Raw genomic sequence first — 57671 nt, forward strand, 5'->3', positions numbered from 1 at the left:
CGTAAATCCATTGGTTGTATACATAATAAAAAGCCGACCATATCAAATAAGGAAACAGTACCTGCTTAACCCGCTTCAAATAAAAGGTAACCGCCTGTTTGCCGCTCCAATCGTCGAAGTACCGGTAGAACAACACCAAGCCGCTTATAAAAATAAAGACGGGCACGGCAAAGTTGCTCAGCTTGTTGACGGCCAAATACAGCGCTTGCGAGCCGCTGCCGACAGGGATTTCGACGGTTGCCTCCGAGCTGTTGTGAATGATTAATACGGCCAAAATGGCAATTGCCCTGACAATATCCAGCTCCAATAATTTTGCTTTTTTCACAGCCAATCAAATCCAATCCTTCCATTCCGTCGCGATTCTTCATACGGACGAACGCGGCGGCAATAAGTGAAACGTACCTCATGCATTGTACCATAAATGATTCGCTATGAATTAAGCGAAACTCCAAAAACTTATTTTCACGTAAAATAACTTATAATCACTTAAATGTTATTGCCAATTTCACTTATATCCACTTATAATATTCATAAAAATGCTACATATTTTTTTCCGCAAGGAGGGTGTGCCCGTTTGTATCAGGAGGAAAGACTGATCGGCATTTTACAGCATTTAGAACAGTATCAGCGCATTAACCTCGACACGATATGCGAGCTGTTCGACGTCTCCAGAGATACCGCGCGCAGAGATATTATCAAGCTGGAAGAACAGGGAAGCATTCTGCGCACGCGCGGCGGCGCCATTCTGCCGACGTTAACGAATCAGGTCGCCAATTACAGCGACCGGCTGCGCGACGAAGCGACGATCCCGTCCAAACAGGCGATCGGCAGGCTGGCCGCCTCCCTTCTTCACGACGGCGATTACTTGCTGCTCGACGCTTCCACGACAGTCCAATACGCCGCGGAAAGCATCCGCACCCAGGGCCATGTCATCGTAACGAACTCCATCGACATCGCCGATATTCTAAACCGCAAGGAAGGCATCGACGTCCATCTGCTGGGCGGCAAGCTCCACCCGGAGCACAGGCTCATCTACGGCGCGCGGGCGTTGGATATGCTGAAGGATTATCATGTCCACAAGCTGCTGCTCGGCACCTGCGCCATTACGCCGGACGGCCTCACCAATCCGTACGAGGAGGAAGGCTATCTCGTCAGGGAAATGATGCGCCGGGCGGATCAGGTGATTCTGCTTGCGGACCGCACCAAATTCGGCAGGCGGCAGTTCAACCGGATATCGGGACTGGAACGAATCGATATTTTGATTACGGACCAGGAGCCCGATGAACAAATGAAGCAAGCTTTATATCAGCACGAAATCGATATTATGATCGCCAAAGGAGATGCTCCTCATGATTAAACTTATCGTAAGCGACCTGGACGGCACCCTGCTGCAAAAAGGCCATCATATTCACGATAGAGACCGTCAGGCCATCAACGAGGCGCTGGGCCGCGGCCTGGACGTCTGCTTTGCCTCCGGCCGCATGTACCCGGAAATCCGTCACGTCATGAACGAGCTCGGGCTGCAAGTGCATGCGGTCTCGCAAAACGGCGCCTATGTCCATACTTCGGAGGGCGAGAGGATCGTCGCCAATACGTTCGATACGGGGCTGATCCGCGAGCTCGCGATTGCGGCCGAAGGCTGGCCGCTCGTTACCGTCATGTGCGCTCCGGAGCATTATGTCTTGACCGAGCTTAACGAAAGCAATGCTCACATTCAAGCCAATTTGTTAGCCCCGCTGCATGTCATGCCTCATGCCGTTGAAGCGCTGGGCGGCGAGCTCTTGTGCGGCAAAATCACTTATCTCGGCGACATCGCCCGGCTGCGCGTGCTGCAGAAGCAGCTGCTTGACGTTTACGGAGAACGGATCGACGCTTACATCGCCGATGTCGATTGTCTGGACGTCATGCCGCGGCATGTTTCCAAAGGAACAGGGCTGCAGGCGCTGCTGAGCTATCTGAATCTGTCGCCCGAGGAGATGCTCTGCATCGGCGACTCCTTCAACGACGTCGCGATGTTCGCCGAAACTCCGCACAGCTTCGCCATCGCGGCAAGCCATCCCGACCTGAAGGCACGGGCCTCCCATGAAGCGCAAGGCGTAGCCGATGCGATCGCATGGGCGCTGCAGGCAAACGCCGAGCGGCTGTCCCGGAAGGACGGCGGAGCATGAACAAGCTGATTTGGATCGGCTGCTGCTTTTATTTGCTGATCGGCTTCACCTCCGTCGTCGCAGCGGCTCTGCTGCCGGAGTTGATGGCTCATTACGGCCGCGACTACGCCGACGGCGGCAATTTGATCTTCGCGCAATTTTCCGGATTTCTGCTCGGGGTCGTTACGCAGCCTTGGTGGTCCAAGCGCTTCGGGCGCATCCGCATGCTTTCTTTCACATTATATTTTATCGCGATCGGTTATTTGGCGATCGGTCTGCTTCCCCCTTGGCCGGTCGTACTGCTAACCTTGCCGCTCGTCGGCTTCGGCTCGGGGATGATCGAATCGACGGTAGGAGCTCTCATCATCGATGCGATCGAGGATAAAAAAGCGGTCGCCATGAGCCGGCTGGAAGTGTTTTTCGGAGCCGGAGCCCTGCTGATGCCCGTCTTGATCAGCCTTCTGATCGCCGTAGGCCGCTGGGAGCTTACCTTCTTCTTGACTTGTCTGTTCGCCGTCCTGCTGTCGCTGATTTGGCGGCGCTACAGCTCGGTCAACCGGCAGCTGCTTACAGCGGGCGGCGCTTCGCACGAGAGCGGATCGTCAACTGCCGCGACCGCTCCTTATAGAGGGAGTGGACTTACGATGCTGGTTTGCTGTATTGTCGTATTTTTCATCTACGTAGGTCTGGAAATGAGCATTGTCAACTTCCTGCCTTCGATTCTGCTTGAAACAATGAAAGTCGACACTGCCGTAGCTTCATTAAGCGTCAGCTTTTTTTGGGCGACGATGGTATTGGGGAGACTCGTCTGCGGCGTGCTGGCGGAGAAATACGGCTATACCCGCTATTTGCTCCTATGCTCGATCGCGACGGTGCTGACGCTGATCGGCTTCGCCGTATCGGACCGGCTTGCCGGAGCGTTCGTCATGATATTGCTGATCGGCTTGTTCATGTCCGGTTTATTCTCCATAACGCTCATATTCAGCAACTCCTTATTCCCCGGTCAGACGGAGCGGACGACAAGCAAATTGATCGCATCCAGCGGAATCGGGGGGGCCGCCTTTTCGTGGCTGACCGGACGATTTATGGAGCAGGCTCCGATCTCCTTCACCTTATGGTTTCTCGTCGCGCTGGGAACGCTGCTCGTTCTGATGCTGTTTGTCATCTCCCGGATGAAGCCGCGGCATTCCGTGCAGTATACATCTTAATTTAAGCACAACGCAGACTTCATTCAACGCTATGGGCCGTTCTTTCGGTTCATAGCGTTGTTTGGCTATCGGCAAAACCAGGCAGGCTCGGACGGCGCTTTACATTCGCCGCGCCGTCTGGTACTATAAGGGAACATTAGGTATTACCTAATATATTAAGCTATTAACTAATCTCCCTCATGAACCTATTGTGGAAGATAGAAGGGCAGGTGACATCATGCTTGTCTGGATGCTGCGTCAAGTTATGGCGGCAAGAGGCATATGGACGGGGGCCGCGCTCGCGCGTCTGCTGCAGGAGAAGGCGAATTATACGCTGTCTCCTCCTTCGATCAGCGCGCTGCTCACCGGTCAGCCGAGACAAATGAAGGCGGAGACGCTGGACGCCTTATGCACGGCGCTGGAATGTACGCCGAACGATCTGTGGGTGCATACCCCTACCAAACATGCGGCACAAGGAGGCTAAACGATTATGGCTGTCAAAACGATAGTTCCGTTCGGCGAATCGATTTTACGTAAGAAAGCGAAGCCCGTTACCGAGTTTAACGCAAAGCTGGAGAAGCTGCTGGACGATATGACCGATACGCTGTACGACGCCGGCGGCAGCGGGCTCGCCGCTCCGCAAATCGGCATCTTAAAAAGAGTCGTCGTGATGGATTGCGGCGAAGGTCTGATCGAGCTGATCAATCCCGAAATCATAGACATGGGCGGCGAACAGACCGGTCCGGAGGCCTGTCTGTCCTATCCGAACTACTCCGGCATTGTAAAGCGGGCGCAGCGCGTCTCGATCCGCGCCAAGGACCGCCGCGGCAATCCGTTCGAGCTGGAAGGCAAAGGCTACCTGGCCCGCTGCATCCAGCATGAAATCGATCATTTGAACGGCGTACTGTTTGTCGATCACGTCCGGGATCATGTTCTGTACCATGACTATACGAAAGAGCGGGTTCCCCTGATCGACGTGCTTCGCCTAACGAATGAAGGCCTTTAATGAAGGCTGCTTTTCCCGAAGAATGCCGCTGCCTTCGGGCATTGCCGGGAATAAGGTTCATCGCAAAAAAACACAGTTTCCGTGCGGGCGCCCTTGCAAGCTCCCGACGTAAACTGTGTTTTTCCACATAGAGAGGTTTAAGTTATCCTCTTCAAGCCCTCCGTCCGCCTGCTTTAGGAAGCCGGCTTGCCGAAGGTATGAACGGCGTCCCACTTCTTGCCGCCGTCTTGCGTCCGGTACAGCACGGACGGCTTATCGTAGCCTCTAATGACGATCCAGCCTTGCTTGCCGTCGATAAAGGAAGCCTCCGCCTCAACGCCGGGCAGCTGCTGCTCCCCGTTCGTCCATGTAATTCCTCCGTCCTGCGTCCAACCGACGGTGACGGCGCCCATATCCGAGCAAGGAGGGCATACCCCGGTCAGGAAGGCGGTCTGCGGATTAACGACGATAAGCTGGCCCGGCTTCGTTCCCGGCCCTTTCGGTCCCGCCTGCTCGTTGATTTTGTAGCCCGGCGCGGGACCGCCGCCCGCCGTGGAGTTAGCGACGACCGGCTTCCAGCTCTTGCCCTCGTCCTTGCTGTGAAGCAGCGTATACGAGGTCTGGTTCATCCCGGTCTCGCCGACCAGCAAAACCCAAACGTCGCTGCTTTCCGTAGAACGGATCGTCGCCCCCGTCACTTGACTGACGGTAGCATGCGTCCATACCGGTTTCCACGTTTTGCCCCCGTCCTTCGTCAGCTGGATCTCGTAATTCGAGTCTTTCATCGTGACGGCCCAGCCCTGATCCTTCGTCAGGAAAAACGGTTCTCCTTTGGTGTTCGCCGGTATCGGCAAAGCGGTCCACGTCTTGCCTCCGTCAGCCGTATACTGATTGCCGCTGAAGCCCTCCTGCTCGGAGATGAACCGGATATCGGGACCGATGGGAGCCGCTTCCGCCACCGCGGACCAATGAGCCCCGCCGTCGCCGGTATGCAGCAGGCGGGCCTGGGCTCCGTCTTTACCGGCTTGCCCCGCTTCGCGGTTCGGGGACACATAAGCCCAGCCGACCTGGTTGTTCAAGAACGAGAATGACTGGGCGCTTCCTGCGCCCTGATACTGCGTCTCCCAGGTCTTCCCGCCGTCTTTGGTGTGAAGCACCGCACCCGGTCCTCCCGTCCATCCCTCTGTCGCGCTGACGAACTGCACGGAGCCGACGGCTACTTCGTTTGCTGCGTGCTCCGATGATTGAACTGGCTTGGATGGATCGGCCGGAGCGCCTCCCGAAGCGTCCGACGCTCCGTTTCCGCCGCTTGCAGCCGGCGGAGCGGACGATTCTTCCTGTTGGGCGGCCGGTTCTTGATCGGCCGATACCGCCGGGCTATCGTTTGCCGGCGTGTTGGCGGCTGCAGGCTGATGCTGACAGCCTGCAGCCAACGCCAGTATAAATACGGCGGTGAGAATAAGTAAACGCGAGCTTTTCATAAATGTCATGTTGCACACTCCTCTGCTAGTTTGTTTCTTTCCTTCTTCCTTCAACCTTGCATACGGCCGTTCATGCGGCGGCATTCGGCCGCTCGCCTAAAGCCGCATTAATATACTTGGCGGGTTTGCCCATACGTCTTTATGGGCGAGACGCTTCTCTCCTATTATTGACGAAACAAACAGAAAAATAGTTACAGCCGCAGCCTTTTTTAGCAATAGGAAGACAGAGCCCGCTTTGCCGCCGCATTTGCAGTTTCTTTTCACCAAGGTTAAAACGCCCTCATATGATGAAGTAGTTCACTTGATTAGTCATGCGAGTTGGCGCTGGGAAGGAGTTGCAAGAGTGAAAAGAACGAAGGTCAAAATCGTAGTTCCAAGTGCCGGCAAGAGCAGCAGCTTGGACGGTCGGACCATCATGCTCAGCGATGCATTGCTAAAAAGATGGAAAATCTCGACGCAAACACCGCTTACGCTGCGCTTCGGCTCGGCAAAGCATGAGGTCACGGTCGCATCCACGTCTCAAACCGGCGTCCTTCGGATCAACGACTCCATCGCAGCCGAATGGGGTCTGTCTCACGGCGACTCGTTGTGCCTGCAATACAAAGCGAGCACCCGAACCCTTCACATCGGGCCGTTAATCGGCGTTATGATAAGCCGTGTATATCCCGGAAACGTCGATAGACCGTTCGGCGCGATTACGGCGTTTTGCCGGGAATTGACCGATGCATGCAAGCTGTACGGCGCCTCTGTGTATTTCGTCACTCCGGATGATCTTAACGGTCAGAGCGATACGGTCAGAGGCTGGCACTATGCCGGCAAATGGGAGAAGCAGCCTTTTCCGGTTCCCCATGTCATTTACAATCGTCTGACCTCCCGAAAGCTGGAAAACCGCGCAAACGTCCAGCAGTTCATTCGTCATGCGAAAACGCAGTACCAGTCCGTGCTGTTTAACGAAAAATATTTGAACAAGACCGAGGTCTTCGATGCGTTAAACAAAGAAAACGGTCTCCATACGTATTTGCCGGAGTCCCATCTGCTGCAAAATTTTCAAATGTTAAAAACGATGTGCGCCAAATACCCGGTCGTGTTTCTCAAACCGATTACGGGCAGTCTCGGAAAAGGCATTATCCGCATCACCCGGCAAGCGGATCAAACCTATGTCTGTCACTTCACCAATCTAAGCAGCACCCGCAAGCAGTCGTTCGCCAAGCTGAGCCAATTGTTTGCCGCTATATCGAGGAAGATCAAGCAGCGGCGCTATCAGATTCAGCAGGGGCTCAGTCTGATCGCGGTCGGCGGGCGACCGGTCGATTTCCGCGCCCTAGTACAGCGCAACGAGGCCGGTCAATGGGGAATTACGTCCATTGTGGCGAGGATCGCCGGAAATCATCATTTTGTTTCCAACCTGGCGCGCGGCGGGAGTCTCTCCTCCGTGAAGGAGGCGCTTGCCAGATCGAGCTCGACGGCCGCCTCGGGCGGCGCAATTAAGCTGAGGAGAGCGGCGCTGGCGATAGCCAAGGGCGTCGAAGCGCAAATTCCTGCTCATTTCGCCGAGCTCGGCATCGATTTGGCTCTGGATACGCAAGGGCGCGTATGGCTGCTCGAAGTCAATTCCAAGCCGTCCAAGGATGACAACACCCCTTTGTCGACCGATCGGAAAATTCGTCCGTCCGTACGACGGATCGTACAGTATTCGCGCTTTGCCGCGAAATTTTGACTGATGTTGAGGTGATCTCATGATGATACCGTCGTCTTCCAGCGCACTGGGCATCATGACCACGCAAACCGAAGGGGAACCCCCTTTCATGAACCGCGATTTTTATCGAAAAATTTGTCTGATCGGCCAACAAGCCGGCCTGAACGTCTTCGTGTTTACGCCTCAAGGCGTGAGCGAAACCGACAACGTCGTCAAGGGATACGGCTTCGATGCCGAAGCGCGCCGGTGGATCGGCCGGAATTATGCGAGGCCCGACCTCGTATACGACCGCTGCTTCTTCACTTCGCGCAGGCAGGCCGCGGAATATCGCGAGGCTGTCCGCCGGCTGCGCAAGCCTCCGGCTGCCCTTTTTCTGGGTTATGGCCTACGGGGCAAATGGGACGTCCAGCATATGCTTGAGCGGGACGGCCGGTTCGTCTCCCATCTGCCGCAGACGGAGCCGATGCGCAGCGTGCGTTCGGCCGCCGAATGGCTGAAGCGGCACGGCGAGCTCGTGCTGAAGCCGCAGGCCGGCTCGCAAGGCCGCGGCGTGCTGCACGTGCGGCGCGGCGCGGCGGCCGCGCGGCCGGGCGTCGGCCCCGTCGCGCCCGAAGGAACGGCAAACGCCGAGCCGGCGTTTGCCGTACGCGGGCGCGACGCGCGCAACCGCCCGGTCGCGTGCAGCTTCGACAGCGCCGCGGCGCTGCTGCGCTGGCTGCGCCGGTTCACGGCGCAGCGGGACTATCTGCTGCAGCGTTACTTGCCGCTGCATAACCAAAACGGCGAGGCGTACGACGTGCGCTCGCTCGTGCAAAAGGACGGCACCGGCCGCTGGCAGGTGACCGGCATAGCCGTGCGCAAAGGTCAAGGCGGCAGCTTGACCTCGAATCTTCACGGCGGCGGCAGCGCGGAGCCGGCGCTGCCGTTCCTTACCGCCCAGTTCGGCGCCGAGACGGCCGCCCGGATCGCCGCCGAGCTAGAGCGCCTTTCGCGGCTGCTCCCCGCAGCGCTTGAGCAAAGCCACGGAAGGCTCGCCGAGCTGGGCATCGACTTTGGAGTCGATACCGGCGGCCATATATGGATCTTGGAGGTTAATTCCAAGCCGGGCCGTTCCATCTTTACTTATTTACACGATGACCGGGCGCGGTTTAACGCTCTGGCCAATCCGATAAAATACGCTCGCTACCTGCTTCGGAACACTCGGGCAGGAACGCCGAATCTCAGCTTAAGACCCGCTCCCGCGGCGGCCAAATCCCATCATGGCCCGCCGGACCATGAAGCATTGCTTATGAAGTAAGCTTCACCTTAGGAAAGCTCTTAAACCGCTCGCTTACGAAGACAGCTTTCCTGCGGAAAGCTCGGCAGTTGCTTACGAAGAAAGCTTTCCTGCGGAAAGCTCTTAGGAGGATACCCATGAGTTTGACAACTTGCACGATTCATGTGACACAGAGACAGGAAAGAGTCATCTACTTGACAAGTGAATTGGCGAGAACCCTCAAGCTGGCAAAAGCAAAATCCGTGTCCCTGCAAATGGGCAGCAAAACCGCCTCCACAGGCTTCAAGCTGCTGAAAAAAACGGGCAACCATCTGTACGTTCCGCTGTCCGTCATGTCCCAGCTGCGCATTCCGCATTTGGGCTCATGCACCATCATGTGCACGAACGGCAAGGACATTAGGCTGGGTCCGTTGATCGGCATTTTGACCAGCGTCTCATCAAGCGGCTCCGCCCCATTCGGCTCGCGTACCGAGTTCATTCGCCAATTTATGAAGGTCGGAACCGGCAAATCGTTTTATTTCGGCTTCTCGCCCCGCGACGTTAATTGGGCGCAGTCTACGGTGACCGGCACCTTTCCGCGCAAGGAAGGCGGCTGGTTCCGCAAGACGGTTCCTCTGCCCGATGTCGTCTATAACCGTTTGCCAAGCCGCAAGGCCGAGAAGCTGCCTTCCATGAACGCATTCAAACAGCGTTTCATTAAACGCGGCATTCCGCTGTTCAACTGGGCCTTTTTCGATAAATGGGATATTTACAATTTGCTCGAAGGCACCGACGCTTTCAAGCACGTGCCCGAATCGCATATCAATCCGTCCTCGGCCCAAATCAAGGAAATGCTCGAAAGGCATAAATTCATTTATTTGAAGCCGACCGGCGGCAGTCTCGGCATCGGGATTTACCGGCTCACCTACAACCCTAAGCGCGGTTATTACGCCCGCTTTCGCCGGGCCGGCAAAAACGTGCTGCTGCGCTTCAGCAAATTCGAGTCGCTTATGGCGCTCTTGAACCGCAGCAACGGCCGATTGAATCATTACGTTGCGCAGCAGGGAATCCGGTTGATCGAAATCGACAATTGCCCGATTGACTTCCGCTTTCATCTTACCAAAAACATCAACAATCAATGGGTCGTGGCAGGAATCGGCGCCAAGAAGGCCGGCAAGGGCAGCGTAACTACCCATGTGCGCACCGGCGGACAGCTGATGACCCCGGACCAGGTGCTGCGGCAAATATTCGGGGCCCGCGCCGACCAAGTGCTGGCGAGCGCCAAAGATACGGCGATTAAGCTCGCGGAATCCATCGAAAACAACGGCAAGCATACGCTGGGCGAGCTCGGCTTCGATATCGGTATCGATCAGAACGAAAAAATATGGATGTTCGAAGCGAACTCCAAGCCGGGCCGGTCCATCTTCAAGCATCCTGCCCTAAAAGGAGAAGGTAAGGCAGCGCTGCAGTATATTTACGACTACTGTCTGTACCTTAGCCGATTTCGCGCAAGGAGGGACACCTGAGTGGATGACATGGAGCTTCATGAAACTCCCAAAAAGCCAACGATGGCCATACTCACTTATTCCGACGACAAAAGGGTTTTTCGAGGGAATCAGGAAAATTTTATCGATTTGATCCGTACCGGCGAGGAAAAGGGCGTTCTCGTCTACGTGATGACAACGTCGGATTTCAAGCTGACGGGCGACAAGGCGGTAGGTTACTCTTACAACTTCACTTCGAAAAAATGGAAGAAGGGGCTGCTCCCCATGCCCCATGTCATCTATAACCGGATTCCTTACCGCAAATTCGAGCTGCTTCCCGAGGTGCAGCAGGTGATGCAAACATGCATGAAGCACGGACAAATCCGTTTTTTCAACCCCGCCTTCTTTAATAAATGGACGCTGTTCGAGTGGCTTAACAAATCCAAGGACACACAATCGCTCATCCCCACTACGCAGAAGCTGACGAACAGCGAGGACCTGGAGCATATGCTGCAAAAGCACAGCAATCTGTACCTGAAACCGATTCGCGGCAAGGCGGGCAAAGGGATCATGAAAGTAAGCCGGCTGCCCGAGAAAATAGCCAAAACGCGCAAATACCAGCTGAGTGTGCAAAACAAAACGAGAAGCCATATATCCCGGTACGCCTCGGTTCCGCAGCTGTGGACGCAAATTCGCGAGATGATCGGCACGAAGGATTATATTATGCAGCAGGGCATTACGCTCGCCAGCTACAAGCAGCGTCCGTTCGACCTGCGAGTGCTCGTGCAAAAAAACGGCAAAGGCATTTGGAGCATTGCGGGAGTCGGAGCAAGACTCGCCGGCAAGCTGAGCATTACGACGCATGTGCCGAGAGGCGGGTCCATCGACGACCCCGCCAAGCTGCTGGAAGCGGGCTTCGGCCCCGCGGGCAGCAAGCGGATTTTGCGGCGCGCCAAACAATCGGCGCTGATGATCGCCAAGCAAATCGAGAAGGCGAGCGAAACGATGCTGGGTGAAATGTCGATGGATTTGGGCGTAGATTCGAACGGGCAAATCTGGTTTTTTGAAGCGAACTCGAAACCTATGAAATTCGACGAACCCCCTATTCGCCGTAAATCGCTGGATAATCTGATCCTGTACAGCGCCTATTTGTCCCAGATGAAGAAAAATCCAGGCAGGTCTATAGCACGAGCGGGAAAAAAGAGAAAACCATCAAAAACTCCAAGCCAAAAAGCAAGGTGAGCAGGTGATGAACAGTGGCCCATTCTTACCAATTAGGCATCCTGGCCATGTATTTGTCGGAACGGCGGCTTGAGGAGCTCGCTTTTTTCCGCAAGCTCAGCGTGTACGGCCATAAGCTGGGGATCGAGGTGCTCGTGTTCACCCCGGATGATATCGAGGGCTCCACTCTCAAGATCAATGCTCTCGTCTACAGGCCGTCCAACGGCAGATGGCAGCGCAAGCGGACCGCGCTTCCGGGCTTGGTGTACGATCGCTGCAGGTATCACGGGGCGGACAATTACCGCAAGATTTCCCGGTTTCGCTCGCTGTACTCCAAGCATATCCGGTATTTAAGCAAGCCGCTGACCAACAAATGGGGGATGCATCAAATCTTGTCGGAAAATTCGGAAATTGCGGAGCATTTGCCTGCAACGGTCCGCTACAACGGCAACAAGCATCTGATCCGCTTTCTCAAAAAGCATAAGCGTATATATTTGAAACCCAGCAGCGGCACGGGAGGACGCGGGATCGTCCGCATGCAGCAGCTTGGCAGCTCCAGCTTCCTTATCCAAGGACGCGACCAGAACAGGCACATTATTCCGGAGCAGACCGTAAGCGAGCTCCAGATCGAAACAAAGCTCAGTACCTGGAAACTGAACAACCGATATATCGTTCAACAGGGCATCCCGCTGACGCTGAAGAACGGCCGGGTGCACGACTTCCGCATGCTGGTGCAGAAGGACGGCAACGGCGAGTGGCAGGTGACAGGCTGCGCCGGCAGAATCGGCCCCAAGCGTTCCGTCACCTCGAATCTTCATGGCGGGGGAACGGCCGTTCCGATGATTTCGCTGCTCCGAAGCCGGTTTCAGGATGAAGCCGTAATCGAGGGAATCAAGGAAGACGCCTACCGGCTCGGCATGAAGGTAGCCCGGTTCGCAGAGGAAAAATTCGGTCCGCAGTGTGAAATGGGAATCGATCTGGCTATCGATCCCAAAGGCAAGGTCTGGCTGCTGGAAGTGAACCCCAAGCCGTCGCGCGAAGTGTTCTACCGCATCGGAGAGCGGGAAGCTTACCGCAAGGCCATTTCCAATCCTCTCGAATACGCCATCTGGCTGCTGAAAAAAAGATCGAGAGAGCATACCTCAAGACTGGATGCGCGGAAAAATAATCTGCCGGAATGACAACAGCTCCCTTCTACGATCCATATTTTCCAATGTGTTAAGAAAAAAAGAGGGAAGCGGCTCCCCGCTTCCCCTTACATATAAACGGCGAACGCGGACCGGCGTTGATCCCCGGTCCGCGTTCGCGCGTCTTATTCGTTTGCTTTGTCCGCTTCCTTCGGCAGCAGCTCCAAGAGCTCGCTGAACCGGCCGATCCTTACATCGGCGCCGTCCAGCTCGCCTTCCTTGCGGAATCCGGCGTAATCGCAGCCGATTACGGCCAGACCGTTCTCGCGCCCCGCCTCTACGTCCGAGGAGCGGTCGCCGACCATCCAAGCCGATTGAACGCCGTAGGTTTCGAGCAGCATCCTCACAAGGTCCACCTTCGAGCGCGTCCGGAATTCGCCTGCGCTGTACAGTCCTTCGAACAACGGGCTTAAGCCTTTATGTTCGATAACTCCCTTGACGTAAGGCTCCAGGCCATTGCTCGCTACAAACAGACGGATGCCCCGGTCGCGCAAAGCTTTCAGCGTCGCTTCCACCTCGTCATACATCCGGCCTTCGCCGCGTTCCAGTCCTTGGACTTGATGATCGAGCAGCAGTACGTCGGCGCGGCGGTGCACCTGCTCGTCCACACCCGGCATTACCCTCTGCCAAATATGTTCAAGCAGCATTCCGAGGCCGCCCAGAATCTCGCTCTCCGGGGGAGTCTCCCCTGTGTATGAGCCCTCGGCTCTAAGCTGATCGAACGTAGCGTGGTAAGCCGGCAGCAGCAGCGTTTCCGTCTGAAACAGCGTACCGTCCAAGTCAAACAGCATGGCTTCCGGTTTTTGCAAAGTTGGATGCATGAATGTCCCCTCCGAATCTTCTCTATTCTTCATCTATACAAGCATGATTTCAGCATGATGTCAAATCGATGAAAGCCAAGAATTGCGGATCATCCGGTATCCGGCTTTCACAAGGGCAAGCCTCCCTCCGTTTTTCGCCGCCATAGCGGGATTCATAGTGGGAATACTCGGCTTTTGTCCGCTGCGGCCCGTCCCATCTAATAAAGCTTGGAATACCCGTTGATCATTCGTTTTTCGATATGGATGAAACGGTCAAGAAGCCATACATATGTATGGAATTTGCTTTTCATTTCAACAAAATCCCATCAGATTGCGAGTGATGCAAATGGTGAAATTTTGTGCAAAGTGTAATGAAAAGATGAGTGAAGGAGACATTCTATGTAAGTACTGCGGCACTTTCCTAACTTCGGGCGAACCGTCCGCCGCAGCTGTCCAAGAAGCTCCGCAATCCAAGACAGGCCGCATCGTTCTCATTATCGTTATTATTCTTGTCATCGCCGGCCTCTTGGTTTACTTCCTGCGGTAGTGTTTCAAGAAGAGGAGCGGCTCCCGCAGGCGGGCCGCTCTTTTTCTTTGAAGCGTTCAGCCCAATTATGAATGGGCAAGTATCCCGGCTCCTTTTTTGCGCATACATTGAAAGTATCAGCATACAGAAAAGGAGCAATCGCAAATGGCTTATTATCCTTATGTTACCCTGCCGGTTCCGCAGGTGGTTCCGGTCCCTTATTCCATTTACACTCCATGGATTTATCCTTACGGAGGCTGGCAGGGCGGTTGGTACGGCGGTCCCGGCTGGCAGGGCGGCCACGGTTGGTATGGAGGCTGGCACGGCGGCTGGCATGGCGGTCACGGCGGTTGGCACGGAGGTCACGGACACGGTGGCTGGCACGGACACCGCTCCAAATCCAAATAATCCGCCCTTGTCCGACGCCAAGAAGCATTCCATTCTCGCTTGGCCCCAAGCGTTAACGGAATGCTTCTTTTTCTCGCTCTATAAACGTGGGCAATTGGCAAAACCATAGCGCTGAAATCCTCCACGCAATGAATGAACCGTATAATGTTAAAAAAACTTTTTCGCGCATTGCTCCGATTTGAGGATTTCCACCGCCTCGCGAAACCTTAGCGAATGGACGATTTCCCGTTCGCGCAAAAACTTCAGACTGTCCTGCAAATCGCAGTCGTCGGTCATATCGATGAGCCACTGATAAGTAGCGCGCGCCTTCTCCTCCGCCGCAATATCCTCGTACAAGTCCGCGATCGGGTCGCCCTTCGCCTGTATGTAGGCCGCCGTCCAAGGGACGCCCGACGCGTTCTCGTAAAACAAGGCTTTATCGTGGCTTACGTAATGGGGATCTAGTCCCGCCGCTTGGATCTGCTCCGTGGACAAATCCTTAGTCAGCTTGTAAACCATTGTGGCGATCATTTCCAGGTGGGCAAATTCCTCAGTGGAAATATCTGTAAGTAGCCCAATCACTTTATCCGGGATCGTATACCGCTGATTCATATAACGAAGCGCTGCGGCCAGCTCGCCGTCCGCTCCCCCGTACTGTTCCAACAACAGCTTAGCCATACGAGGATCGCATTTGCCGACCCTGACCGGGTATTGCAACTTCTTCTCATAAACCCACATGCCGCTGCTCCTCTCCCTTCGGTGATGAACGTTCGCTGATCAAACCTGCCACGGCCAAGGCGTGTCGTTCCACTGCCACGGATACCGGGAATAGCTTCGCCCGAAGCTTTGCAGAGGGCCGAATTCCATTTCAAATTGCTGGGCAAGCCGCATTCGTTCGCTGGCGCAGTGATTGTACTGATTGAGCGCATTTCCGTCCAGAGGATGCGTATCCAGATACAGCGTTAATTCCACCAGCACGAAATCGATGGCCTGCAGCTCCTGCAGCAGCACATAATAGCGCTCCGGCACTTGTCTCTCCTCCATACAGACTCTCCTCCTTTCGCAGGACTAGCAGCGCGGCTGATACGGGCTATACAGCGCAGGCCACAGCGTTCCCCGTCTTAAAGCCTCCTGGGGCGGCCATTGCGGCCAATTCGGCGGCTGGAACGTAATGTACAATTGAGGCGGGGTCGAAAATACCTTTTTAACAATCGGCGGACAAGGATCAAACGGGCTAATGTACGGACACCATACCTTTTCCTGAGTAAACACAGCGATGCCTCCTTTAAGGGAAACGCGTCCTGTCGACGGTTTTTCCAAGATGCGGTAGTCTGCGCGTGCCGACAATGAATGTCTTGCTCCGAACCTCCACCCCCCGTTCCCGACGCTGCGACTACGGCTACCAATATTTATACATTGCAGCCCTGTCCATTATGAGTATAAAATGGGAACAAATTCTTGGATCGCCTTAAACGGCGAGAAAAATAAGTTGTTCTTCAGCAGAATAGAAAGCGTTTACATTTTGGCAAAAGGAAAAGAACCGCGTCGATTGCCGAACCTCCAACGAATCGGGAAGCATCCGGCCGTTGGGGCCGCTTCATCCGCGGTTTCTCCCCTTCCATCAAACGCAGTTATTCCATCAAGCTTAATCCAGCTTAATATTGATCTGCAGCAGCCCTACCCGGCGCAGCGCCTGGTACACGATAATTAATACCGGGCCGAATATCAAGCCGATCACTCCGATCAGCTTGAACCCGACATACATGCTCATCAGCGCGGCCAAAGCGTTGATGCCAACGGCGTCCCCGATAATTTTCGGTTCGATCAGCTTGCGGAAGATCATAATGAACACCAGCAGAATGAGCAGTCCGACCGCCAGGTGCATATTGCCGGTCAGCAGGCTGTATAATGCCCAAGGCACGAGCACCGCGCTGGTCCCGAGTATCGGGAGAATATCGACGATAACGATCAAGAGGGCGACAGCCAGCGGGTAATCGACCCGCAGGAAGAGCAGCCCGATCAGCGTCACGATGTAGGTCAGCAGACTGATAAGCACTTGCGCGAAAATAAATCCGAGCACCGCGCGGCGCAAATCTTTTAATACGGCGGTCACCTTGCTCTGGGACTTGGTTTCGAACAAATTAAGCAGCGAGCGGTAAAGCCTCGGGAGGCTGATCGAGATAAGATAAAGTCCGATGATGAAAACGACGAAGAAAATGAACAGATTCGGGATCGTTTTGGCGGCATTCAGGAAATAGGAGGACATCGCCGTCAATATCCCTTTCAGGTTATCGGCAATCGTATTGATCCCCGACTCGATCCAGTCCTGCAATTGCTCCGCGATTCCTTCCGGCAGGGAGTTGTAGAACAGGCGCGTCTTTTCCGTCGTATTATCGAAAAATAGTTTCGCATCGTTCAAATAGTCCGGAGCCCCTTTCCAAAATTGGATCAGCTCCGACACCATTTTAAACCCGACCAAGGAGAAAAAACCAAGCAGCGCTCCCGTAAACAATGTGCATACGATAACGGCCGCGACTGCCCTGTCCATCTTGCTCAGCTTGATGAGCCATTGAACGACCGGCTCAAGAAAGATCGCAACCAGCATCGCCAGCAAAAACGGAAATCCGATCGTGAACAAACCATATAACAATACGACGCCGATAGCGCAAAACAATATGGTTCTGAGCGACATATTCGGGCGGTTCCCCTCCTACCCTTATAGTTCTTCCTGCGTTCCCTCCGGCTCCTTAGACTGCGGCAGTCGGGTGATCGCCACCCTCACAATGCGCAGCCGGCGCACCTCGGCAATTTCGAACTCGAAATTGCCGTGCCTCAGCTTCTTGCCTTTCGTCACCGCCCCTTCCAGCTCGGTAAACAGCCAGCCGCCGATCGAATCGACCTCGTCGTCTTCAATGCCGAGCGATAGCAGATCGTCCAGATCCTCCAGCAGCACCCGGCCGTCGACCGAATACGTATCGCCTTTTTTCTCAATGCTCGGCCGCTCGTTCTCATCGAATTCGTCGTGGATCTCGCCGACGATTTCCTCCAGAATGTCTTCGGTCGTCAGCAGGCCGGCCGTGCCGCCGTATTCGTCGACGACGATGACAAGCTGGGAATGCTTCCGCTGCATCAGCTTCAGCACATGGCTGATCTCCATCGACTCAGGAACCATCAGCACCGGGCGGATGAACGATTTGAGGTTATGGTCCTCGTCGGGATCGGCCGTCAACAAATCGGTAATATGGACGAACCCGATAATATTATCCTTATCATGCTTGGCAACCGGATAACGAGTATGCTTCGTACGGTACACGGTCTTCAAATTTTCCGCGAAGGACTGATCGGCGAACAAACAGTCCATATCCGTCCGCGGCAGCATAATTTCCCGGGCCACCCTATCGGAAAATTCAAAGATGTTGTCGAAGAGCGCCATCTCATCCTTATCGATATGACCGCTCTTCGCGCTCTGGTTCATTAAGATGCGGATCTCCTCTTCGGTATGTACGGCGTCATGCTCGTTGGCCGGCTGGACGCCGACAAGACGCAGCATCCGGTTCGCGGCGCCGTTCAGCAGCCATATGGCCGGGAAGAACACTTTATAGAAGACGAGCAGCGGACCGGACAGCCAGAGCGAAGTGCCTTCGGATTTCTGAATAGCCAGCGACTTGGGCGCCAGCTCCCCCAACACGATATGCAAAAACGTGATCGTCGCAAAGCCGATGAACACGGACAAGGCAGAGCTGAACCAGGCGTTGTTCCAATGCAAAAGCTCGAACAGCGGATCGACGATCAAGTGGGAGATGGCCGGCTCCCCGACCCATCCTAAGCCCAGCGACGCCAACGTAATGCCGAGCTGGGTCGCGGATAAATAAACATCCAGCTTGCCCGTTACCGCCAGCGCGTACTTGGCTCTCCCAACGCCCTCGTTTTGCAGCTGCTGAAGGCGCGTCGTTCTCACCTTAACCAGGGCAAATTCGGCGGCGACGAAAAAACCGTTCAGCAGCACGAGCACAATGACAAGCAAAATATTAAATGCGATTAAACCCCAATCAAAGCCCAATGGAATTCATTCTCCTTTGCGGTGGTTATCGGCCGGCGTTAAATCACTGCTTTTCGTCTCGTAAAATCGACTTCCTTATAATAAGTATCCACAACAAGCAAGTTCGGCCCGCAGCAGCTTGCCGCAGCGCAGTGGCAGTTGACCGACCGGTTCAGCGGATGATTCTCCCAACGGTCGAAAACCTGCTGCAGCGTATCGGCATGAACGTTGCCGAGCGCGGGAACGTCGGAGAAGTCGGTCACGTAGACGTCGCCTGTGAACAGGTTCACATTCAGCCGGTTGCGTCCGTCCGGATCGTTGCGCACCGTCACATTAGGCTCCTTGCGCAAACGGCTAATGATCCGGTGATCTTCCTCCGACTGGCTGCAGGCGTAATACGGAAGCGTGCCGAAGAGCATCCATACGTCAGGGTCGCGATGATCGAGCAGATTGTGAATCGCCGCCCGGAAGTGATCCAGCGACAACACCGGCAAGTTCGACGCGAACGAACTCGGATACATCGGATGCACCTCATGGCGGCGGCAGCCCATCTCGACGATCAGCTTATGAATTTGCGGCAGCTTCTCATGCGTCCGGTAGTTGATCATCGACTCCGCCGAAACGAACATTCCGCCGCGGCTCAGCGCGATCGTGTTCTCGACCATCCGTTCGTACAGCTTGGCCGCCGTTTCCCTGGCGACGTTCCGTCCCGAACGAACAAAGCCCACCTGATGAAAGTCGTCGGCATTCAAGTAATTGAAGGAAATATGCATGACATCCAGATAAGGAGCCAGCAGTTCGTAACGCGACAGGCTCAGCGTCAGGTTGGAGTTGATCTGCGAACGGACGCCGCGCTCCCGAGCGTATTTCAATACCGGGACGATGTAGTCCCGCACCGTAGCTTCATGGTAGCTGGGCTCTCCGCCGGTGATGCTGATCGTCTCCAGATGCTCCACCTGGTCAAGCCGTCTTAATATTTGATCGACGGGAATTCTCGGTCCCTCGGTCATCGTCAGCGTCTCACCCACCGCACAGTGCTCACACCTCATGTTGCACAAATTCGTCACTGTCAATTCCACGCTGGTCAGCTTATGCTTGCCGTGTCTTTGAAGGGAACGAATCGGATCCCACGGATCGTATTCGGGCGTTATTGCGGGCACTACGGGATTCAGCTTATGTATCATGTTGAAATTCACACCTGACTCTTTAAAAGTATTTTACCACCTATTGTATCGTATGACGCATCAAAATGAAACTAATCCGCGCAAATCCGGCTGCGGCGCAGCGTCTTTCGCCTCAGCTAACTTGCGGACAACAAAAAAACCCGAGCATCCCGGGCTTACATTACCAGTGGCTATTTGAGATTGCAGCCATACGGCCCGCTGCATTCTTAATCTTCGTCGTTCACTCCGGCAATCATGACGGACAGCTTCTGCGACAAATCCAGATCGAAAGGAGCTTGCAGCTCCTGCCCTTCTTCATCCTTCAGGATGCGCACGATGGGGCGGTGCGGAAACAGCTTGTTAAGCCCGACGACCGTCCCGGCTTCGCCCGTGCTTAACGTTACGGTAACGCCGATCGGATAAATGGCGATTTTGTCCCGGAACAATTCGATCTTCGATTTCTCGTACAGCGTATCGACTCCGGTGTACAATATTTCCATCGCCTGATGCGGAAGCATCGCTTTGCGGTAAACGCGGTGCGTCGTCATCGCATCGTAAGAATCTACCAGCCCGATCCAACGGGCGTAATCATGAATGTCGCGGCCCTCTATTCCGCGGGGATAACCGCTGCCGTTCAGCCGTTCATGATGCTGAAAGGCGCAGTGCGCGGCGATAAGAGGGATGTTCGGCTCATCCTTCAAAATGCGGAAGCCGTACTCCGCATGCTTCTTAATGCAGCTGAATTCGTCGTCGGTCAGCTTGCCGCTTTTCCTCAGCAGATCAAGCGGAATCTGCGTTTTGCCGATATCGTGCAGCAGCGCGCCGAGACCGAGCGTCATCAGCTCGTCCCTGTTGTAGCCGTGAGCCATCCCGAGCATCGTCGAATAAATGCACACGTTCAAGGAATGCTGGAATAAATAGTCGTCCATGACGCTGATGTCGGTCAGCATAATCATCGCATCCTTATGGCCGCTCAAATCGTCGATAATCAGCTTCATGACGCTGCCGAACGCCTTGCCGAGCTGCAAGCCGCCGTTCGCCTTTCTTTTGACCGAATCTTCCATAATCGTCCGAAACGTCGAACGGATCTCGGAGGTCGCTCTCATTCTCGTTTCTTCAGTAATCATATCCTCAATAATCACGTCGCTGGTTCTAGGATCATCTATGTATACATAATCAATTCCGTGCTCGCCTAACCGCCGGATTAAGTTTTGTGATAATTCCACACGTTCCCCAAGAAGGGTTAAGCCTTCTTCGTTATAAATTTTTCTCCCGAGCCTCATCCCGGGGCGAACCATATTCAATGGAAGCAGCCGCATTCCTAAACCACGTCTTCTTTCTTCAGAAGTAGACAACCGTCTATGCCTAATTTAAAGGATTCCTCTAAAAAGAGCAATATCTATTTACATAATTCGACATTCGCGCGAATTATCCTGTCGATCTTCCGTCCTATTGTTCAAAAAATCAAAATATGAAGATTATATGTAGGCCCAAGTTGGTATTGTCGGACACCCGGTTACAGGCTAAAATAGAAGAGTTCGCACAAAAAAAGGTAGGAGGCCGTTATGTTAAGTTATTGGGTTGCAATTATTATGGGTATAGTCGAAGGGCTTACCGAATTTTTACCTGTGTCTTCTACGGGACACCTCATTTTGACCCAAGCGCTTCTGGGAATCCCTGAGGATAACTCCATCATGAAAACGTTCGAGGTGGTCATTCAGCTCGGAGCTATCTTGGCCGTTGTCGTCATTTATTGGAACCGCATATTGCTGCTGTTCGGCTTGAAGAAAGACCCTTCCCGCGCCGGAAAGAAAAAGCTGAATTTAATCCATATTTTGATCGGAATATTGCCTGCGGGTATCATCGGACTGCTCGTTAACAATTGGATCGAGGAGCATCTGTTCTCGCCGAAAACCGTCCTGCTCAGCCTAATCGTCGGCGGCGTGCTGCTGATTATTGCGGAGAAGTCCTCATCGCGCAAAACCGCTCAAGAATTGGATGATATAACGTACCGTCAAGCGTTTTATATCGGTTTGTATCAAATTTTGGCCGTTATTTGGCCAGGCTTCTCCCGCTCCGGAGCAACGATTGCCGGAGGGATGCTTTCGGGCGTCAGCCGCGGCGCTTCGGCGGATTTCACGTTCATTCTCGCCATACCGCTGATGTTTGCGGCGTCAGGACTGTCGCTGATTAAATCGTACAAACTGTTTACGCCAGACATTATCGGATTTTTCGCAGTCGGTTTCGTCGTATCGTTCATTGTGGCGCTACTGGCCGTCGTCACGTTCATCAAACTCGTGTCCAGAATGCAGCTCACCTACTTCGCTTATTACCGTTTTGTGATCGCGATTTTGTTCGCCATCTATTTCTTTATGATGTAACGCCGGTTCACCCCGGCAGCATGCCATGAAAAAAGAACCGTCCCGACTCCGTAGACTCTTCTTCTATGCCGGCTTAGGCCGGCAAGGGAGGGAGCTCCACGATTCGCGGACGGTTCTTTTTGTTGGGTTAGGCCGGCATTCTCTGCCGGACACGGCTATTTTAGTAAGCGGTCCAACCGGCATCCGCCGTTACGACCGTTCCGTTGACGAAGCTGGCGTCGTCCGAGGCGAGGAATAGCGCCACTTTGGCGATTTCCTGCGGCTCTCCGGAACGGGGGTTCAAGTTGATGCCCGCCATTGCCCGCTCCATTCCGAATGAATTCGGCGTATTGATCGTTGTGCCGATATTGGTATTCACTCCCCCCGGAGCAATCGCGTTGCAGCGGATGCCCAGGTTCGCATATTGAAAACCAACGTTTTTGGTGAAGCCGACGACGGCATGCTTGGCCGCCGTATAAGCCGCTCCGGCCCGTGAGCCGTACAGCCCGCCTGCGGAGGCTACATTGACGATAACGCCGCTTTTTTTCTCGATAAAGATCGGAAGCACCTTCCGAGTCGCCCTCATCGGACCTGTCGTATTAATAGCGAAAACTCTCTCCCACAGCTCGTCCGTCACGTCGGCGGCCGGAACGAAATTATCCATAATCCCAGCGTTATTGACAAGAATATCCACCGTTCCGAATTGTTTCATCGCTGTATCGATCAAGTTCTGAATGTCTTCTTCTTTGGCCACGTTGGCCGCTACCGCAATCGCCGTGCCGCCCCCCGCTTCAATGCCGGATACGACGGTTTGCGCCGTTTCGTCCCGAAGATCGGAAACGACGACCTTCGCTCCTTCCGCGGCAAAAAGCTCCGCGATGGCTTTGCCCATACCTGACGCCGCTCCTGTAATTACAGCCACTTTTCCGGAAAGTCTCATCTTGAATCCCTCCATGGTTTATTATTTGAATTCAACCAAGTATAAATTCGAACTCATCAAATAATTAAACGTACAGATGTTGTATACAGAACATCTGTTACTTCAAGTATAATAGAGCGAGAGGGAATTACAATCATCAAAGAACGGCGATTTGACAGCTAACCGACAAAACAAGTCATTTTGTTCAATAACTCGCAAAGGGATGATTTTGCAATGAAGGAAATCAATAAAAAACCGGATCGACGCATCCTGCGCAGTAAAAGCGCCTTAAGGGAAGCGCTGCTGGGATTAATGTCGCAAAAGCCTTTCACCTCCATCTCCATCACGGAAATCGTCGAGCAGGCCAACTATAACCGGGGCACGTTCTACTCCAATTACGAAAGTAAAGAAGCTTTGCTTGACGACGTTATCTCGGAATTGATCGGCCGGCTGCTGCAATCGTACCGGGCGCCTTATGAAAGCGCGGAAGTGTTCCGCATCAGCGAAATGGCCGCTAACTCCGTAATGATCTTCCAGCATGTTTTCGAAAACGCCAAAATATACGCCATATTAATGAAAAGCGACGTGCTCCCGGTTTTAAGGGAAAAAATGTTTATCGCTCTCAAGCAAATCTCCCAGGAAGAATTAGTTCATCCCGAACACGACATCGATCAGGAGCTGCTTGCCATCTATTCGATTCACGCGCTGCTCGGCCTCGTCTTCTATTGGGTGGAGAGCGGCTTCAAGCATCCTACATCCTATATGCAGGAACAGCTGATCAAGCTGATTCGTTGGCGGCCGTCCGATGCTAGAACGGTGGTAGTGAAGCGGGCGGAGGATCTCCGGTGAGAACACTTTCGCCCGTGCCGCTCTATGATGACGGCCAAGCTGCGCGGCTGGATTGCCCATATTCCAATATCACATTCTTATCTAGGATGGGAACAAATCCCCCAAAAGCCATCCATGCCGCCGACGCGGCACCACAGACAATGGAAATGGGGTACCAAGAGTAATTTCCAGGGTAGTGACGTGATGCTCTGAAGCTTATTCCGTCCGCATCCGGCTTCAGCTGGATCGGCGTCTAACCCTTCCTCTGGGATCGTTCTATGGGTAGGCTTTACTTTCGGGGGAGTCCCCGGATTTCCACAGGATATGGCTGCGCATCATTTCCTAAACAACTAAAAAAAACCGGCCTTGCGGCCAGGTTTGGTCTTAACCCATACGTGCGCGGAGCTATACCGCATGCCACCGTTTCACGGCGCCTTCCCGGATCGCTTCAGGAAGATGAAGCTCCTGCACGATAATATCGCGGATAAACTCAGGCAAGAAATATTCGACTTGGCTGCCCTGCGCCAACGATAAGTAACCTTTGCCGAACGTGAACATATCGATCGTCCCGACGATGTACTCTTTCTCAGGGACAAGCGGCTGCGAGCCTGCGAGCGCCCTGCGTATTTTCGCCATATCCGGCGCCTTCGGATCGTATTCCACCCGCAAGCCGTCCAAATTGAGCATGCCCAGCACCTTACCCCGGAACCCGAAGCCGTAAATCGGCATCTCCTTAAATTCGGGCAGCAGCGATTCCTCCAGCGCCTTCAAGAGATGCTCGCCCTTGATCCGAATCCGGCACGGATTGATCGGGGAAGGACAAATCTCAAGCAGCCTTCCGGCGGTTACGGGCCCCGCCTTCAAACCGTCCAGAAACTGCCCGGCATTGACGATCCCGATGTCCGCCCCCGTCCATCGCCGAAGGGCGGCAGCAAGCATATTGCCGAGAGGGGCTTCCGTGTTCCATTCCGACGGCAGAGATTGCGGCAAATAAGCGACCTCGCGGTCGAGCATGCTCGCGGCATCGGCCTTGCAGCGTTGCGCCAGCTCCAGCACGGCCGGATCGGCGGCCTCCTCCGCCATGGAGCGCACATAGCCGGAGGAACGGATCGGCTTACGGCTGACGGGGTCCAGCTCCAAATCGACGACGCCTATATATTGGCCGAATTTGCCTGCTCCGCATACCAGCGATTGCCCGATGCGCAGCGGCTGCTCCAGCAAATGATGGCTATGTCCGCCCAAAATGACGTCGATCCCCGGGATATCCACCGCAATCCGTTCGTCCAGCTTAAGTCCGAGATGAGAAAGAAGGACGAGCACATCGACCTGAGGGCGAAGTTTGCCGGCCCAGAACTGCACGGAGGCAAACGGATCTTGAACCGTCCAGCCGAGCAGCCGATAAAATTCATGATAATAAGCGGTAACGCCGATTAACCCTATCGAGATACCCGATTTGACAATAATATGATACGGTGCCATCCACGACGGCGGACTCCCTGTCTCTGTCTCCACCAGATTGCCGCACAGCATCTTCAGATCCGGGCGGCTGCCGTATAGCTCGGCCAGCGCCTCCCTCGTCAAGGTCAAGCCTTCATTATTGCCCAGCGTCATCGCCTCATAGCCTGTCGCGGACATCATATCCAGGTTGAAGCCGCCGGCGCTTGCCTCGGTTTCCGGGCGCATCCGGTCGAGATGATCCCCAATATCGACTGTGAGCGTATGCTCTTCCCCCGCCTCGGCGCGAAGCTTCTTGAATGCGGCGGCAATCGCCGGCATTTGTTCAAAATGGCTGTGGATATCGTTCGAATGAAGGATACGCAGCCGCAAAGGCGTTGCATTCATATTCCCCGGCCTCCCCGTCGTAACGGCACATTGTTATTATTTGCGCAGCCGCAAGTCTTCCGGACTTACGACGTTCTTAAAACCGTAGCTCGCTTCGTCCGCCTTCTCGCTGTAAAGAAAACGGATCGTAACGATACTTTTCACATTGAGGCATTCGCTGCTTCCGTCGGGCACGTATAGCCGGATCGGAAATCCTTTGTGCAGCGGCTTGCCGTCCTGCTCATACAGAAATACGGCTTGATCCAGCTGGGACCACGGTATGGTCGCCTGAAATTCATCGGCCGCCTCCACCCTCATCAAGGCAGGTTCCTGCTCCTGCCCCGGTAACGCCTTTCGCTGTTTGGTCCAGGCGCGGTACCAGGACTTCAGCTCGAACGCTTGTCCGCTGACTCCGGGAACCCGCTCCTGAAGCGGCAAATGCACGGGAGCGGCAGCGCTCATTTCGGTTGCTGTATATTGCCCGTATCCATGTTTTTCATCATATACGGTTATATTCATCATGATCCCTCCTTCACTTGAATAGCCTATAGGTCCGGCAGGCACATCGGTATTACGAAACCCCTCTATTATATCACTATTGCTCGAAGTTATGGTATGCTGTAATAAAACCGTTGGAGTGGATGGAATGAACCTGCAAATCTATGTTTTCGCCGGTTTGGCCGAGCTGCTGGGCGGATCGGCGGTATCCCTGGAATGGGAGGATAACGCCCTTCTGACCCCTGCCTTGCTTAAGCGGCGGCTGGCGGCTCTGTATCCTCAGGCCGCTCCCTTTCTTGCGCAAGCATTTGTCGCGGTAAACCACAGTTATGCTCCGGAGGATCAGGAGCTCACCGCGCATGATGAGATCGCCTTGATCCCGCCGGTTTCGGGTGGCGAGCTCCAGCTGATTGAGATCACCTACGAACCGATTTCCGTAGAGCAGGTGACCGCCAAAGTGCTTCATCCTAATCACGGAGCAGCGCTGACGTTCACGGGGACAACCCGCGAATGGACGCACGGTAAGCGGACTTCCTTGCTCGAATATGAAGCCTATGAACCGATGGCGATCAAAACGATGGAGCAAATTGCCCGGGAAATCAGCGAGCGCTGGGAAGGCGCTTTATGTGCCATCACTCATCGTCTCGGCAAAGTCGATATCGGCGAGATCAGCGTCGTCATCGCCGTCTCTGCGCCGCACCGGGACGCCGCTTACGAAGCAAGCCGGCATGCTATCGAACGATTGAAGCAAATCGTGCCGATCTGGAAAAAAGAAATATGGGAAGACGGCTCCGAATGGAAAGGCCATCAGCTCGGGCCGTGGAACCCGTTGGTATAGAGAGATAAGGAGATAAGGAGCGAACCGCCACCATGAACAATCACGATCATGCCAATGAACCTACTGCTGCCTCGGCATCTCCCGCGGCAGCCGAAAGATATTCGCGCCAGCTGCTGTTCGCGCCCATCGGCGAGCAGGGACAAGCCCGGCTGATGCAATCGCGCGTCGCCATCGTCGGCATGGGCGCTCTCGGCACGGTCCTGGCGAACCATATGGTCCGTGCCGGCGTAGGCTTCGTCCGACTCATCGACCGCGATTTCGTCGAGGCGAGCAATCTGCAGCGCCAAATGCTCTACGATGAAGCCGACGCCGACGCATCGGTCCCCAAAGCGATGGCCGCGGCCAAACGGCTGCAGGAGGCCAACTCGCTCGTAACGCTGGAGCCGGTCGTCGCCGACCTCCATGCCGCCAACGCCGAATCGCTCTTGACCGGCGTCGATCTGATTCTGGACGGCACGGATAACTTTGCCGTCCGCTTCCTCATTAATGACGTGAGCCTGAAGCACGGCATCCCATGGATTTACGGCGGCGCGGTCAGCTCCCGCGGCGTATCGATGACCGTCGTTCCGGGAGAGACGCCCTGCCTGCGCTGCATGTTCGGGCAGGCTCCCGCCCAAGGAACGACCGAGACCTGCGATACGGCCGGGGTCATCGGGCCGATCATCCATACGGTGGCTTCGCATCAGGCCACCGAAGCGTTCAAGCTGTTGGTCGGGGCCCATGCCCAGCTGAACCGCAAGATGATCCACTGGGATCTGTGGTATAACCAGCACGCCGCCGTGGACGTGAGCAAAGCCCGCAAGGCGGACTGTCCGGCCTGCGGGCAAGGACATTACGAATATTTGCAGCAGGAAGCCGGAGAGGACACGATCCAAACCTTGTGCGGCCGCAATTCGGTGCAAATTCAGCCGGTAGTCCCCGCTTCGTTCCGGCTCGCCGATTGGGCCGACAAATGGAAGCCGCTCGGCCGCGTGGAGCTGAACCCGTTCCTGCTCAAGTTCCATCCCAGCGACAATATGACATTGGTGCTGTTCTCCGACGGCCGGCTGCTCGTACAAGGAACCGACGACCCTGTAACAGCCAAAAGCTTATACAGCCGGTATATCGGCATGTAACGGTTAAGGCGGCAGACCTTAGACAGGGCTGCCGCCTTCTTCTCTTTTTTCGACAAAATCGCTAAATTGCTGTTGCCATTATAATGCATTCTTGATACGATGACATTATATGCCGTTTAGCGCTTTAAAGCATATTGTGGTAGGGAGGGACGGCTTTGAGAATTTCTGTCATGGATTTACAAGTTGGGGATCGCACCGGTTCGGATGTCTTTAATTGGAACGGACTCCTTGTCGTTTCCGCACATACCGTACTGAATGCCGATGATATTGACAAACTGCAGCTGCACAGCGTCGATTACGTCGATATCATGATGAGACAAGATAGCCCGGCCCCGGACGAAGTAAAAGCGGCAACCGGGAAGCTGCAGCAGGAGCCCTTTTCCCAAACGGCAGCCTATGAAGAAGCGGTCGGCGGCATTAAACAGCTGTTCTGGCAAATGTCCGAACAAGGACAGCTGCGCGAAGAACAGGTAGACCAGTGCTTTGCTCCTTTAGCTAACCATTTCGAGAAGGAACGGGATGTCGTCTCGCTGCTGCTTACCTTGAATAACAAGGACGACTACACATACCAGCATAGCGTGCAGGTCGGTATGATCTCCTATTACATAGCCAAGTGGCTCGGACAGAGCGAGGAGGAAGCGATTGTTGCAGGCAAAGCTGGCTATTTGCACGATATCGGCAAAAGCCGCATCGACAATGCGATTTTGCAAAAGCCCGGCCCTTTAACGGAAGAAGAATTCGAAATCGTTAAGCGCCACGCCCAATACGGGTACGATATGATTATAGGATCGAACCTGCCGAAGCCGCTAGCTCTGGCTGCCCTGCAGCACCATGAACGGTTGGACGGATCGGGCTACCCGGGAGGGCTTCGCGGCAATGATATTTATCCGCTCGCCAGAATCGTGTCGGTGGCGGACGTGTACAGCGCCATGATCTCCAATAGAGTGTACCGGCATAAGCAGGATCTGCTGCTCGTGTTAAAAGAACTGCACCGGCTGAGCTTCGAGAAGCTCGATCCGACGGTCACTCAAGTGTTCATTCGGCATATGATCCCGAATTTCATCGGCAAACGCGTCTTATTGAGCAGCGGTGAAAGCGGTGTCATTATCATGACGCATCCTACCGATTTCTTCAAACCGCTCGTGCAAATCGGAGATACGTTCATCAATCTGTCGGACACGCCGGATCTCGACGTTAAGGAAATTTATATGTAGGACACGCCTATTAAACGGCATCCGAAGCATCGAATAGAAAAACGATACGTTCAAACCAAAAAGCGCGGCTCCCTATCAGGACATCGCGCTTCCATTATTATTCGAGGAAACCTTTCTTGAAAATACCCAGCAAATATTCGAGCGTGATCGGATCGCTGTATGAGGAAGCTTTCGTATTAATCTCAATGACATGATGGTTTTTGACGGCAGGGATGCCTTTCCATATTTCCGACTCCATGAACGACGCATCGCCTTCCGGATCTCTGCTAAGGACAATATAATCGCCCGCATATTCCGGAAGAACCTCTTTGGACAGCATATAATAGCCGGGTCCAAGCGCCTCTTTCTTGACCGGATCAGGCATATTCAGCCCCATCGCTTGATATAAAATCTCCGTGCCGCGCGCCCATTTGTCCCCGAATACATAAAAGCTTTTCGCATCCGTCTCAAACACCGAAACGGTGACGTTATCGCCGAGCTTCGCTTTAATTTCTTTGCCGGTCGCCCCCGCGCGCTGCTTGAAATCATCCACCCAGGCTTGCGCTTCCTTCTCTTTATTCAGCAGTTTGCCGATCTCGAGCTGCTGTTCCAAATAATCCAGCTTGCCCCATGTATAAACGACGGTAGGCGCAATTTTATTAAGCTCTGCAATATTTTTCATTTGGGCGCCCGCGATGATCAGATCCGGGTCCTGCGCCGTAATTTTCTCCAAATCCGCTTCCGATACGACCTCGACGCCATCGAGCTTTTTCGTGAACAACGGGTTCATTTTGGTCCACTGATCCACCCCGACGAGCGTTCCCTCGAGCGCCAGCACATTCGGCGCATTGGTCAAGGCGACAATCCGCTTCGGACTTGCCGGGACCTCCACCGGCCCCCGCTCGGATTGATAAGTGATCTTGCCGGACTCTTTGGAATCCGCAGCCGATGCGGAGCCATCCTGCGAAGGCGCGCTCTCAGGATTGCCGGCCTGGCTCCCGCATGCGCTGGATACGACCATCAATAGCAGGATCATAGGGATTAGCAGCTTGTTTTTCATATTCCATTCTCCTTGTGTTGGATTGCAGAAATCAATAATCGATAATGATTATCAATATCAAATTCTTTTATACTATAATATTCTCATCCAACGGTTGTCAAATGGGGTCTGGATTCAAGCGACTTTTTAGCAAAGAACAAATCCCCCAAAAGCCATCCATGCCGCCGACGCGGCACCACAGACAATGGAAATGGGGTACCAAGAGTAATTTCCAGGGTAGTGACGTGATGCTCTGAAGCTTATTCCGTCCGCATCCAGCTTCAGCTGGATCGGCGTCTAACCATTCCTCTGGGATCGTTCTATGGTTAGACATTACTTTCGGGGAGCCACGGATATCCACAGGAATTTGCTGCGCATCATTTCCTAAACAATAAAAAAACCACTCTCCCGAGTGATTCATTCCTTTAAGACAGCGTTCTTCGTTTGTTTCATTCGCTCATCAAAAAATTCTTTCATTTCCGGATCGTCAACAATATATTTTTTTTGCCCTCTTTTATCCGTTCTCGTTACATAAATTTCCTTGTCGTCATATTGAATTCGAACCTCTGTGTTGGATTGTAAATCAAACACAACTCCTGCAACGATGGCAGGGTTGACCTGCTGAACTTCTCTTACTTTGTCGGCCGGTACAGCGTTAAATAAGGTGCGAAATTGATCGGCTTCCTGTTTGCTTAAGCCGGCATCCTGTTGTTGAAAGGTCGTTCCCTTCAATACGACGACACCCATTCTTACGTTCTTCACTTCATCGGATTCGATGGTCTTATGAAGCATAGCAGCTTCTTCTTCCGGTTGCTGCAAAGGTTTAAAAAACATAATCCCTAATATTAAAGCTATCGCTACGATGAAAATAGCCGAAAATTTTGCTTTATTTCCCACGGACATGCCCTCCCCAATGAAACATTCATACCCTTATATCCAGCTTAGAAAAGCCCTATTATTGATTTTACCATAATTGCTTAATTTCGGCAGGGTTCTTTAGTAATGCTTCGCCTGATGCAAAAAAATACGCACCCGAAACCGGGCGCGCATTTGATATATACCTATTAACCGATGGAGCCTTCCATCTCGAACTTGATCAAGCGGTTCATCTCGACCGCATATTCCATCGGCAGCTCTTTGGTGAACGGCTCGATGAAGCCCATAACGATCATTTGAGTCGCTTCCGCTTCGGTCAAGCCGCGGCTCATCAGATAGAACAGTTGATCCTCGGATACTTTGGATACGGTAGCTTCATGCTCCAACGTTATGTTGTCGTTCATGATCTCGTTGTAAGGGATCGTATCCGACGTGGACTCTTTATCCATGATCAGCGTATCGCATTTGATGTTCGCCTTGGAGCCTGCGGAATTGCGTCCGAAGGAAGCGAGACCGCGGTACGTTACTTTACCGCCGTGCTTACTGATCGACTTGGATACGATCGTCGACGTCGTGTCGGGAGCCAAATGCGTCATTTTGGCGCCGGCGTCCTGATGCTGTCCGCGTCCGGCTACGGCGATGGAAAGCACCATCCCTTTAGCGCCGCGGCCCTTCAGCACAACCGCAGGATACTTCATCGTCAGCTTGGAGCCGATGTTGCCGTCAACCCATTCCATCGTGGCGTTTTCTTCGGCAACCGCGCGTTTGGTAACGAGGTTGTAAATGTTCGGCGCCCAGTTTTGGATCGTCGTGTAGCGGGCGCGGGAATTCTTCTTACAAATGATCTCAACGACCGCGCTGTGCAGCGAGTTCGTGCTGTAGATCGGAGCCGTACATCCCTCGACATAGTGCACGAAGCTGTCTTCGTCGGTAATGATCAGCGTGCGCTCGAATTGTCCCATGTTCTCGGAGTTGATCCGGAAGTACGCTTGCAGCGGAATTTCCACTTTGACGCCCTTCGGAACGTAAATAAAGCTTCCGCCCGACCATACCGCACTGTTCAACGCCGCGAATTTGTTGTCGCTCGGAGGAACGACCGTACCGAAGTATTCTCTGAACAATTCAGGATACTCTCTCAGCGCCGTGTCGGTATCGGTAAAGATAACGCCCTGCTCCTCAAGCTCTTTTTGCATGCTGTGATAAACGACCTCGGATTCGTACTGTGCGGATACGCCGGCCAAAAACTTTTGCTCCGCTTCAGGGATACCGAGCTTGTCGAACGTTTCTTTAATTTCCGTAGGAACCTCTTCCCACGTCTTGCCTTGCTTCTCGGACGGCTTTACATAGTACTGAATGTCGTTGAAATCCAGATCGTCCAGGTTGCCGCCCCAACGCGGCAAAGCCATCTTCTCGAATTGCTCCAGCGATTTCAGGCGAAAATCGAGCATCCATTCCGGCTCGCCCTTCATTCTGGAAATTTCTGCCACGATTTCGCAGGTCAAGCCTTTTCCCGTTTGGAAAACCGCTTTATGCTCGTCGCGAAAACCGTATTTATAATCTTCCATCTCCGGCATTTTTTTAGCCATCGTTCCAACCTCCCTAAGTCTGGGTCATTCTATCGTTACTGCTTGGCGTTAGCCTGTTCGATTCCTTTGCGAAGCGCGTTCCAGGCGAGGGTAGCGCATTTGATCCGGGCGGGAAATTTGTTCACTCCGGAGAGCGCCTCAATATCCTCGTACTCGAACTCCACAGCCTCGCCTTTCATCAATCCGGAAAACTTCTCCGCCATGGCGAGCGCTTCATCGAGCGTTTTGCCTTTGACGGCATCCGTCATCATCGATGCGGAGGAAAGGCTGATCGAGCAGCCTTCTCCGACGAATTTGGCGGCCTTGACGACTCCGTCCTCCACCTGCATTTGCAGCTGGATTTTATCGCCGCAAGTCGGATTGTTCAAGTCGATCGTAACGGCTTCCTCATCCAACGTGCCGCGGTTGCGCGGATTTTTATAATGATCCATAATGACTCTGCGGTATAAATCATCCAATTGCATGACCGAAGTACTCCTTTGTTTTGATTAGTGAAGCCACCAACCGGTCAATGTCATCTTCCGTATTATAAAGATAGAAGCTGGCGCGGGCCGTAGCCGAAACGTTCAGCCACCGCATGAGCGGCTGGCAGCAATGATGTCCCGCACGAACGGCGACGCCGTCGGCATCCAGCACGGTCGCCACATCATGAGGATGAACATCCCCCAGATTGAAGGTAACGGTTCCCGCGCGATGCTGCTTCGGCCCGTAAATCGTCAAATCCTCGATTTGCGACATACGATCGATCGCATATGCGGTGAGCTGCTGTTCGTGACGGAAAATCTCGTCCATTCCGATACTTTCCAGGAAATCGATCGCAGCTCCGAGACCGACGGCGCCGGCAATAATCGGCGTGCCTCCTTCGAACTTCCAAGGGAGCTCCTTCCATGTCGATTCATACAAATCGACATGATCGATCATTTCTCCGCCGTATTCGATCGGCTCCATATTTTGCAGCAGCGCCTTCTTGCCGTATAAGGCTCCGATTCCTGTCGGCGCGCACATTTTATGGCCGGATAACGCATAAAAATCGCAATCGAGATCCTGTACATCCACCTTCAAATGCGGCGTGCTTTGAGCGCCGTCAACGACCATCACGGCTCCGTGACGATGCGCAATAGCGGCAATCTCTTTGATCGGATTGATCACGCCGAGCACGTTCGAAACATAAGTGATCGCAACGACTTTCGTCCGATCGGAAATCGTCTGCTCCACATCCTCCAGCCGGATTGAGCCGTCGGGTTGAAGCGGAATATATTTTAAGACAGCGCCGGTCGCTTTGGCCGCCTGCTGCCATGGGATGAGATTGCTGTGATGCTCCATCGGCGTCAGTACGATTTCATCGCCTTCGCCGCAAGCGGAACGGGCATAACTGGAAGCAACAAGATTCAAGCTCGATGTCGTGCCGCGGGTAAAAATAATTTCTTCCGTCGACTTGGCATTGATGAACTTAGCGACTTTATTCCTTGCCCCTTCGTACGCATCGGTAGCCCGAGAGCCCAAGGTATGGACTCCCCGGTGCACGTTGGCGTTATCCTGCTCGTAATAACGTTTGACCGCTTCGATGACGGATACCGGCTTCTGCGAAGTGGCCGCCGAATCCAAATACACGAGCGGATGACCGTTCACTTCTTGATGCAGGATGGGGAACAGCTTCCGTATCTCAGCCGTGTTCATTGTCCGAGCTTCCTTTCTACAAGGCTTTGCAGCTGGGATTGAACTTTCTCCATCGGAATTTCCGAGACGACCGGAGCCAGGAAGCCGTAGATGACAAGACGCTGCGCTTCCTCCCGGGTAATACCGCGGGACATTAAATAATGAATTTGGTCCGGATTCACTTGGCCTACGCTCGCCGCGTGGCCTGCCTTAACGTCATCCTCGTCGATCAGAAGGATCGGGTTCGCGTCGCCGCGCGCCTTCGGACTCAGCATCAGCACCTTCTCGGTTTGCTGGCCGTTCGCGCCCGTAGCGGCCTTCTCGATCTTCGTGATGCCGTTGATAATCGCCGTCGATTCGTCGCGCATAACCGCGCGGGTAATCATATCGCTATTGGAGTTTTTGCCGAAGTGAATCGCGCGCGTCGTCACATTCAGCTTCTGATCGTTTGTCCCGACGCAGATGATCTTGGCATCGGAGTTCGATCCGTTGCCTTTGAGAACGGAAGTCGTATCGGACATAGCATTGCCATAGTTCATTTCGCCGATGACCCAGTTGATCATAGCATCATTTTCCACTACGGCGCGGCGGTACGTCAGATCGGTCACCGAATCGTTCAGGTTGTGCACCGAAGCGAAGTTGACGGTAGCGCCCGGCTTCACGACAACTTCCACGACGCCGTTTTGCACTAGGCTGTTCAAATTCCCTTCGGAAACGAAGTTATCCACATAAGTGACCGAAGCGTGCTGCTCGGCGACGATCAATACGTGCGGCGAGAAGCTGCTATCCGCATCATCGGTCAGGAACAGCGCTTGAACCGGCACTTGTACCTGCACGTCCTTGGGAACGTACAGGAATACGCCGCCGCTCCACATTGCGGTATGCAGCGCGGTCAGTTGGTTCTCGTCCTTGGCGACAACCGTTCCGAAATGGGCTTTCACCAAATCGGAATGCTGCTTCAGCGCTTCTTCGAGGCTGGTAAAAATGACGCCTTGCTTCGCCAGCTCCTCGGAAACTTTATGATAGACGATGCCGGCGTTTTTCTGCACAAGCAGGTTTTCGGCATTTTCTTCCTGCAGCAGCGCTTTAGCCGATTCCGGGAGCTGCTCCAGCGATGTCAAAGCGGCCACCGGTTTATAATTGCCGTAGGAACGAAGATTCCAGCGGTCGATTCTCGTTTTTTCCAATTTCGGTAATTCCAACGATCCGGCCAATTCCAGCGCTTCGGCGCGCAGGCTCGTCATCCATTCAGGCTCTTGTCTCGATTGGGACAGCTCCACGATGGTTTGCCGATCGATTGGAAGAATGGTTTGTGTACTCATGGTTTATTCCTCCGTCGTCGTAATATTAGTATTTGGGAGCTGTCGTGTTCATCGGAACCTTGAATTCCTCTTCTTCCTGTCCTACCGTCTCGTCTACGATTCCGAGCTCTTCCTTGATCCAGTCGTAGCCTTCGTTCTCCAGACGCTCAGCCAGTTCAGGACCGCCGGATTTTACAATGCGTCCTTGCATCATGACGTGAACGAAATCAGGCTTGATGTAGTTCAGCAAGCGCTGGTAGTGAGTGATGATCAGGAAGCCGCGGTCTTCGGTGCGCATAGCGTTAACGCCGGTAGCTACGATGCGCAGGGCGTCGATGTCAAGACCGGAGTCGATCTCGTCCAAAATAACGATGCTTGGCTCAAGCATCAGCATTTGCAAAATTTCGTTGCGTTTTTTCTCGCCGCCGGAGAAGCCTTCGTTCAAATAACGGTGCATGAACTCGGGATTCATTTCCAGTTCTTTCATCTTCGCTTCCATCTGACGGATGAATTTGATCAAAGAAATTTCGTTGCCTTCGCCGCGGCGAGCGTTGATGGCGCTGCGCAGGAAGTCGGCGTTCGTTACGCCGGCGATTTCGCTCGGATATTGCATAGCCAGGAACAGGCCTGCTCTAGCTCTCTCGTCGACGGCCATTTCGAGCACGTCTTCGCCGTTCAGCGATACGGAACCTTCTGTCACTTCATATTTAGGATGGCCCATGATCGTGGAAGCCAAAGTACTTTTACCGGTACCGTTAGGTCCCATGACGGCATGTACTTCGCCGCCTTTAATTTTCAGGCTCAAGCCTTTCAAAATCTCTTTGCCTTCGACAGTCGCTTTCAAACCGTCTATAATAAATTCCGGTGCATTTGCCATAGTTATTCTGCCTCCATTTGAATAAATCGTTAGATAGTTTCATTCTTACATAATAATCATTCTAAATTGATTCTCAATGATTCTCAATGTTACTACATTATATCGTACCAAGGCAAATGAATAAAGACCCATTTGGCTTATTTTTAAACTTTCATGTTTAGTAAGTAGGGTCACTTAACCCAGAGACGATTTGATTCGGGCAACGGCCGCCTCAAATTCGGCGTCGCTAAGCACAGGTTTGCGCCGGACTTCCTTCAGGGCGGCGTCCTTCAGCTGAATCCACGACTTGCATCCGTTATATTCGGGGACCACGGGAATCCGGACAGGTTCGGAGAGCTCGTAAATTCTGAGCAGCATCACGTGCAGCGGCTTCGCGCGCTTCCATTTCAATCTCTCTTCCGCAAAGGAATCGGTCCATATATGATATTCCGACAATTGGTTCAGTTGCTGCTGATCAGCGATCAAAATATCTTCGAACAGCTCCGCATAGCAGCGTATCGTCACCTCCGTATCCTGAGGGCTCCAGCCTTCCAGCGTTTTATCCAAATCCGCCTGATGCTCCGGCTTCATCCATTGCTTCTTCTGATGCTCGTATGTAGGGAATAAATAGAAGCTTTCGCTTTCTACCTGAAAATCTCGCGTTTCCTCGCGGATGCCGCCTTTACGCATAATAAGAATTTGCCGGCCGCTTCTCAGCGCTTCTACCGCTACGGCCCATTCTTTTAAAGCTGCTGGCTCAGTCTCCACCATTACTCCATCCTTTCCTTATATGGTCTTGTTTAATCTCTTTTTTTCCAAATAGCCTTAAAGCATATATTATAAGATTTCGGCCGTCTTCAAGCAACTGTTGGCAGGCATAAAACAAGCCCAAAAGCGCGATCATATACATGCGTCGCACAAACTCACTCGAGGAGGATGGACTTTATGAAAGAAGGACTCATTCCTGCTGTTTTGGGTACGGCCGTTACGGCTTCAGGTGTTGCGCTGCGGGGGAAATATCCGATGGCTGCCGCGGCGGTCGCGGGCTTTGGCCTCGCACATGTCGTGCTCGGTGCGATCGATTTGGTCGAGCACCGCAGAAACGGCAAAATGGAGTAGCCGTTCCGCGTATTGCAAAACCGGAGCGGAACGCCAAAAAGCCTAATGCAGAAATTGCGTTAGGTTTTTTGGGTTTGTTGTTCACTATAAAAACATGCCGTTACTTCAGTTCGTTCATCCCCTTTTCTTGCAGGTTGCGAATCAACTGCAGCGCTTCCGCTCTCGTCAAGACGTCCTGCCCGGCGAAGCCGGCTATGCCGTTATCCGTTTTGCCCGAAGCGTACGCCCGGTCTAACAAATAAAGAATCGCTTCTTCCTTCATGACGTCGGCTCCGTCGGCCGCAGCTACGATCTCCGCAGCCTTCTCCCGCGTTACAGGCAGACTGCGCATGTCCGTCTGCTCCGCTCCTTTGACCGGATACTTGTGCTCCCGGGCAAACTCGTATAACCCGTCCGACCAGCCGCCGCTTGCTTCCGCTGCCGGATTGTGACCGTAAGCCTTCAAAAGCATGCTTAGAAATTCCTCCTCGCTCACCCGCTTGTCAGGCTCGAACCGGCCGTCCGGATAGCCATCCACGATCTTCTTCCCTATAGCCCACCGCACGGTTTGTTCGGACCAATGACCTTTCGTATCGGAAAAACGGATATCCGCCGAACCGCCGGGCGAGCCCGGGGATTGTCCCGCAGAACCGGATGAATCGGTCTCCCTAGAATCCGGATACATTAGTTCCTGCTCAGGCGCGGAAGGTTCTTTCTGAGAGGACTGCGATGGCTTGTTGATGTAAAAGAAGCGGACGTCATATTGCAATTCCAATGTTTTGCCGTTTACGGGATTCAAGCCGCTCACTTTGACGGTGAATACATCGCCGTCCGCAATGCTCTCCAGCCCGATCGGGCGGAACGTCAGGCGAGTTACGTCCTTATCGATTGCGGTATCCAGGTAGCCGTCCGCGCCGCCGGTCGCACGGTTGGTCCACACATGCCGATCCGAATGGCGGGTAAGCTCTACGGTATATCCTTCCTTAGGACGGAAATCGGCGGAACTGAACGCCGAATGAAGACTGTAGGAGTTGAATAAAATAAGCCACCGGTTGCGGGGATCGAATACGTCGGCCGGGAAGCTGCCTTCCGCAGGATAAGCGATATAATTGCCGTCGGCAGGCTCCGAACTGGTCCCGCCCTCCAGGTTCATAACGGAATAGTAGCGGTACTGATCCTTCGGATCGGGGGCGAGCCCGAAGCCGATTCGTTGGATTCCCGGGTCCAGAATCCGGTAATAATCGTCTTGATTTCTTTGATCCGACGAGCTGCCCGCCGGGTTCATGTACATATCAACCGTATCCGCGAGTCTGTTTGACGATGGCTCTTTTAAAATAAAGGCGCTGCTCTTGCCCAGCCCCTCCACGGCTTGTTCGTAAAAGAAATCATCCATGTCGCCCGGTTTCTCCGGTTTGACGGATAGCTCGCCGTAAGTGGCGGCCGTCACCGAAGCGGCGTATTGCAACTGGCGTGACAATTCCTGAGACAGTTCCAGATTATCCGGCAATCTGGCAATGAAACGGTAAAAATTCGCTCTGGCTACCCCTCCCGCCAAATATTGCCCGTTCGCCTTCCCGAGATCGTATACGTCCTGCAATCGCGGCGTTTTCTCGAATGGAGCCGTTTTAAAATTATCAGGAGCATACTGCTTCCATTTGGCTCTAATATAGTCTTCATTGCGGACCTTCATGCCCGAATTCAGCGTTTCTGCATACCCTGCCGAAACACAGCTAAACGCCAGGCTGCAGCCCATCAGCAGGCTGAAGATAAGCTTTCCCAACTTGCACCAGCTCCTTTTCTTTTTCCTAGCCGAATTTCCAAATTTTATATTACCATATTTTGGACTGTGCATAAACGCAAAAAACACCCCGGTTAGGCTTACTTCGCAAGCGTCTTATGTTACATAAGGTACGCTGGAAGAAAAAGCTCAAATCGGGGCGTCATGGTAAGAACCTGGCTGTCTACTTACGGCTGCCGCCATGAACATAAGAGACTTGAGTATCGTGCATTCTGTCGAACTGCTGCTGGTTGGCCTTCATCGGATTCGAAGCGGCGGGGGCTCCCGCGTTCCCTTCCCCGCCGTAAGAGCTTAGGACAAGCACGACGCCGAGCGCAATCGCGATATACAGCGCTCTTGAAATGATCTTCATTGGACACCCCTTCCGGAAATCGTAAATTCCGCTTGATCCAATCCCGTTATATCCAATGTAAACATCGCGTGTCATGACGGTATTAACCGGACATGAAGTTTTTGTTAAGTTTGGTATGAAACTAATGCGCTAAAAAGCGCGTCGTAATATCCAATTATTCCGATGTTATTTTACGAAATTTATCATGACGCACTCTATTCCCAGCGCGCACAATTTGCTATACTATGGGATGATCGTTTTTTACGGACTATGGCCTTGCCCGGTTTGCAGCGCGGTTATTCGGCATGCGAATCCCGAGCCCGATCGCCATTCGAAATTTAAGGAGGATTTATTGCCTATGTCTTCATATCACGCTTTGACTGAAGCCGAAGCCGTAGAATTCGCCCGGAGCCTTCCCGATCTGTTCACTCCCGGCAGCGAATTGACCAGCCGCGAAATCGGCGACGGCAACCTGAATCTGGTTTTCCACATCGTCGAGCCTTCCACCGGCAAAAGCATCATTCTCAAGCAGGCTCTTCCATACGCCAAGGTTGTAGGCGAATCATGGCCGCTGTCGCTCGACCGCGCCCGCATCGAGAGCGAAGCGCTGATGATCCAGGAATCGCTCTGCCCCGATCTCGTGCCTCATGTGTTCGTCTATGAGAAAGATTTGGCGCTGACGGTCATGGAAGACTTGAGCGATCATGTCATTATGCGCAGAGGATTGATCGAAGGCAACCGCTATCCGCTGTTCGCGGGCCATATCGGCCGCTTCCTGGCGCACACGCTGTTCTACACCTCGGACCTCGGGATGAACCAGCAGGAGAAAAAGCTGCGCGTGAAGCGGTTCATCAATCCCGACTTGTGTAAAATAACGGAGGATCTGATCTTCGACGATCCGTACCGGAACGCGGATACGAACGATGTGCCTCCCGCGATCCAGGACGCGGTGGAAGCGATCTGGAACGACAGCGAGCTGCATCTGGAAGTGGCGATATTGCGCAGCGGCTTCCTGACCAAAGCGCAGGCGCTTCTGCACGGCGATCTGCATACGGGAAGCATCTTCATCAAGCCGGATTCGACCAAGGTGATCGACCCCGAGTTCGCTTACTACGGACCGATGGGCTTCGATATCGGCGCCGTCTTCGCCAACCTGCTGCTTAATTTTGCCGCACAGGAAGGCTGGAGCAAGGATGAGGCGTCCCGCAAAGATTACCGCACCTATCTGACGGATACGATCCGCGATACGTGGAATGTATTCGAGCAGGAATTCAGGTCGCTGTGGAACGAGCACGGGGTCGACCGCGTGTCCAAGACGCCGGGCTATCAGGATTGGTATATGAGCCAGCTGCTGCAGGACGCCGTCGGCTATACCGGCAGCAAAACCGTTCGCCGCGTGCACGGCCTCGCTCAAGTGGCCGACATCAACAAGCTGGAGGATGCGGCGGCCAAGGAGCGCGCCCAGCGTATCGCGCTGCGCATCGGTACGACGCTGATCAAGCAGCACCGCAAGACCCAGTCGATCGAGGAATTAATCGATATCGCCTGGAAGGCCGTCCAATAAGCAAAAAGCGTTGCATTCGTTTACGATACGCAATCCGAGGACGGCGGGGCTCTCCGGCTAACGGCCGGCGGTCATCGCCAATCCCCTCTATAAGGAGATAACAGAACATGAGCACAACAGAACATACAGCTTCTGCGGATTGGCTGCAATCGGTCCGCTGGAATTCCGCGGAGAACCGCCTTGATCTGCTCGATCAGCGCCTTCTGCCCGACGAAATCGTCTACCTTGCCCTGACGACCTCCGAGCAGGTTTGGGACGCGATCAAGCAGCTCGCGGTACGCGGGGCGCCGGCCATCGGCATCTCGGCGGCCTACGGGGTGTATCTCGGCGTCCGCGATCATAGCGGCGGCCGGGACGAGCTGCTTGACGCTGCGGTCAAGCAATGCGATTATCTCGCCACGTCGCGCCCGACGGCGGTGAATCTGTTCTGGGCGCTGGATCGCATGAAACAGCGCGCCCGGGAGCTCGCTTCCGCCGGCACGGAGCCGGAAGCGCTGAAGCAGGCGCTGCTGGATGAAGCGAAGCTCATCCAGAGCGAAGACGAAGAGACGTGCCGCCTGATCGGCGAGCACGCGCTGTCCTTGTTCGAGGACGGCATGGGCCTCCTCACGCACTGCAACGCGGGCGGCCTCGCCACCGCCCGCTACGGCACGGCGCTTGCGCCGATGTACCTGGCGCAGGAGCGCGGCATACGCCTGAAGGTGTATGCCGACGAGACGCGCCCGGTGCTGCAGGGCGCGCGGCTGACGGCCTTCGAGCTGCAGCAGGCCGGCGTCGACGTGACGCTGATCTGCGACAATATGGCCGGCGCCGTCATGAGCAAAGGCTGGGTGCAGGCCGTCATCGTCGGCACCGACCGCGTCGCGGCTAACGGCGACGTCGCCAACAAGATCGGCACGTACAGCGTCGCCGTGCTCGCCAAAGCGCACGGCATTCCCGTCTACGTCGCCTGCCCGACTTCCACGATCGATATGAACACGCCGACCGGCGCGGACATTCCGATCGAGGAGCGGCACGAAGACGAGATTACGCAAGGCTTCGGCAAACGGACCGCGCCGCAGGGCATCAAGGTGTACAACCCGGCTTTCGACGTCACACCGAACGAATACGTGACGGCCATCATCACCGAGAAAGGCATCGTTCGCGCGCCGTATACCGAAAACCTGAAGAAGCTTTTTAACTAAGCAGCGTTAACCGCTAGTCGACACCGCTTATCCAATGGCGAAATACGGCCGGATTCCTTCAAAATAGGGGATTCCGGCCCTTTTTGTCGTCCGCACCCACATTTTACCGCCGGGTTCGACGACATTTTCCTTCTATCTTAATCTTGCATTAAGCTTGGCTTCACACTTCTTTCACAAAACGTTGCTAAAGTTAGTAAGCAGCAAGGCAGAAAAGCTGAAATGTCGGAAAGGAGAAGCAAGAATGGGATTACTGCGCAGTAAAAAATGGATAGCCGTTATCATCGGGCTAGCGCTTTGCGGTGGCGGTACATATTACTATTTGGACCATAAAAACACCAAAAAACCGGCTGCCAGCACCGAGGCTAAAACAGTGGAGATCAAGAAGGGCGCCATTACTTCCACCGTATCAGGAACTTCCCAATTCGAAGCGCGGGATGTCCAAAATATTATCGCCCCCGTAGACGGAACGATCAAGACGATGAACTTAACCCGGAACCAGCAGGTCAAAAAAGGGGACGTTCTGTTCGTCATCTCCGATCTTAGTCTGGAGGCGAATCTTCAGGAGGCGCAGGTCACGCTGCAGCAGCAGGAAAAAGATTTGGCCGATTTGAACGCACAGAAAAACAATCTGCAAATTTACGCTCCGATCAGCGGTCTCTTGACCTTGACATCCAACCTGGATACCGGCTCCAACGTAAACAAGAACGGCCGTATCGGATCGATTGCCGATAATTCCACCTTGAAAACCAAGCTTCCGTTCCTGCTTGAAGATGCCGTTCAACTGAAAAAAGGCGATGCGATCGATCTGACCGTTGACGGCTTTAATCTGACCAAGACGGCCGTTGTCGAGTCCGTAGGACAGCAGCCCAAAGGCGATGCCAGCGGCAACAAGCTGCTCGATGTGGAAATCACGGTGAAAAACGACGGTACGCTCGGCTCCGGCATGAACGTCAAAGGAAGCGTCACGCTGGGCGGCAGAAAAGCGCAATCGACGGATAAAGGAACGCTCGAATTTAACAATGAAGAAAGCATCCTGTCCGGCGCGAGCGGCATGATCAGCAATATCAATATCAAAACGGGCAACTACGTCAACAAGGGCGACCTGATCGCCTCGATTACGAACGATACGCTCGACAACGATATTTTGAACAAGCAGGCTTCCATCGACAGACAAAAAATTACGATCAACAACTATCAGGATAAATTGGATCAATTGACCGTAACCGCTCCGTTCGACGGCATCTTCTCTACGGATTTTGCCAACAAGAAATCGAATGTGCTGGCCAGCTACCCTGCCGGCTCGACCATTGAAGCGAACACGCAGCTCGGGGCCGTAGCGAATCTCGATTACATGCAGCTTCCGGTACAGGTCGACGAGCTCGATTTGCCTAACGTCAAGGTGGGCATGAAGGCTTCGGTCAAGGTCGATTCGATCTCAAACAAAGTATACGAGGGCGAAGTCAACCAAGTATCGACGGTCGGTACGACCACCAACGGGGTTACCTTCTTCGACGTCGGCATCTCGGTCAAAAACGACGACCAGCTGCGCAACGGCATGACGGCGACCGCCGAAATCATTACCCAGGATAAAAAGGACATCCTGCTTCTCCCGCTCGAGGCGCTTCAACAGCAGCAGGGCAAACGTTACGTGACGCTGGTGAACGCGGACGGAACGAAGGAAGAGAAGCATGAGATCAAGATCGGCATTCGCAACAAATTGTACGTCGAAGTGACCGACGGTCTGAAGGAAGGCGACAAGGTAGAGATTCCGGTAACGAAGAAATCGACCACGACTTCGCAAGCGGATATCGATAAAATACGCCAGCAATTCCAACAAGGCGGCGGCTTCCCTGGCACAGGCGGTGCAGGAGGCGCAGGCGGAGTTCAGTTTCAGCGAAGCGGATCTACCGGCGGCGGCGGCAACCGTTAAGCATCAGCATGGAAAGGAGGATCCCCTATGGAAGCTCTCATTGAATTGAAAGACATCACGAAGTCATACGAGCGAGGCGCGGAAAAGCTGCAAATCCTCAAAGGTGTATCAATGACGGTCACAACGGGCGATTTTGTGGCCATCGTCGGACCCAGCGGATCGGGGAAATCGACGCTGATGAATACGATCGGTCTGCTGGACATTCCTTCCTCCGGCTCCTACAAGCTGGACGGCGTAGCCACGGAGAAGATGAGCGACAACCAGTTAGCCGAGTTCAGAAATAAAAAGATCGGATTTATTTTTCAGCAGTTTAACCTGCTTCCGAAATTGAACGCGATCGAGAACGTAGAGCTGCCGATGATCTATGCCGGAATAAGTAAAAAAATACGGCGGGAAAAAGCGCAGGAAATGCTGGAGCTGCTCGGTATGGGCACTCGCGGTCATCATAAGCCGAGCGAGCTGTCCGGCGGCCAGCAGCAGCGCGTTGCAATCGCCAGAGCGCTGTCGATTTCGCCTTCGCTGCTTCTTGCGGATGAACCGACAGGAGCTTTGGATTCGAAGACCGGCAACGAAGTGCTGGAGCTGATGATCAACCTGAACAATCAAGGCAATACCATCGTGCTCATCACCCATGATAATCATATAGCGGAAAATGCACGGCGCGTCGTCTCCATTCGCGACGGGGAAATCGTCAGAGACGAACGGCTTCGCCCCCTTCTCTCGCAGCCTCCTGAACTGAGGCCCGCAGCAGAGGTGATGAGATGAGATTGTTTGAGCTTATTTATATGGCGATGCGCACCGTGGTCGGCAACCCGATGCGCACGCTGCTTACGATGCTGGGCGTGATCATCGGCGTCAGCTCGGTCGTGACCCTCGTTTCCATCGGTCAAGGCACTTCTGCGGCGATCGAAAAGCAATACGAAGCGCTCGGCACGAACCTGATCGTCGTTAACGTCATGGGCGTCGGACGCGCAACCCAGCTGGACTATAACGATTTGATGCAGCTGCAGCAGCTTCCGGAAATTGAGACGATCGCTCCGACGATTGTAAAAGGAAGCTCCAATATCAAATACGATCGTACCCAGGAGAAATATACAGTCGTCGGCACGAACGAAAACTACTTAAGCCTGATGAAGGGGGAAATCGCCTCAGGGCGGTTCATCTCTCCCGCGGACCTCGAGTTTCGCAATCAGATAGCGGTGCTCGGCTCGACGGTCGCGGAAAAATATTTCGGCAGACTGGACCCGGTCGGCGAAGACATTAACATCGACGGCGTCGTCTTCACCGTCGCCGGAGTAATTAAGGAGAAAGGCTCCAATATTAGCGGCGGCGTGTCTCTGGACGATTCCGTGTTCGTCCCTTTGATTACCGCCCAGCGGTCCTTCAAGCTCGGAAGCATCCGCACCACTTATCTGGAGGCGCCGACCAAGGAACAATTGTCGCAAGCGCAAGCAACTATTACGCAGTACTTGACGTATAAATTTAAAAGCGATTCCGGCTTCCAGGTACAAAACCAGGATGAACTGATGAAGGCTCGGGTCGCCGCTTCAAGCTCCCTGAACAATCAATTGATCAGCGTCGCCTGCATCTCGCTGCTCGTCGGCGGCATCGGCATTATGAACATCATGCTTGTCACCGTCAGCGAACGAACCCGGGAGATCGGCATACGCAAATCGATCGGAGCCAAGCGCCGCAATATTCTGATGCAATTTCTGATCGAAGCTACGGTCATCAGCGGACTCGGCGGCATTGTCGGTCTGCTGCTCGGATGCGGACTGTCGCTCGCCTGGCCTTATTTCAATCCCCAACAGGAGACTCAGCTGTCGTTCCAGGTCGGTCTGTATTCCTTCCTGTTCTCGGTCGGTGTCGGCATGATCTTCGGTCTGTATCCGGCCAACAAGGCATCCAAGCTCCGTCCGATCGACGCTCTTCGTACTGACTGACTAACGCTAGAGATAACGAAACATGGGAGGAGATTTCTGTTGAAACGCAAATCTAACAAACAATCGCTGCGGGCCCGGAGCACCGCGCTGCTCTGCACGCTTGCCGTCTGCACGACGCTGGTGGCCGGCCTGCCGACGGCTTCCGCCGGCAAACCGGGCGTGTTCATTGCAAACGATACTTACTTTACGCTAGAGAACGCTTCGTTCTCCGCGGGAGCGGATTCGTCCGCTCTGCAATTTTCCTTGAAGATGCATAACGGGAGCGGAAGCTCCATCGATTTCAACGGCTACGGCGTGCAAATCGTCGACAGCCAAGGCAACAGCTTCCCGGCCAAGCTGACAAGCAAGCAAAGCGCGCGCGTGAACGCGGGCCAAGACCAGCAGTTCAGCTTCGTGTCGCAAATGGGCAAAGGCGCGGATGCCAACGATCTGAAGGTGCATCTGTTCGCCTGGGATTCCGGTTCCCCTTCGTTTATGCGCAGCATCGGCGACCTGCCTGTCTCCAGCGCTACGCCGAGTGCGAGCGGCTTGAACCCGGCCCAGCTGATGATCGTCTCTCTGAAGGATGTCGATGCGGATTATTCCCAGGATGCGCTTGTAGCGATGCGCCTCGGTCAAAGCTATCCGGTGACGGAGAACGGCACGCAGTATTTGTATACGGACTTGTATGTGCGCAACGCCGGCTCGGCGAGCTTCCAGCTCCCTTCCGGCTTGCTGTTCCGGCTGAAAGGCCCGGATTCGCTTACTTACGGCACCTCCGTTGTCGGCGGATCGCAGGAAACGCTGCTGCCCGACAAGCTGACGAAGCTTCGGCTGCGCACGGCGGTTCCGGAATCGGCCGATATCGATCCGTTCGTGCTTGAAGCCGTGCATACGGATACGGCCGGCGAAACTATCCTGGGCAGCGTTCCTTTGTCCGGCACGACGGCGGCGGTGCCGCTCGGACAAGAGCAGCCTTACTCGTTGTACGGCACGGACAACGGTCTTAAGATCAAAGCCGAGCAATCGGTAGCCATCAAGCAAGCCGAAGGCGTACTGCTGCAAACGACGGTGAGCATCCATAACACCGGCTCGGCCACGGTCACCCTGCCGACGCTGACCGCTTCGTATCAGCTGGGCAAGGAAAGTCTGGACGCCGCCGTTCAGGACGTTTCCGTCCGCACCGGCTTCTTGACTCCGGATCAGACGGCCACGTATCAGTATTCGGTCGTTCTGCCGGACGGCATCGATCCGAATACGGTGAAGCTGGCCTTGAAGGAGGCGGCTTCGAGCACTTCGAGCAGTTCGTCTACCGGCTCTTCGTCCGGCTCAAGCTCCAGCAGCTCGAACAATTCCAGCAGTTCCGGCAGTTCGAACAGCTCTAGCGGCTCGAACTCGAATAGCTCCGGCAGCTCGAGCTCCTCGTCCGGAAGCGGAAGCTCGTCATCCGGCTCTTCGAGCTCGACGAGCTCAACGAAATCGAATACCGCCAGCTCCGGCAGTTCCAGCGCGGACAAATATCCGGTGATCTTGATCGATCTGAAGGGCATCCAGCAAACCGATAATGCCGGAGTGCAGGCGAAGCCTTACACCTTCGATACGCCGATGGTATTTGCGCCTAACGGCCTGATCGATAAAAACCTTGACGTCTCCCTCGTCGAGATGCATATGCACGAGAATGAAGAATTCGGTTATAAGACCGTCATAGCCAAGTACAAGCTGACAAATCGCGGCGCGAGCACGCTGACCCTTCCGGACATCGGCACCGAGCTGGTTAACAGCGAAGGACTTGCGTTCTCCGGCACGAAGCAATCGAATGCAGCCGAAACGATCATGCCGAATACGAGCTATGTCATCAGCTATTCGTATATGCTGCCGACTTCGGAAACAGGCCAGAATCTCGCCCTGAACATTATCGATCCTAAGACGGCCGCTCCGAACAAGCTGTCCATCGGCACCTATCAGGTCGCCGTGCAAAGAGAGTCGACCGATAACGTGATCAGCTTCTATCCGTTCAAAGTAACCTTCGATTCGTACGCTATCGCGTCTCTGTACGATTCCGGCTACGTATACCAATTGAAGCTGGGACTGACGGTCGATCGGATGGATTCGGTCATCGTGGATCAGAACTTCTCCAAGATGGAGTTCGAGCTCGTTAACGGGCAAGGCGTCGTCATGGGCTCTCAATCGTTCGGCTTCACAGGAGCTTCCAAACTGACGACCGGAGATCAGAAAATTACGTTCAGCAACCTGAAAACCGAACAGTTCGATAATGAGCTCACCATTAATGTATATGAAACGATCGAAACGCCGTCCGGCACGGTTCGCCGCCTGGTGAAGCAGCTCAAAGAAGATTAATCTGCTTTAGGACGGCAATAAGCCCCTCCTTCGGAACGCTTGAACTAAGCTTCCGGGGAGGGGCTTTTTTCACTTTACATTTGTATTATCCGTTAAGCTTCGCTGTACCGGACCGCTTTAGCGGGACAATTCCAGCAGCAGCGTTTTAATCTCATACGGCTTCAACTCCAGCAGGACCGCTCCGTCCTCCGCCTCCCGCTTATCCCCTGCCGGACGCTCCAACAGATCGCACTCCTGCCAGCTGCGGATCGTATAATCGCTTGCCAGCGCGACACGGCCCCGCTGCCCGGCGAATTCATGGAAGCGGATGACGACCCGCTCGTCATCTTCGGCTTTTTTGACCGCATCGACATGGACATGTCCGCCGTCAATGCGAAGCAAAGAACCGGGAGCCTGCACAGCCCCTTTACGGCCGATAAGCGGCGCATTCAAATCCCAAGCCTCCTGCACCGTTCCGCCTTCAAGCCAATCTCCCTGATGCGGGAGCAGCGAATAAGTGAATTCGTGACTTCCCTGGTCGGCCTGCGGGTCGGGCACCATCGCCGATTTCAGCAGTGTAAGCCGCATGACGTTATCTTTGATGTCGTACCCGTATTTACAATCGTTCAACAAGCTTACGCCATATCCCCGTTCCGACAGGTCCGCCCATTGATGGCCGACAACCTCGAATCGGGCAAAATCCCAGCTCGTGTTCCAATGCGTAGGTCGCTTGACGTTGCCGAACTGAATATCGTACGTCGCCTCGGTCGAACGGACCCGCACCGGGAATGCCGCTTTCAGCAGCTTGCGCCGCTCCTGCCAATCGACGACAGTACGGAAATCGATACGGCGGGAATGCGCATATACCGTCAGCTCCTGTTCCACCGTCGACGACCGGTAGCTCCATACGAAACGAATCGCGGCTCGAAGAGGCCCCAGCTCGGTTACCGCAACGGAACGCAGCTCGCGGATTTCCTCCATTTTCTCCGTATAAAATATATCGATGTCCCAAGCCTCATGACGTCCCTTTGGCTTATCCTCAAACACCTGCAGCACATTGCCCCGGGCCTCGTCTGCAAGTGCCTCTCGTCCCGCCGACGTGTCCCGAATGGACACAATCTGTCCCGCTTCGTTCCACTTCAGCTTATAGAACGGAGTGTCCATTCCGCCGTCATGAACTACAAACGGCGAAGCATCCGTACCGGAAGCAGGCGCCGCTGCCGAAGGCTTGAAATGAAGCCCGGCATACCCGAGAGACGGCGCTTCGCCGATCTGTACGAGCCATCCGGACGAAATTTTTTGGCTGGCCAAGCTCCGTCCCTGCGCATCCGTCCATTCGCCCTGCTCTGCCGCCGCGGCGCATTCCGGCTGCTCTGAGGCGATATGCGCAATCCCCCCTCGCGTCCAGCCCGCGCTGTTCCATACGGTGAAGACCGTAGGTTCCGCGGCCCGCAGCGCGCCCTCTTCAGAGCCCTGATGCAGCGGGCTGGACGCTGCGGCCCCATCCGGCGGCGTATTCACGGCGGCCAGCGCAGCTTCGGCTTCGCGGGCAGCTTGGCGCAGCAGCCGCTCCGCTTCCTCGTATTCGATTCGCGAATCTTCGTACACTTCATGAATCGAGGAGCCCGGAATAATGTCGTGGAACTGATTGCGCAGCACGATTTTCCACGCTGCCGTCAGCGCTTCGTGCGCATAGCGGGACCAGTCTCCGCTCTGCAGGCCGCCGAGCACGCCCATCCATTCCGCTTCGCGCGCGAGCAGCTCGAGCTTGCGGTTCATCTTCTTGTTATACGCCTGGCTTGTGTAAGTGCCGCGATGCAGCTCCAGGTACAGCTCGCCGTCCCAGGTATGAACGTATTCCTTCGTCTCGGCGACCGTCCAGTGCAGCCGTTCGAAATATTCGTCGGCGCGGCCCGTCGTCACATGAGGTATGCCCGGCAGAGTGCTTAGCCTTCTGCGCAGTTCCAGCATGTCCCGCGTGACGCCGCCTCCGCCGTCCCCGTAACCGTAAGAGAGCAGCAGCTCGCGGTTCACCGCCTTGTCGCGGTACGTCTCCCAAATACCGGCCACCGACCGGGCCGTCACTTCGCCGTTATATGTATACAGCCAGCCTCCCGCGTCATCCGGCGTTGTAATAAAATGCGTCAAAACTTCCGTCCCGTCGATCCCCCTCCAGCGGAACGTATCATGCGGCATCCGGTTATATTGATTCCAGCTGATCTTCGTCGTCATGAACGTATCGATCCCGGATTTGCGCAATATTTGCGGCAGCGCCCAGCTATAGCCGAAGACGTCCGGCAGCCATAAGTATTTGCAGTCTACGTCGAACTCCTCTTTTAAAAAACGAGTGCCATACAGCAGCTGGCGCACGAGCGACTCCCCCGACGTCAGATTGCAGTCCGCCTCCAGCCACATCCCGCCTCCGGCTTCCCAGCGCCCTTCGCGGACCCGTTCCTTGATCTGATCGTAAATGTCCGGGTAATCGTTCTTAATATACTCGTACAGCTGCGGCATCGTCTGCAAAAAAATATAATCCGGATACTTCTCCATCAGCCGCAGCACCGTAGAGAAAGAACGGGCCGCCTTCTCCCGCGTATGTTTGAGCCGCCACAGCCACGCCACGTCGATATGCGTATGGCCGATGCAGCGAACGGTGACCGGATGCTGCTTGGGCAGTGCGGCCAGCGCTTCGTTCAGCCGCTCCGCGGCGGCGGCCACGGAGGTATAGAACGGCTCGGAGCCGGGATGCGACCAATCGACGAGCAGCAGCGCCTGATCGACGGCGGACAGCAGCAGCGCCCGTTCGGGGGCATGCTCGTGCAGCTCCCGCACCGTCTCCAGCGCGGCCCGCGCGCTGTAATAGAGGTCGTCTGCGGCTTCGTCCAGCCAGCAGAGCTCTGCGCGCTCCAGCCGATGCTCCTGATCGGTATTCGGCCGATAGCCTCCGAGGCCCGACCAGAGCCGGAAGCATAGCTGCAGCGTAGAACCCGCTTGGCAGCCCTCGAAGAATACCTCCCGATGATTCGAATCGACGCCTTGATAAGGCTGCCCGTTCACATAGAGCAGCGATTCGAAGCCGGAATTGTTGCCTCCGCCCGTCCGGCCAAAGTCGAATCGGCCTACAATCATGCGCCCTTCCCATTCGAAAGGCACTCGAACCTCGGCCGCGAGCCACAAATAACGGTCTTGTCCCGCCCAGCGATCGCCCAATCTCATCACCGAAGCATCGGGATGAGCGCTCAACGGAAGCGCCGGGCGCGCGCCGACGGCCCCTTCCGGGTCTTCGAGACTCTCAAACACGGAGACGGGCTGCCTGTCGCGATAGCGAAACTCGGCCAGCTCCTTCACTCTTGCCGCCGTCTTTTCATATGTAAACCACATATCAAGCTCACTCCCTCTTAATTATAAAAGGCGATATAACACGTGTTATAATAAGTTGAAAAATAACGCCGAAGTCATTCGGGAAGCGGCTCGACGTTTCCCTGACCTACTCGATTGCGCCATCTCCCCTGTCCTGCTCCTTACAGCCTCTCCTGCGCTTCAGCCGTCCCAAGCCTTCGCGGCGCAATTCATCGCCCCCGCTCCGCAGCTTCGCCTACGCTGTCCCGCTCTTCCAGAACAGCCGGCACCCAGATGCCGCTCGTATCGTCCAGCGGTCTTTGTCCGCCGATGTATTCCAGCAGCCGCTTCGCGGCAAGCCGTCCCATCTCCCGATACGGAACCTCCGTCGACGTAATGGCCGGAAACATATGCTGGTTGATGCGCTCCGTGTTATCGGATGCCATCACATGCAGCTCCCGGCCGACTTGTATGCCGAGCAGCTGCGCGGCGCGGCATACATAGACTGCTCCGCGCGACCAATTGGTCAGTATCGCTGAACTCGCTCTATGCCGCTGCAGCCACTCCCGCCAGAACGGCTCGCGTTCCTTCCAAGGGCCATCCGCAGCGGTATATACTTGCGGCTCCCATCCCCGTTCCGCCATCCAGTCTTCATAGGCGTTACGGCGCTGCCGGTCGCCCCAGCCGAGAGGAGTCCCCTGATGATGCAGCTCCAAATAAGCGGGAATCTGCCTGGTGCGGGCCGCGATGTAATCTAGGGCCCGCCGCACGCTCTCTTCGTAATCCATCAATACGGAAGGAATTTCCTCGGTGTCCGGGTATCCTTCGACGGAAACATAAGGCAGGCGGTTTTCGTGAACGAGCTGCACCCAGCCTTCATGAACCTGATGCGGGCGGTCCAAGGCGACGACGCCGTCGATCCGGCGCTGCCGGAACAAATCGAGCAAGCCTTCGATACGCTGACTGTCGGAGCTTCCCGACGGATAGAGCAGCACATGGTAACCCCAAGCCGCGCAGGCCGCCTGTATCCCTTCCAGCACCTGCAGAAACAAGGGATTGGCGACGTTTCCGTATGCGGCCAGACACTGGCTTCGCCCCGTCTTCATCCCTCTGGCTTGGGCGTCCACCTGATAATTCAATTCGCGGATAGCTTCAAGCACGGCCTTGCGCTTCTCTTCTCCTACGCCGATTCCTCGCGTGCCGTTCAATACGGCCGATACGACGCTGCGCGATACGCCTGCTCTTTTGGCCACATCAAAGCTGGTCACTCTTTTCGTCATGTCATGCTACACCTCTTACCTTGAAAATAACACGTGTTATATAAAAAGGCAACCCTTTTTCAGCTCCACTTAAGCCGAATAGGGTAAGAAGTCTTTTTGATGCTGATCAGTAATTTCGGATTTTCTCTAACCGGTAAGGTGTTGGCGGTTTCAGGAGGCTGTTCTTTGACAGCTATCGTTATTTCATTATTCTTTTCTTCGAATGAAACGATTTTTATCGTATATCCGCCGCTGTTTTTGACTCCGCTAGTCATTAAAATAAACGTACGATCATTTACGTTAAATTGCCCAACCCCCTGTTGATCGCCTAACGTTTCGATTGCTATATTCAACTTGTTTTGCAGTTCCGGGTTGTTTGCGGCGGATTGAAAGCTGACGACCTCGTATGGGCCAGAGCAACTGTACAAAAACAAGGAAAATAGGGCAAACACTATGAACATCCTCATATGCATCCCCTAATTATTTTTTTATAACATTATAGCAGGTGATTGAGTCGTGGCCTACAGTCGATAGAAGTTTTCCACTCGCTGTTGTCCCTGGATTTCTTGAACGCTATCGCTTCTCCAAACTGTCCCTCCTGCTCCGATCGGACAGACTCTTAGAAGGGCCGTAAAAAAGTCCGCTGACGCGCCCGGAGCCGAGCATCGAACCGTTTCTAAGTTGTAACGGACACAGGAGAGCTAAATTCGCCGCAAACAGACGCTTTTTCAACGTAACGGACGTCATGGCGCTTACATAGCTCCGAATCGCTTTCTATGGAGGCTCTGCCAACCAATAGCTGCATCTGTGTCCGTTAGAATTCCAAAATGGCCGATAGGGTTGATATAATGGCCGCTGTGTCCGTTGTGAGTGTACTGCGCCGCTGAAGGGTTGCCTTCTGCGCAGGCGAAAGCCTCTTCCGATCGCTGCCCATCCCGAATTTCTTGAATAATTAGCCCTTCAATGGGTTAAATAATTCGGGAACAAAGGCAACCGCTGCGCTTCTCCAGATTGCCTTCGACTAGTGAAGTCTGCTTTTTCACCGGACTTTTAGAAAGGTGGTGATTGAGTCGTGGCCTGCGGTCGAAAGAGGTTTCCACTCGCTGTTGTAGCCGGATTCCTTTCATTTTAACCCCTCACGCGGGGAAAATCCGTCTACAAAGGCGACCGCTTACGCTGTTCCAACTCTCTACCGACTCTCCGGCCACTTTTTCACCGCTCTCTTAGAAGCGTGGTGAAAAAGTCCGCTGCGGCGTCCATTTGATCCTCCAATCGCTGTCGATAGCTTCGCTTTAAGACGACTGCCACAGTCTGATCATTTCCGCCTTCTCGAATCTCCCCAGCTTCCGGTACGCCTCCGCTTCATAGTCCGGCGACAAGACGGGAAGCCGCATATCCCCCGCTTGCACGATTCGCTTTATGGACGCGAGCGGAGGCGTCTTTTCCCACTGTCCGTCTACCAATTTTTCGATATCGCCCATTATTTCCACTTCGATGCCGTCAACGAGCAGCTTGCCGAAATGAGATCGTATCCGGCCGTTGGATGAATAGGCTACCGGCTTGGCGATATAGCTCGCAAACATGCGCTCCATTGCATAAGCTCCCGCTTCATCGGTTTGAATATCTATATCGTTGGGCTGTACAGGCAAGCCTTGATAAGCCAAGCCGGCACTGCCCGTCAAAGCCCAGTTCAGTTCCGTTGCGGCAAGCCGCGAATAAATAAATTGCACAACAGAGGCAATTGCAGATGAAACCACTCTCTCCCACCATCCTTTCTATTCCAAAATGCTCTTAACGTTCAGCCGCTTTATCCGCCAAACCCAACCGGGCCGGAAGCGGCGCTACAGTTTGACCGCTTCCCGGTAGCGGCTCGGCGTAACTCCTTCGATCTTTTTGAAAATGCGGTTAAAATACGTCGGCTGGTAGCCTACGCGCTCGGCGATCTCGTTGATCTTCAAATCCGTTTCCGCCAGCAGACGCTTCGATTGATCCATCCGGATTCGGGTCAAGCAATCGATAAAGTTGCTCCCGGTCGCCTGCCTGAATATGCGGCTGAGCGTCACCGGATTGACGCCGTAGGCATCCGCGTACGACTCCAGCGATACCTCGCTATGATACGAAGTGCGGAGCGATTCGACCATGCTTTCGACGATCCGCCTGTGCTTCGCCTCATGCGTCTCGGCCGTTTGCCGGACCTCCTCCACATAAGGACCGACGACCTTGTGCCGGAACCAGCCGACCGCTTCCTCGGGATCGGTTATCCGGCTCAGCTCCGCATACGGATCGAAGGATGCCGCGTGCGGGTACGGATCGAAACCGGCCTTCAGAAAGTGGAACTGCATATTGCCGAACAGCTGAAGCAGACCTTGCGAGAATAACCGCTGCGTGCTCCTATGCCGGTGGAGCTCGCGGCAGAATCGTTCAGCCGCCTCCATCGCTTCGTCCAGCTGCCCGTCCCGGATCGCCTGATGCAGCTCCGTCTCAGCCACAAACGGATAATGGACCGGCGCGTGCTCTTCGCGGCTGTGCTCCTCGGCGTCCAATATTTGATTCCCTTCGATCAGCTTGCGGTTGCGAATTTCCTGTCTCGCCTCGTCCAGAACGACGGGAATCCGCGTTGCAGCGGGAGTGATCCGGCCGAGGCAAACCGTGACCTCCATGCGGATCGTCGAGCTGATCGCTTGGGTCAGCTGCTCGGCGAATTCATACAGCTCCAGCTTCGCCTGCCGGCTTGACACCCGCGCCGGATAACGGACGAGAAGACCTGCGGACATATCTTGAAAGTTAATCACTTCCGCATGATCGAATTTCGATTGGGCCAGCTCTTCCGTAATATTGGAAGCGGCATAGGACAGATGCTGAATATCGCGCTCCTTGTAATGGGCCGATGACCGCTTGGTCATGCCGTGAAGCTGAATGACGACGACGGCAAAGCTGTCGTCCCCCGGCTCCCAGCCCAGCTCCTCCATCCGGCTTCGCACCTCCGTCTCCGTCCAGGTGTAGAAGTGCCCCTGCACCAGCTGCAGCAGGAAGCCTACGCGCAAGCTCGGCAGCTGTCTGGCCGACAGCTCCCGCAAGCTTTGGCTTTCCAGGCTCAGCTGCCTCCATTCCCGCTCGATGAACGCGACCTCGTTATGCTCGCCGTCCGCGTCGGCCGGCCTTCGGTTGACCCGGATCAGCCCGGTCAAATACCGAATCGGCTCGTACAGCTTGCGCGAGGCGAAGATGGAGATCACGATTCCCGCGAGCAGCCCCGCCAGGCTGACGGCATAGAGCAGCCTGGAGGTAAGCAGAACCGGCGCGGTCATCTTGGATAAGGATACTGCGGATACATAGATCCAGCCGCTGCCGAGCCGGTTCAAGGTGCTGTAGGAGACGGAGTAGCTCTCCTTCCCGTTTGCCGCCGCATAGACGAAGGTGCCGCTGCGCCGGCCCTGGGACAGCACCGCCCGCTTCAGCTCCTCCTCCCTGGCGGAAGGCTGTCCGGAGCCGGCCTCGGCGATCCATACGCCGTCTGCCGCAACCATAAAGGAACTGGCCTCTCCCCCCGCAGTCGGTTCGCTCAGCAATTGCGCCAAGGCGCCCTTGTTCAAATAAATCGCAAGCGCGGCAAAGGGCTGACCGATATCGGCCGGAAGCCGGTAAATCAAGGCCGGCGCCTCCTTGTCCATCTGCTGCAGCAAACCAAGCGACGGGAGCCAGTACGTCGTGTATGGCCCGGCCAGCAAGGAATGGAAGCGCTCTCTATCCAGCGCGCCGAGCGCCGTCACGCCGCCGTCCTCGGAATAGACGGTTCCCGGCCGATCCATATACAAATAAGCCTCCTGAATCAGCGGATTGGAGCCCTTCAGCAGCACCAGCGAGTGAAAAATCTCCCTGATATGCTCGTAGTCGTAATCGGTTTGCAGGTTTAACAGCTTCAGGCCGAATACCGGATTAAACGCCCATTGAGTCGCATTTTTCTCCAGATGCGTCAGCAGCTCGTCCGCTCGAACGACTGCCTGGCTCACCTGCAGCTCCCTCGTGGCGGCGACGGATTTCTCCAGCTGTCCGATGCCGATCCGGTTAACGCAAATGCCGACCAATAAGGTCGGCAAACAAGTAATCGCGAGCACGATAAGCAAGCTCTTGCGGTAAGTTCGGCGCTGTACCCATGAGATAGCCGGCATGTGAAAGGGAAGCTTCCATCCGTTCATCGGTCATCGTACCGCCTTTCTCCTTCGTCTCGGCGCTAAAAGCGCAGCTCCTTCGCGCGCTCGCGGAACTGTGCGACGGCTTCCGCATACTGCGGGTCGGCCATGTAATTGACCGTCTCTTCCTTGTTGCGCGCCAGATCGAACAGCACTTCCGAGCCGTCCGTATCGTAATACTGGTATTTCAGATGATCGCGTTTAATCATCAGATTGGTTCCCCCGAATTGGGACACCGTCTCGTTATCCCATCCGGCGGAATCTCCTGCCATCAG

General features: G+C 54.5%; 53 protein-coding genes (2 of these 53 cut by a window edge). 24 read left to right on the plus strand and 29 right to left on the minus strand.

The window, feature by feature from the left end; translation table 11 throughout:
- Positions 1 to 325 carry the 5' end (the start) of an acyltransferase gene (locus SK3146_RS11505; RefSeq protein ID WP_249865210.1) on the minus strand. 764 nt of this gene lie to the left of the window's left edge, so 325 of the gene's 1089 nt are visible here — the first part of the coding sequence; it begins with the start codon at positions 323 to 325; its stop codon lies beyond the left edge, outside the window.
- A gap of 249 nt (positions 326 to 574) precedes the next feature.
- On the opposite strand from SK3146_RS11505, the gene SK3146_RS11510 reads away from it, so the two are divergent.
- From SK3146_RS11510 to def, 5 genes are all read left to right on the plus strand, one after another.
- The gene (locus tag SK3146_RS11510; RefSeq protein ID WP_249865211.1) at positions 575 to 1357 is read left to right on the plus strand and encodes a DeoR/GlpR family DNA-binding transcription regulator; all 783 of its coding nucleotides are present in this window, start codon (positions 575 to 577) and stop codon (positions 1355 to 1357) included.
- Entirely contained in the window at positions 1350 to 2168 is an 819-nt protein-coding gene (locus SK3146_RS11515) for an HAD family hydrolase (RefSeq protein ID WP_249865212.1), read from the plus strand. Before SK3146_RS11510 ends, SK3146_RS11515 begins: the two co-directional genes overlap by 8 nt.
- A complete protein-coding gene (locus tag SK3146_RS11520) occupies positions 2165 to 3355 on the plus strand; it encodes an MFS transporter (protein ID WP_249865213.1) in 1191 nt (396 codons plus the stop codon). The genes SK3146_RS11515 and SK3146_RS11520 overlap by 4 nt, the downstream gene beginning before the upstream one ends.
- Before the next feature lie 217 nt (positions 3356 to 3572).
- The gene (locus tag SK3146_RS11525; protein ID WP_249865214.1) at positions 3573 to 3818 is read left to right on the plus strand and encodes a helix-turn-helix domain-containing protein; all 246 of its coding nucleotides are present in this window, start codon (positions 3573 to 3575) and stop codon (positions 3816 to 3818) included.
- A 6-nt stretch (positions 3819 to 3824) separates the two neighbouring features.
- Positions 3825 to 4340: a peptide deformylase gene (def, locus tag SK3146_RS11530; RefSeq protein WP_249865215.1), complete on the plus strand. Its 516-nt coding sequence runs from the start codon at positions 3825 to 3827 to the stop codon at positions 4338 to 4340.
- Positions 4341 to 4513: 173 nt separating this feature from the next.
- On the opposite strand, the gene SK3146_RS11535 is transcribed toward def, so the two are convergent.
- A complete protein-coding gene (locus SK3146_RS11535; RefSeq protein ID WP_249865216.1) occupies positions 4514 to 5809 on the minus strand; it encodes a WD40/YVTN/BNR-like repeat-containing protein in 1296 nt (431 codons plus the stop codon).
- Positions 5810 to 6143: 334 nt separating this feature from the next.
- Between SK3146_RS11535 and SK3146_RS11540 the strand changes: the two genes are divergently transcribed.
- The 5 genes from SK3146_RS11540 to SK3146_RS11560 all read left to right on the plus strand — a co-directional run bounded on the left by SK3146_RS11540 (position 6144) and on the right by SK3146_RS11560 (position 12637).
- Complete coding sequence (locus tag SK3146_RS11540; RefSeq protein WP_249865217.1) at positions 6144 to 7517, plus strand: YheC/YheD family endospore coat-associated protein; 1374 nt, start codon at positions 6144 to 6146, stop codon at positions 7515 to 7517.
- An 88-nt stretch (positions 7518 to 7605) separates the two neighbouring features.
- Positions 7606 to 8793 (plus strand): YheC/YheD family endospore coat-associated protein, encoded by a 1188-nt coding sequence (locus tag SK3146_RS11545; RefSeq protein WP_249865218.1) that lies wholly within the window; start codon positions 7606 to 7608, stop codon positions 8791 to 8793.
- A 116-nt stretch (positions 8794 to 8909) separates the two neighbouring features.
- The gene (locus SK3146_RS11550) at positions 8910 to 10277 is read left to right on the plus strand and encodes a YheC/YheD family endospore coat-associated protein (protein WP_249865219.1); all 1368 of its coding nucleotides are present in this window, start codon (positions 8910 to 8912) and stop codon (positions 10275 to 10277) included.
- A 9-nt stretch (positions 10278 to 10286) separates the two neighbouring features.
- Positions 10287 to 11477 carry a YheC/YheD family endospore coat-associated protein gene (locus SK3146_RS11555; protein WP_249866269.1) on the plus strand — a complete coding sequence of 397 codons (1191 nt, stop codon included), beginning with the start codon at positions 10287 to 10289 and terminating at the stop codon, positions 11475 to 11477.
- A gap of 14 nt (positions 11478 to 11491) precedes the next feature.
- Complete coding sequence (locus SK3146_RS11560; RefSeq protein WP_249865220.1) at positions 11492 to 12637, plus strand: YheC/YheD family endospore coat-associated protein; 1146 nt, start codon at positions 11492 to 11494, stop codon at positions 12635 to 12637.
- 131 nt (positions 12638 to 12768) lie between these two features.
- Here the strand turns inward: SK3146_RS11560 and SK3146_RS11565 are convergent, their stop codons facing one another.
- Positions 12769 to 13464 (minus strand): HAD family hydrolase, encoded by a 696-nt coding sequence (locus SK3146_RS11565; RefSeq protein WP_249865221.1) that lies wholly within the window; start codon positions 13462 to 13464, stop codon positions 12769 to 12771.
- A 358-nt stretch (positions 13465 to 13822) separates the two neighbouring features.
- Here SK3146_RS11565 and SK3146_RS11570 point away from each other — a divergent pair, with 358 nt between their 5' ends.
- Entirely contained in the window at positions 13823 to 13990 is a 168-nt protein-coding gene (locus SK3146_RS11570) for a hypothetical protein (RefSeq protein ID WP_249865222.1), read from the plus strand.
- A 144-nt stretch (positions 13991 to 14134) separates the two neighbouring features.
- A complete protein-coding gene (locus SK3146_RS11575; protein ID WP_249865223.1) occupies positions 14135 to 14377 on the plus strand; it encodes a hypothetical protein in 243 nt (80 codons plus the stop codon).
- 147 nt (positions 14378 to 14524) lie between these two features.
- Here the strand turns inward: SK3146_RS11575 and SK3146_RS11580 are convergent, their stop codons facing one another.
- From SK3146_RS11580 to SK3146_RS11610, 7 genes are all read right to left on the minus strand, one after another.
- Positions 14525 to 15094 (minus strand): manganese catalase family protein, encoded by a 570-nt coding sequence (locus tag SK3146_RS11580; RefSeq protein ID WP_249865224.1) that lies wholly within the window; start codon positions 15092 to 15094, stop codon positions 14525 to 14527.
- A 39-nt stretch (positions 15095 to 15133) separates the two neighbouring features.
- Complete coding sequence (locus SK3146_RS11585) at positions 15134 to 15400, minus strand: spore coat protein CotJB (RefSeq protein ID WP_249865225.1); 267 nt, start codon at positions 15398 to 15400, stop codon at positions 15134 to 15136.
- 24 nt (positions 15401 to 15424) lie between these two features.
- Complete coding sequence (locus tag SK3146_RS11590) at positions 15425 to 15628, minus strand: spore coat associated protein CotJA (protein WP_249865226.1); 204 nt, start codon at positions 15626 to 15628, stop codon at positions 15425 to 15427.
- Between the two features lie 373 nt (positions 15629 to 16001).
- Positions 16002 to 17048 carry a sporulation integral membrane protein YtvI gene (gene ytvI, locus SK3146_RS11595; protein WP_249865227.1) on the minus strand — a complete coding sequence of 349 codons (1047 nt, stop codon included), beginning with the start codon at positions 17046 to 17048 and terminating at the stop codon, positions 16002 to 16004.
- 24 nt (positions 17049 to 17072) lie between these two features.
- Positions 17073 to 18416: a hemolysin family protein gene (locus SK3146_RS11600; RefSeq protein ID WP_249865228.1), complete on the minus strand. Its 1344-nt coding sequence runs from the start codon at positions 18414 to 18416 to the stop codon at positions 17073 to 17075.
- Positions 18417 to 18454: 38 nt separating this feature from the next.
- On the minus strand, positions 18455 to 19579 hold the full coding sequence (gene yfkAB / locus SK3146_RS11605; protein WP_249865229.1) for a radical SAM/CxCxxxxC motif protein YfkAB: 1125 nt from the start codon (positions 19577 to 19579) through the stop codon (positions 18455 to 18457).
- A gap of 206 nt (positions 19580 to 19785) precedes the next feature.
- Positions 19786 to 20877, minus strand: a complete 1092-nt coding sequence (locus tag SK3146_RS11610) for an HD-GYP domain-containing protein (RefSeq protein WP_249865230.1) — start codon at positions 20875 to 20877, stop codon at positions 19786 to 19788.
- A 246-nt stretch (positions 20878 to 21123) separates the two neighbouring features.
- Here SK3146_RS11610 and SK3146_RS11615 point away from each other — a divergent pair, with 246 nt between their 5' ends.
- Entirely contained in the window at positions 21124 to 21939 is an 816-nt protein-coding gene (locus SK3146_RS11615) for an undecaprenyl-diphosphate phosphatase (protein WP_249865231.1), read from the plus strand.
- A gap of 160 nt (positions 21940 to 22099) precedes the next feature.
- On the opposite strand, the gene SK3146_RS11620 is transcribed toward SK3146_RS11615, so the two are convergent.
- Complete coding sequence (locus tag SK3146_RS11620) at positions 22100 to 22858, minus strand: SDR family oxidoreductase (protein ID WP_249865232.1); 759 nt, start codon at positions 22856 to 22858, stop codon at positions 22100 to 22102.
- Between the two features lie 213 nt (positions 22859 to 23071).
- Between SK3146_RS11620 and SK3146_RS11625 the strand changes: the two genes are divergently transcribed.
- Entirely contained in the window at positions 23072 to 23686 is a 615-nt protein-coding gene (locus SK3146_RS11625; RefSeq protein ID WP_249865233.1) for a TetR/AcrR family transcriptional regulator, read from the plus strand.
- Positions 23687 to 24070: 384 nt separating this feature from the next.
- On the opposite strand, the gene SK3146_RS11630 is transcribed toward SK3146_RS11625, so the two are convergent.
- Complete coding sequence (locus SK3146_RS11630) at positions 24071 to 25507, minus strand: bifunctional metallophosphatase/5'-nucleotidase (protein ID WP_249865234.1); 1437 nt, start codon at positions 25505 to 25507, stop codon at positions 24071 to 24073.
- A 36-nt stretch (positions 25508 to 25543) separates the two neighbouring features.
- Positions 25544 to 26008 (minus strand): molybdopterin-binding protein, encoded by a 465-nt coding sequence (locus SK3146_RS11635; RefSeq protein ID WP_249865235.1) that lies wholly within the window; start codon positions 26006 to 26008, stop codon positions 25544 to 25546.
- A gap of 124 nt (positions 26009 to 26132) precedes the next feature.
- On the opposite strand from SK3146_RS11635, the gene SK3146_RS35010 reads away from it, so the two are divergent.
- The 3 genes from SK3146_RS35010 to SK3146_RS11655 all read left to right on the plus strand — a co-directional run bounded on the left by SK3146_RS35010 (position 26133) and on the right by SK3146_RS11655 (position 29151).
- Positions 26133 to 26822 (plus strand): molybdenum cofactor biosynthesis protein, encoded by a 690-nt coding sequence (locus SK3146_RS35010; protein WP_283942818.1) that lies wholly within the window; start codon positions 26133 to 26135, stop codon positions 26820 to 26822.
- A 32-nt stretch (positions 26823 to 26854) separates the two neighbouring features.
- Positions 26855 to 27937 carry a ThiF family adenylyltransferase gene (locus SK3146_RS11650; RefSeq protein ID WP_249865236.1) on the plus strand — a complete coding sequence of 361 codons (1083 nt, stop codon included), beginning with the start codon at positions 26855 to 26857 and terminating at the stop codon, positions 27935 to 27937.
- Positions 27938 to 28092: 155 nt separating this feature from the next.
- Positions 28093 to 29151, plus strand: coding sequence for an HD-GYP domain-containing protein (locus SK3146_RS11655; protein ID WP_249865237.1), 1059 nt, complete (start codon positions 28093 to 28095; stop codon positions 29149 to 29151).
- A gap of 97 nt (positions 29152 to 29248) precedes the next feature.
- Here the strand turns inward: SK3146_RS11655 and SK3146_RS11660 are convergent, their stop codons facing one another.
- The 8 genes from SK3146_RS11660 to SK3146_RS11695 form a co-directional block, all read right to left on the minus strand.
- On the minus strand, positions 29249 to 30190 hold the full coding sequence (locus SK3146_RS11660) for an iron-hydroxamate ABC transporter substrate-binding protein (RefSeq protein ID WP_249865238.1): 942 nt from the start codon (positions 30188 to 30190) through the stop codon (positions 29249 to 29251).
- A gap of 396 nt (positions 30191 to 30586) precedes the next feature.
- Positions 30587 to 31066 carry a hypothetical protein gene (locus tag SK3146_RS11665; protein WP_249865239.1) on the minus strand — a complete coding sequence of 160 codons (480 nt, stop codon included), beginning with the start codon at positions 31064 to 31066 and terminating at the stop codon, positions 30587 to 30589.
- Between the two features lie 167 nt (positions 31067 to 31233).
- A complete protein-coding gene (gene sufB / locus SK3146_RS11670; protein ID WP_249865240.1) occupies positions 31234 to 32631 on the minus strand; it encodes a Fe-S cluster assembly protein SufB in 1398 nt (465 codons plus the stop codon).
- Between the two features lie 35 nt (positions 32632 to 32666).
- Positions 32667 to 33095: a Fe-S cluster assembly sulfur transfer protein SufU gene (gene sufU, locus SK3146_RS11675; RefSeq protein WP_249865241.1), complete on the minus strand. Its 429-nt coding sequence runs from the start codon at positions 33093 to 33095 to the stop codon at positions 32667 to 32669.
- Positions 33082 to 34308 (minus strand): cysteine desulfurase, encoded by a 1227-nt coding sequence (locus SK3146_RS11680; protein ID WP_249865242.1) that lies wholly within the window; start codon positions 34306 to 34308, stop codon positions 33082 to 33084. The genes sufU and SK3146_RS11680 overlap by 14 nt, the downstream gene beginning before the upstream one ends.
- Positions 34305 to 35609, minus strand: a complete 1305-nt coding sequence (sufD, locus tag SK3146_RS11685; RefSeq protein ID WP_249865243.1) for a Fe-S cluster assembly protein SufD — start codon at positions 35607 to 35609, stop codon at positions 34305 to 34307. The genes SK3146_RS11680 and sufD overlap by 4 nt, the downstream gene beginning before the upstream one ends.
- 25 nt (positions 35610 to 35634) lie before the next feature.
- Positions 35635 to 36465, minus strand: a complete 831-nt coding sequence (gene sufC / locus SK3146_RS11690; protein ID WP_249865244.1) for a Fe-S cluster assembly ATPase SufC — start codon at positions 36463 to 36465, stop codon at positions 35635 to 35637.
- Between the two features lie 174 nt (positions 36466 to 36639).
- On the minus strand, positions 36640 to 37215 hold the full coding sequence (locus tag SK3146_RS11695) for a DUF1802 family protein (RefSeq protein ID WP_249865245.1): 576 nt from the start codon (positions 37213 to 37215) through the stop codon (positions 36640 to 36642).
- 174 nt (positions 37216 to 37389) lie between these two features.
- Here SK3146_RS11695 and SK3146_RS11700 point away from each other — a divergent pair, with 174 nt between their 5' ends.
- Positions 37390 to 37563, plus strand: a complete 174-nt coding sequence (locus SK3146_RS11700) for an asparagine synthase (protein ID WP_249865246.1) — start codon at positions 37390 to 37392, stop codon at positions 37561 to 37563.
- Positions 37564 to 37663: 100 nt separating this feature from the next.
- On the opposite strand, the gene SK3146_RS11705 is transcribed toward SK3146_RS11700, so the two are convergent.
- Complete coding sequence (locus SK3146_RS11705; RefSeq protein WP_249865247.1) at positions 37664 to 39322, minus strand: S-layer homology domain-containing protein; 1659 nt, start codon at positions 39320 to 39322, stop codon at positions 37664 to 37666.
- 181 nt (positions 39323 to 39503) lie between these two features.
- A complete protein-coding gene (locus SK3146_RS11710) occupies positions 39504 to 39692 on the minus strand; it encodes a hypothetical protein (RefSeq protein ID WP_249865248.1) in 189 nt (62 codons plus the stop codon).
- A 337-nt stretch (positions 39693 to 40029) separates the two neighbouring features.
- Here SK3146_RS11710 and mtnK point away from each other — a divergent pair, with 337 nt between their 5' ends.
- The 6 genes from mtnK (at position 40030) to SK3146_RS11740 (ending at position 48629) form a co-directional block, all read left to right on the plus strand.
- A complete protein-coding gene (gene mtnK / locus SK3146_RS11715; protein ID WP_249865249.1) occupies positions 40030 to 41235 on the plus strand; it encodes an S-methyl-5-thioribose kinase in 1206 nt (401 codons plus the stop codon).
- A 107-nt stretch (positions 41236 to 41342) separates the two neighbouring features.
- On the plus strand, positions 41343 to 42419 hold the full coding sequence (gene mtnA, locus SK3146_RS11720; RefSeq protein WP_249865250.1) for an S-methyl-5-thioribose-1-phosphate isomerase: 1077 nt from the start codon (positions 41343 to 41345) through the stop codon (positions 42417 to 42419).
- 241 nt (positions 42420 to 42660) lie between these two features.
- Complete coding sequence (locus SK3146_RS11725; protein WP_249865251.1) at positions 42661 to 44349, plus strand: efflux RND transporter periplasmic adaptor subunit; 1689 nt, start codon at positions 42661 to 42663, stop codon at positions 44347 to 44349.
- A gap of 27 nt (positions 44350 to 44376) precedes the next feature.
- The gene (locus SK3146_RS11730) at positions 44377 to 45114 is read left to right on the plus strand and encodes an ABC transporter ATP-binding protein (RefSeq protein WP_249865252.1); all 738 of its coding nucleotides are present in this window, start codon (positions 44377 to 44379) and stop codon (positions 45112 to 45114) included.
- Positions 45111 to 46292, plus strand: coding sequence for an ABC transporter permease (locus SK3146_RS11735; protein ID WP_249865253.1), 1182 nt, complete (start codon positions 45111 to 45113; stop codon positions 46290 to 46292). Before SK3146_RS11730 ends, SK3146_RS11735 begins: the two co-directional genes overlap by 4 nt.
- A gap of 39 nt (positions 46293 to 46331) precedes the next feature.
- The gene (locus SK3146_RS11740; protein WP_249865254.1) at positions 46332 to 48629 is read left to right on the plus strand and encodes a hypothetical protein; all 2298 of its coding nucleotides are present in this window, start codon (positions 46332 to 46334) and stop codon (positions 48627 to 48629) included.
- Positions 48630 to 48746: 117 nt separating this feature from the next.
- On the opposite strand, the gene SK3146_RS11745 is transcribed toward SK3146_RS11740, so the two are convergent.
- The 6 genes from SK3146_RS11745 to SK3146_RS11770 form a co-directional block, all read right to left on the minus strand.
- Positions 48747 to 51989, minus strand: coding sequence for an alpha-mannosidase (locus SK3146_RS11745; RefSeq protein WP_249865255.1), 3243 nt, complete (start codon positions 51987 to 51989; stop codon positions 48747 to 48749).
- A gap of 188 nt (positions 51990 to 52177) precedes the next feature.
- On the minus strand, positions 52178 to 53227 hold the full coding sequence (locus SK3146_RS11750) for a LacI family DNA-binding transcriptional regulator (RefSeq protein WP_249865256.1): 1050 nt from the start codon (positions 53225 to 53227) through the stop codon (positions 52178 to 52180).
- A gap of 59 nt (positions 53228 to 53286) precedes the next feature.
- Positions 53287 to 53667, minus strand: coding sequence for a protease complex subunit PrcB family protein (locus SK3146_RS11755; protein ID WP_249865257.1), 381 nt, complete (start codon positions 53665 to 53667; stop codon positions 53287 to 53289).
- 831 nt (positions 53668 to 54498) lie between these two features.
- Entirely contained in the window at positions 54499 to 54936 is a 438-nt protein-coding gene (locus SK3146_RS11760) for a nucleotidyltransferase domain-containing protein (protein WP_249865258.1), read from the minus strand.
- A gap of 111 nt (positions 54937 to 55047) precedes the next feature.
- Positions 55048 to 57402, minus strand: coding sequence for an AraC family transcriptional regulator (locus SK3146_RS11765; RefSeq protein ID WP_249865259.1), 2355 nt, complete (start codon positions 57400 to 57402; stop codon positions 55048 to 55050).
- Between the two features lie 35 nt (positions 57403 to 57437).
- Positions 57438 to 57671, minus strand: the 3' portion of a protein-coding gene (locus SK3146_RS11770; protein ID WP_249865260.1) for a sulfatase-like hydrolase/transferase. 1092 nt of this gene lie beyond the right edge of the window; the window shows 234 of its 1326 coding nt (coding positions 1093–1326); the start codon falls outside the window, past its right edge — the gene reads right to left on this strand; it ends in the stop codon at positions 57438 to 57440.

Source organism: Paenibacillus konkukensis (genome assembly GCF_023523925.1).
Lineage (GTDB): Bacteria > Bacillota > Bacilli > Paenibacillales > NBRC-103111 > Paenibacillus_S > Paenibacillus_S doosanensis.

Excerpts from the sequence above, each read along its gene's own strand:
- SK3146_RS11515 (WP_249865212.1), top strand. The coding sequence starts at position 1,350 with ATGATTAAACTTATCGTAAGCGACCTGGACGGCACCCTGCTGCAAAAA.
- SK3146_RS11520 (WP_249865213.1), top strand. The coding sequence starts at position 2,165 with ATGAACAAGCTGATTTGGATCGGCTGCTGCTTTTATTTGCTGATCGGC.
- SK3146_RS11525 (WP_249865214.1), top strand. The coding sequence starts at position 3,573 with ATGCTTGTCTGGATGCTGCGTCAAGTTATGGCGGCAAGAGGCATATGG.
- def (WP_249865215.1), top strand. The coding sequence starts at position 3,825 with ATGGCTGTCAAAACGATAGTTCCGTTCGGCGAATCGATTTTACGTAAG.
- SK3146_RS11535 (WP_249865216.1), bottom strand. The coding sequence starts at position 5,809 with ATGACATTTATGAAAAGCTCGCGTTTACTTATTCTCACCGCCGTATTT.
- SK3146_RS11545 (WP_249865218.1), top strand. The coding sequence starts at position 7,606 with ATGAACCGCGATTTTTATCGAAAAATTTGTCTGATCGGCCAACAAGCC.
- SK3146_RS11550 (WP_249865219.1), top strand. The coding sequence starts at position 8,910 with ATGAGTTTGACAACTTGCACGATTCATGTGACACAGAGACAGGAAAGA.
- SK3146_RS11555 (WP_249866269.1), top strand. The coding sequence starts at position 10,287 with ATGGAGCTTCATGAAACTCCCAAAAAGCCAACGATGGCCATACTCACT.
- SK3146_RS11565 (WP_249865221.1), bottom strand. The coding sequence starts at position 13,464 with ATGCATCCAACTTTGCAAAAACCGGAAGCCATGCTGTTTGACTTGGAC.
- SK3146_RS11570 (WP_249865222.1), top strand. The coding sequence starts at position 13,823 with ATGAGTGAAGGAGACATTCTATGTAAGTACTGCGGCACTTTCCTAACT.
- SK3146_RS11575 (WP_249865223.1), top strand. The coding sequence starts at position 14,135 with ATGGCTTATTATCCTTATGTTACCCTGCCGGTTCCGCAGGTGGTTCCG.
- SK3146_RS11580 (WP_249865224.1), bottom strand. The coding sequence starts at position 15,094 with ATGTGGGTTTATGAGAAGAAGTTGCAATACCCGGTCAGGGTCGGCAAA.
- SK3146_RS11585 (WP_249865225.1), bottom strand. The coding sequence starts at position 15,400 with ATGGAGGAGAGACAAGTGCCGGAGCGCTATTATGTGCTGCTGCAGGAG.
- ytvI (WP_249865227.1), bottom strand. The coding sequence starts at position 17,048 with ATGTCGCTCAGAACCATATTGTTTTGCGCTATCGGCGTCGTATTGTTA.
- yfkAB (WP_249865229.1), bottom strand. The coding sequence starts at position 19,579 with ATGATACATAAGCTGAATCCCGTAGTGCCCGCAATAACGCCCGAATAC.
- SK3146_RS11610 (WP_249865230.1), bottom strand. The coding sequence starts at position 20,877 with ATGCGGCTGCTTCCATTGAATATGGTTCGCCCCGGGATGAGGCTCGGG.
- SK3146_RS11615 (WP_249865231.1), top strand. The coding sequence starts at position 21,124 with ATGTTAAGTTATTGGGTTGCAATTATTATGGGTATAGTCGAAGGGCTT.
- SK3146_RS11620 (WP_249865232.1), bottom strand. The coding sequence starts at position 22,858 with ATGAGACTTTCCGGAAAAGTGGCTGTAATTACAGGAGCGGCGTCAGGT.
- SK3146_RS11625 (WP_249865233.1), top strand. The coding sequence starts at position 23,072 with ATGAAGGAAATCAATAAAAAACCGGATCGACGCATCCTGCGCAGTAAA.
- SK3146_RS11630 (WP_249865234.1), bottom strand. The coding sequence starts at position 25,507 with ATGAATGCAACGCCTTTGCGGCTGCGTATCCTTCATTCGAACGATATC.
- SK3146_RS11635 (WP_249865235.1), bottom strand. The coding sequence starts at position 26,008 with ATGATGAATATAACCGTATATGATGAAAAACATGGATACGGGCAATAT.
- SK3146_RS35010 (WP_283942818.1), top strand. The coding sequence starts at position 26,133 with ATGAACCTGCAAATCTATGTTTTCGCCGGTTTGGCCGAGCTGCTGGGC.
- SK3146_RS11650 (WP_249865236.1), top strand. The coding sequence starts at position 26,855 with ATGAACAATCACGATCATGCCAATGAACCTACTGCTGCCTCGGCATCT.
- SK3146_RS11660 (WP_249865238.1), bottom strand. The coding sequence starts at position 30,190 with ATGAAAAACAAGCTGCTAATCCCTATGATCCTGCTATTGATGGTCGTA.
- sufB (WP_249865240.1), bottom strand. The coding sequence starts at position 32,631 with ATGGCTAAAAAAATGCCGGAGATGGAAGATTATAAATACGGTTTTCGC.
- sufU (WP_249865241.1), bottom strand. The coding sequence starts at position 33,095 with ATGCAATTGGATGATTTATACCGCAGAGTCATTATGGATCATTATAAA.
- SK3146_RS11680 (WP_249865242.1), bottom strand. The coding sequence starts at position 34,308 with ATGAACACGGCTGAGATACGGAAGCTGTTCCCCATCCTGCATCAAGAA.
- sufD (WP_249865243.1), bottom strand. The coding sequence starts at position 35,609 with ATGAGTACACAAACCATTCTTCCAATCGATCGGCAAACCATCGTGGAG.
- sufC (WP_249865244.1), bottom strand. The coding sequence starts at position 36,465 with ATGGCAAATGCACCGGAATTTATTATAGACGGTTTGAAAGCGACTGTC.
- SK3146_RS11695 (WP_249865245.1), bottom strand. The coding sequence starts at position 37,215 with ATGGTGGAGACTGAGCCAGCAGCTTTAAAAGAATGGGCCGTAGCGGTA.
- SK3146_RS11700 (WP_249865246.1), top strand. The coding sequence starts at position 37,390 with ATGAAAGAAGGACTCATTCCTGCTGTTTTGGGTACGGCCGTTACGGCT.
- SK3146_RS11710 (WP_249865248.1), bottom strand. The coding sequence starts at position 39,692 with ATGAAGATCATTTCAAGAGCGCTGTATATCGCGATTGCGCTCGGCGTC.
- mtnK (WP_249865249.1), top strand. The coding sequence starts at position 40,030 with ATGTCTTCATATCACGCTTTGACTGAAGCCGAAGCCGTAGAATTCGCC.
- mtnA (WP_249865250.1), top strand. The coding sequence starts at position 41,343 with ATGAGCACAACAGAACATACAGCTTCTGCGGATTGGCTGCAATCGGTC.
- SK3146_RS11725 (WP_249865251.1), top strand. The coding sequence starts at position 42,661 with ATGGGATTACTGCGCAGTAAAAAATGGATAGCCGTTATCATCGGGCTA.
- SK3146_RS11730 (WP_249865252.1), top strand. The coding sequence starts at position 44,377 with ATGGAAGCTCTCATTGAATTGAAAGACATCACGAAGTCATACGAGCGA.
- SK3146_RS11735 (WP_249865253.1), top strand. The coding sequence starts at position 45,111 with ATGAGATTGTTTGAGCTTATTTATATGGCGATGCGCACCGTGGTCGGC.
- SK3146_RS11745 (WP_249865255.1), bottom strand. The coding sequence starts at position 51,989 with ATGTGGTTTACATATGAAAAGACGGCGGCAAGAGTGAAGGAGCTGGCC.
- SK3146_RS11750 (WP_249865256.1), bottom strand. The coding sequence starts at position 53,227 with ATGACGAAAAGAGTGACCAGCTTTGATGTGGCCAAAAGAGCAGGCGTA.
- SK3146_RS11755 (WP_249865257.1), bottom strand. The coding sequence starts at position 53,667 with ATGTTCATAGTGTTTGCCCTATTTTCCTTGTTTTTGTACAGTTGCTCT.
- SK3146_RS11765 (WP_249865259.1), bottom strand. The coding sequence starts at position 57,402 with ATGAACGGATGGAAGCTTCCCTTTCACATGCCGGCTATCTCATGGGTA.